The organism is Pseudomonas fluorescens (assembly GCF_002022275.1).
Taxonomy (GTDB): Bacteria; Pseudomonadota; Gammaproteobacteria; order Pseudomonadales; family Pseudomonadaceae; genus Aquipseudomonas; species Aquipseudomonas fluorescens_AJ.
The window spans coordinates 1-57,671 of sequence record NZ_MSDF01000054.1 but is presented as its reverse complement, the minus strand read 5'-3'; the positions used below and the strand labels follow the sequence as shown (position 1 = coordinate 57,671).

The 57,671-nt window shown below is 60.0% G+C and carries 44 protein-coding genes (1 of these 44 running past the window's edge); 15 read left to right on the top strand and 29 right to left on the bottom strand.

The features are described 5' to 3' along the window. Positions 1–205 carry the final stretch of an AMP-binding protein gene (locus BFW87_RS27600; protein WP_078742879.1) on the top strand. Its footprint begins 1,499 nt before the window's first position, so the window shows 205 of its 1,704 coding nt (coding positions 1,500–1,704); the start codon falls outside the window, past its left edge; it ends in the stop codon at positions 203–205. Positions 206–328: 123 nt separating this feature from the next. Here the strand turns inward: BFW87_RS27600 and BFW87_RS27595 are convergent, their stop codons facing one another. Further along, positions 329–1,444: a Gfo/Idh/MocA family protein gene (locus BFW87_RS27595; protein WP_078742878.1), complete on the bottom strand. Its 1,116-nt coding sequence runs from the start codon at positions 1,442–1,444 to the stop codon at positions 329–331. 311 nt (positions 1,445–1,755) lie between these two features. Between BFW87_RS27595 and BFW87_RS27590 the strand changes: the two genes are divergently transcribed. Both BFW87_RS27590 and BFW87_RS27585 read left to right on the top strand, forming a co-directional pair. Further along, positions 1,756–2,796: a WD40/YVTN/BNR-like repeat-containing protein gene (locus BFW87_RS27590; protein ID WP_078742877.1), complete on the top strand. Its 1,041-nt coding sequence runs from the start codon at positions 1,756–1,758 to the stop codon at positions 2,794–2,796. 15 nt (positions 2,797–2,811) lie between these two features. Beyond that, positions 2,812–5,187, top strand: a complete 2,376-nt coding sequence (locus BFW87_RS27585; protein WP_078742876.1) for an efflux RND transporter permease subunit — start codon at positions 2,812–2,814, stop codon at positions 5,185–5,187. A 49-nt stretch (positions 5,188–5,236) separates the two neighbouring features. On the opposite strand, the gene BFW87_RS27580 is transcribed toward BFW87_RS27585, so the two are convergent. Further along, a complete protein-coding gene (locus BFW87_RS27580) occupies positions 5,237–10,183 on the bottom strand; it encodes a dermonecrotic toxin domain-containing protein (protein ID WP_254865963.1) in 4,947 nt (1,648 codons plus the stop codon). A gap of 246 nt (positions 10,184–10,429) precedes the next feature. Here BFW87_RS27580 and BFW87_RS27575 point away from each other — a divergent pair, with 246 nt between their 5' ends. The 3 genes from BFW87_RS27575 (at position 10,430) to BFW87_RS27565 (ending at position 12,218) form a co-directional block, all read left to right on the top strand. Then, entirely contained in the window at positions 10,430–10,720 is a 291-nt protein-coding gene (locus BFW87_RS27575) for a DUF5629 family protein (RefSeq protein ID WP_078742874.1), read from the top strand. Next, a complete protein-coding gene (locus BFW87_RS27570) occupies positions 10,707–11,882 on the top strand; it encodes a lactonase family protein (protein WP_078742873.1) in 1,176 nt (391 codons plus the stop codon). Before BFW87_RS27575 ends, BFW87_RS27570 begins: the two co-directional genes overlap by 14 nt. A 156-nt stretch (positions 11,883–12,038) precedes the next feature. Further along, complete coding sequence (locus BFW87_RS27565; protein WP_078742872.1) at positions 12,039–12,218, top strand: hypothetical protein; 180 nt, start codon at positions 12,039–12,041, stop codon at positions 12,216–12,218. 126 nt (positions 12,219–12,344) lie between these two features. On the opposite strand, the gene BFW87_RS27560 is transcribed toward BFW87_RS27565, so the two are convergent. The 11 genes from BFW87_RS27560 to BFW87_RS27505 form a co-directional block, all read right to left on the bottom strand. Then, the gene (locus BFW87_RS27560; protein WP_078742871.1) at positions 12,345–12,938 is read right to left on the bottom strand and encodes a glutathione S-transferase; all 594 of its coding nucleotides are present in this window, start codon (positions 12,936–12,938) and stop codon (positions 12,345–12,347) included. Further along, a complete protein-coding gene (locus BFW87_RS27555; protein WP_078742870.1) occupies positions 12,935–16,573 on the bottom strand; it encodes an AAA family ATPase in 3,639 nt (1,212 codons plus the stop codon). Before BFW87_RS27555 ends, BFW87_RS27560 begins: the two co-directional genes overlap by 4 nt. Beyond that, the gene (locus BFW87_RS27550) at positions 16,570–17,811 is read right to left on the bottom strand and encodes an exonuclease SbcCD subunit D C-terminal domain-containing protein (RefSeq protein ID WP_078742869.1); all 1,242 of its coding nucleotides are present in this window, start codon (positions 17,809–17,811) and stop codon (positions 16,570–16,572) included. The genes BFW87_RS27555 and BFW87_RS27550 overlap by 4 nt, the downstream gene beginning before the upstream one ends. 172 nt (positions 17,812–17,983) lie before the next feature. Further along, complete coding sequence (locus BFW87_RS27545; protein ID WP_078742868.1) at positions 17,984–18,217, bottom strand: DUF6124 family protein; 234 nt, start codon at positions 18,215–18,217, stop codon at positions 17,984–17,986. A gap of 447 nt (positions 18,218–18,664) precedes the next feature. Next, positions 18,665–20,305, bottom strand: a complete 1,641-nt coding sequence (locus tag BFW87_RS27535) for a BatD family protein (protein ID WP_078742867.1) — start codon at positions 20,303–20,305, stop codon at positions 18,665–18,667. Then, positions 20,302–22,041: a tetratricopeptide repeat protein gene (locus tag BFW87_RS27530; protein ID WP_078742866.1), complete on the bottom strand. Its 1,740-nt coding sequence runs from the start codon at positions 22,039–22,041 to the stop codon at positions 20,302–20,304. The genes BFW87_RS27535 and BFW87_RS27530 overlap by 4 nt, the downstream gene beginning before the upstream one ends. Next, positions 22,038–23,126 (bottom strand): vWA domain-containing protein, encoded by a 1,089-nt coding sequence (locus BFW87_RS27525; RefSeq protein WP_078742865.1) that lies wholly within the window; start codon positions 23,124–23,126, stop codon positions 22,038–22,040. The genes BFW87_RS27530 and BFW87_RS27525 overlap by 4 nt, the downstream gene beginning before the upstream one ends. Then, the gene (locus tag BFW87_RS27520) at positions 23,119–23,613 is read right to left on the bottom strand and encodes a DUF4381 domain-containing protein (protein ID WP_078742864.1); all 495 of its coding nucleotides are present in this window, start codon (positions 23,611–23,613) and stop codon (positions 23,119–23,121) included. Before BFW87_RS27520 ends, BFW87_RS27525 begins: the two co-directional genes overlap by 8 nt. Next, entirely contained in the window at positions 23,610–24,542 is a 933-nt protein-coding gene (locus tag BFW87_RS27515) for a DUF58 domain-containing protein (RefSeq protein ID WP_078742863.1), read from the bottom strand. The genes BFW87_RS27520 and BFW87_RS27515 overlap by 4 nt, the downstream gene beginning before the upstream one ends. Before the next feature lie 5 nt (positions 24,543–24,547). Then, positions 24,548–25,507 carry an AAA family ATPase gene (locus BFW87_RS27510; RefSeq protein WP_003174327.1) on the bottom strand — a complete coding sequence of 320 codons (960 nt, stop codon included), beginning with the start codon at positions 25,505–25,507 and terminating at the stop codon, positions 24,548–24,550. Positions 25,508–25,800: 293 nt separating this feature from the next. Then, positions 25,801–26,154 carry a hypothetical protein gene (locus tag BFW87_RS27505; protein WP_078742862.1) on the bottom strand — a complete coding sequence of 118 codons (354 nt, stop codon included), beginning with the start codon at positions 26,152–26,154 and terminating at the stop codon, positions 25,801–25,803. Between the two features lie 491 nt (positions 26,155–26,645). Here BFW87_RS27505 and BFW87_RS27500 point away from each other — a divergent pair, with 491 nt between their 5' ends. Continuing rightward, positions 26,646–31,505, top strand: coding sequence for an NAD-glutamate dehydrogenase (locus BFW87_RS27500; RefSeq protein ID WP_078742861.1), 4,860 nt, complete (start codon positions 26,646–26,648; stop codon positions 31,503–31,505). Positions 31,506–31,595: 90 nt separating this feature from the next. Here the strand turns inward: BFW87_RS27500 and BFW87_RS27495 are convergent, their stop codons facing one another. From BFW87_RS27495 to BFW87_RS27475, 5 genes are all read right to left on the bottom strand, one after another. Beyond that, entirely contained in the window at positions 31,596–32,621 is a 1,026-nt protein-coding gene (locus BFW87_RS27495; RefSeq protein ID WP_078742860.1) for a tetratricopeptide repeat protein, read from the bottom strand. A gap of 249 nt (positions 32,622–32,870) precedes the next feature. Continuing rightward, positions 32,871–33,485, bottom strand: a complete 615-nt coding sequence (locus tag BFW87_RS27490) for a hypothetical protein (RefSeq protein WP_078742859.1) — start codon at positions 33,483–33,485, stop codon at positions 32,871–32,873. 184 nt (positions 33,486–33,669) lie between these two features. Continuing rightward, positions 33,670–34,365: a GntR family transcriptional regulator gene (locus BFW87_RS27485; protein ID WP_078742858.1), complete on the bottom strand. Its 696-nt coding sequence runs from the start codon at positions 34,363–34,365 to the stop codon at positions 33,670–33,672. A 17-nt stretch (positions 34,366–34,382) separates the two neighbouring features. Beyond that, the gene (locus BFW87_RS27480) at positions 34,383–35,084 is read right to left on the bottom strand and encodes a FadR/GntR family transcriptional regulator (RefSeq protein WP_078742857.1); all 702 of its coding nucleotides are present in this window, start codon (positions 35,082–35,084) and stop codon (positions 34,383–34,385) included. A 169-nt stretch (positions 35,085–35,253) separates the two neighbouring features. After that, entirely contained in the window at positions 35,254–36,579 is a 1,326-nt protein-coding gene (locus BFW87_RS27475) for a C4-dicarboxylate transporter DctA (protein WP_176159841.1), read from the bottom strand. A gap of 217 nt (positions 36,580–36,796) precedes the next feature. Between BFW87_RS27475 and BFW87_RS27470 the strand changes: the two genes are divergently transcribed. Beyond that, positions 36,797–37,426, top strand: coding sequence for a DNA-3-methyladenine glycosylase I (locus BFW87_RS27470; RefSeq protein ID WP_078742855.1), 630 nt, complete (start codon positions 36,797–36,799; stop codon positions 37,424–37,426). 135 nt (positions 37,427–37,561) lie between these two features. On the opposite strand, the gene BFW87_RS27465 is transcribed toward BFW87_RS27470, so the two are convergent. Both BFW87_RS27465 and BFW87_RS27460 read right to left on the bottom strand, forming a co-directional pair. Next, complete coding sequence (locus BFW87_RS27465; protein WP_078742955.1) at positions 37,562–37,963, bottom strand: cupin domain-containing protein; 402 nt, start codon at positions 37,961–37,963, stop codon at positions 37,562–37,564. 84 nt (positions 37,964–38,047) lie between these two features. Further along, a complete protein-coding gene (locus BFW87_RS27460) occupies positions 38,048–39,481 on the bottom strand; it encodes a PLP-dependent aminotransferase family protein (RefSeq protein ID WP_078742854.1) in 1,434 nt (477 codons plus the stop codon). A gap of 153 nt (positions 39,482–39,634) precedes the next feature. Between BFW87_RS27460 and BFW87_RS27455 the strand changes: the two genes are divergently transcribed. After that, positions 39,635–40,078, top strand: a complete 444-nt coding sequence (locus BFW87_RS27455; RefSeq protein WP_078742853.1) for a carboxymuconolactone decarboxylase family protein — start codon at positions 39,635–39,637, stop codon at positions 40,076–40,078. Between the two features lie 104 nt (positions 40,079–40,182). Here BFW87_RS27455 and BFW87_RS27450 read toward each other — a convergent pair whose 3' ends face one another. The 3 genes from BFW87_RS27450 to BFW87_RS27440 form a co-directional block, all read right to left on the bottom strand. Beyond that, complete coding sequence (locus BFW87_RS27450) at positions 40,183–40,950, bottom strand: SDR family oxidoreductase (protein ID WP_078742852.1); 768 nt, start codon at positions 40,948–40,950, stop codon at positions 40,183–40,185. Positions 40,951–40,971: 21 nt separating this feature from the next. Beyond that, the gene (locus BFW87_RS27445) at positions 40,972–42,039 is read right to left on the bottom strand and encodes a phosphotransferase family protein (RefSeq protein WP_078742851.1); all 1,068 of its coding nucleotides are present in this window, start codon (positions 42,037–42,039) and stop codon (positions 40,972–40,974) included. Between the two features lie 230 nt (positions 42,040–42,269). Next, positions 42,270–43,223, bottom strand: a complete 954-nt coding sequence (locus BFW87_RS27440) for a 2-hydroxyacid dehydrogenase (protein WP_078742850.1) — start codon at positions 43,221–43,223, stop codon at positions 42,270–42,272. Positions 43,224–43,736: 513 nt separating this feature from the next. Between BFW87_RS27440 and BFW87_RS27435 the strand changes: the two genes are divergently transcribed. Continuing rightward, a complete protein-coding gene (locus BFW87_RS27435; RefSeq protein ID WP_078742849.1) occupies positions 43,737–44,069 on the top strand; it encodes a hypothetical protein in 333 nt (110 codons plus the stop codon). A 5-nt stretch (positions 44,070–44,074) separates the two neighbouring features. On the opposite strand, the gene BFW87_RS27430 is transcribed toward BFW87_RS27435, so the two are convergent. From BFW87_RS27430 to BFW87_RS27420, 3 genes are all read right to left on the bottom strand, one after another. Then, entirely contained in the window at positions 44,075–44,599 is a 525-nt protein-coding gene (locus BFW87_RS27430) for a cysteine hydrolase family protein (RefSeq protein ID WP_078742848.1), read from the bottom strand. A gap of 180 nt (positions 44,600–44,779) precedes the next feature. Next, a complete protein-coding gene (locus tag BFW87_RS27425) occupies positions 44,780–45,394 on the bottom strand; it encodes a TetR/AcrR family transcriptional regulator (protein ID WP_078742847.1) in 615 nt (204 codons plus the stop codon). 220 nt (positions 45,395–45,614) lie between these two features. After that, positions 45,615–46,976: an FAD-binding oxidoreductase gene (locus tag BFW87_RS27420; RefSeq protein ID WP_078742846.1), complete on the bottom strand. Its 1,362-nt coding sequence runs from the start codon at positions 46,974–46,976 to the stop codon at positions 45,615–45,617. Between the two features lie 583 nt (positions 46,977–47,559). On the opposite strand from BFW87_RS27420, the gene BFW87_RS27415 reads away from it, so the two are divergent. Continuing rightward, entirely contained in the window at positions 47,560–48,837 is a 1,278-nt protein-coding gene (locus tag BFW87_RS27415; RefSeq protein ID WP_078742845.1) for a serine/threonine transporter, read from the top strand. 201 nt (positions 48,838–49,038) lie between these two features. On the opposite strand, the gene acnB is transcribed toward BFW87_RS27415, so the two are convergent. Continuing rightward, complete coding sequence (gene acnB, locus BFW87_RS27410; protein WP_078742844.1) at positions 49,039–51,648, bottom strand: bifunctional aconitate hydratase 2/2-methylisocitrate dehydratase; 2,610 nt, start codon at positions 51,646–51,648, stop codon at positions 49,039–49,041. Between the two features lie 394 nt (positions 51,649–52,042). Between acnB and BFW87_RS27405 the strand changes: the two genes are divergently transcribed. Next, the gene (locus tag BFW87_RS27405) at positions 52,043–52,513 is read left to right on the top strand and encodes a DUF1289 domain-containing protein (RefSeq protein ID WP_078742954.1); all 471 of its coding nucleotides are present in this window, start codon (positions 52,043–52,045) and stop codon (positions 52,511–52,513) included. Between the two features lie 121 nt (positions 52,514–52,634). Here BFW87_RS27405 and BFW87_RS27400 read toward each other — a convergent pair whose 3' ends face one another. Then, positions 52,635–53,498 (bottom strand): universal stress protein, encoded by an 864-nt coding sequence (locus BFW87_RS27400; protein WP_078742843.1) that lies wholly within the window; start codon positions 53,496–53,498, stop codon positions 52,635–52,637. Between the two features lie 153 nt (positions 53,499–53,651). On the opposite strand from BFW87_RS27400, the gene BFW87_RS27395 reads away from it, so the two are divergent. Further along, positions 53,652–54,254, top strand: coding sequence for a tRNA-(ms[2]io[6]A)-hydroxylase (locus BFW87_RS27395; protein ID WP_078742953.1), 603 nt, complete (start codon positions 53,652–53,654; stop codon positions 54,252–54,254). Here BFW87_RS27395 and BFW87_RS27390 read toward each other — a convergent pair. After that, complete coding sequence (locus BFW87_RS27390) at positions 54,210–55,409, bottom strand: MFS transporter (RefSeq protein WP_078742842.1); 1,200 nt, start codon at positions 55,407–55,409, stop codon at positions 54,210–54,212. The genes BFW87_RS27395 and BFW87_RS27390 overlap by 45 nt on opposite strands. 160 nt (positions 55,410–55,569) lie before the next feature. On the opposite strand from BFW87_RS27390, the gene BFW87_RS27385 reads away from it, so the two are divergent. Both BFW87_RS27385 and BFW87_RS27380 read left to right on the top strand, forming a co-directional pair. After that, positions 55,570–56,277: a winged helix-turn-helix domain-containing protein gene (locus tag BFW87_RS27385; RefSeq protein WP_078742841.1), complete on the top strand. Its 708-nt coding sequence runs from the start codon at positions 55,570–55,572 to the stop codon at positions 56,275–56,277. Further along, entirely contained in the window at positions 56,278–57,555 is a 1,278-nt protein-coding gene (locus tag BFW87_RS27380; RefSeq protein ID WP_078742840.1) for an ATP-binding protein, read from the top strand. The last annotated feature ends 116 nt before the right edge of the window (positions 57,556–57,671 follow it).

The following is a 57,671-nucleotide window of genomic DNA, read 5'->3' as shown; positions in this document are numbered from 1 at the left end:
GGCGATCGGTGTGGAAGATGGCGTGACGGGGGAGAAGGTCAAGATCATCGTCGTGCGCAAGGACCCGAACCTGACGCAGGAGCAACTCCTTGCGCATTGCCGGGAATACCTGACGGGGTACAAGGTGCCCAGGTATGTGGAGTTTCGGACGATGGAATTGCCCAAGACCACCGTGGGCAAAGTGCTGAGGCGGGCGCTGCGCTAAGAATCGACACCATTTCCTGTGGGAGCTGGCTTGCCTGCGATAGCTGTGCATCAGTAACAAATGTGCCAGCTGACCCACCGCTATCGCAGGCAAGCCAGCTCCCACAGGGGTCAGTGTTGGGGGTTAGACAGCGTCCACTTGGACCCAGCGCTCCTCTTTGGCCGCCACACGAATCGCCGTCGCCAACCGCTCCACCGCCCACGCCGCCTCGAAGTCAGTGCCGTCTGCGCCCTGGCCCGCCAGCGCCATGATCAACTCTTGCACCTCCAGCGTCTTCAGCTCGTTGTACCCCAACTGATGCCCCGCAGCCGGGCTGAACGCCGCGTAACCCGGCAGGGCAGGGCCGGCGAGCAGGCGCTGGAAACCGTCCTGACCGACCCGGCACACACGCAGTTCATTCAAGCGTTCCTGATCGAAGGCCAGGGTGCCTTTCGTGCCGCTGATTTCGAAACTCAGATGGTTCTTGTAGCCGTGCTTGAGCCAACTGCTGCTCACCGTACCGCGCGCGCCGTTGGCAAAACGCAGCAGGGCGTGTACCTGGTCATCCACGGCGATGGGTTTGAGGTCGTTGCTGCCCTTTATGGCGGGGCGCTGGGCATGCACGGTCTGGGTGTCGGCGCACACGCTGACCACATCACCGACCAGGTAACGCGCCATCGACAGCAGGTGGCTGCCCAGGTCCGCCAGCGCACCACCGGCATGTTCCACTTCACAGCGCCATGACCACGGCGAGGCCGGGTCAGCCATAAAGTCTTCACTGAATTCACCCTGGAAGCTGATGATTTCACCCAGCTCGCCGTTGGCAATCATCTGCCGGGCAAGCGTGATCATCGGGTTGTGCTGATAGTTGTAGCCGACCCGCGTCACCACACCTGCGTCACTCGCGGCGCGGCGCATGGCGTCGGCTTGCTGCAGGCTGACGGCCAGCGGTTTTTCGCAGTACACCGCCTTGCCCGCTGCGATGGCAGCCATCGCCATGGGGTAGTGCAAGTGGTTGGGTGTGGTGATCGCGACGACGTCGACCTTCGGGTCATTGATCAACGCTTGCCAGTCGCCATGGGCCTGGGCAAACCCCCAGGCCGTGGCGCAACGCTGTGCGCGTTCGGTGTCGGCATCGGCCAGGGCAGCCAGCTTGAGGGTAACCGGCAGTTCGAATACCGCCCGAGCGTTATTGAATGCCAGCGCATGGGCGCGCCCCATAAAGCCTGTGCCGATCAAGCCGATTCCGAGTTCACGCATCGCCGTGGTCCTTTGGATTATTGTTTTCAGGAAGGCTATTAATGGAATAAAAATTCCCTAACTTCAATAGATGGAACAAATATTCATTTCTGTGGGCGCAATCAGCCTGACGAATGCAGCTATATTCAGCCCGTGACGAAAGCCCGTCAGTTAACAAAAGATAACGTAGCGCCGATTGTCAGACGATTCGAAACCCCGATAGGATGGCCCCTGCTTCCTCCAGGCGCTCTAGATTGCAGGTTTCAGGGCCCGGGATGGCAAGACGACCTAACAATAATAAATGGGGAGAAAGGTCTATGAGTGAGCCTGTCATGGGTTGGGTTGTTTGCCGCCCGCGCGCCGCACGCAGGGTTGCGTGGCTGGCCACAGCGCTCTCGCTGCTGGCAGGTGCCGTGTTGGCGATGCCTGTGCTGGCAGCCAGCGATACCGTCGCAACGCCTGCGTTTGCGATTGAGTCCCCCAAGGCCGCCAAAGGCCTGATGATCGATGTCGTCCACGCAGGCGCTCGGCTGGTGGCCGTGGGCGATCGCGGGCACATCCTCTATTCCGATGACCAGGGCAGTTCCTGGACTCAAGCCAAAGTCCCCACCCGACAGTTGCTCACGGCGGTATTTTTTGTCGATGACAAACACGGTTGGGCGGTAGGCCACGATGCGCAAATCCTTGCCAGCGCAGACGGCGGTGCCACCTGGACCCAGCAATATCAAGACCTCAAGCGCGAAGCACCATTGCTCGACATCTGGTTCAAGGACGCCGAACACGGCCTGGCCGTGGGCGCCTACGGTGCGCTGATCGAAACCACCGACGGCGGCAAAACCTGGGCAGACGTCAGCGACCGCCTGGACAACGAAGACCAGTTTCACCTCAACGCCATCGCCCACATCAAAGACGCCGGCCTGTTCATTGTGGGTGAACAGGGCAGCATGTTCCGCTCCAGCGATGACGGCCAGACCTGGGAAAAAATCGAAGGCCCCTATGAGGGATCGCTGTTTGGCGTCGTCAGCACGGCGCAGCCGCACACCCTGCTGGCCTATGGTTTGCGCGGCAATCTTTACCGTTCCACGGATTTTGGAACGACCTGGGAGCAAGTTGAGTTGAACGCGGCGCGCGGAGCGCTGGAGTTTGGCTTGTCGGGCGCTACCTTGCTGGAGGACGGTTCGATTGTTGTCGTCGGCAACGGCGGCAGCGTGGTGGTCAGCCACGACGATGGCCAGACTTTCAGCGTGTTCAACCGTCCCGACCGTATTTCGCTGTCGGCGGTGACCTCGGCGGGCAATGGCAACTTGATTCTGGCCGGGCAGGGTGGCGTTCGTATTGCCGCGCCCACCGGCGCCGAACCGACAAAACAATAAGAAGGCGGGGAAAGAATGAGCAGTCATCACAACGATAAAGCGACCTTTCTTGAGCGCCTGATCTTCAATAACCGCCCGGCAGTGATCGTCATCTGCCTGCTGGTGAGCATTTTCCTGTTTTGGCAGGCGACGTTGATTCGCCCGTCCACCAGCTTTGAAAAAATGATCCCCCTCAAGCACCCCTTCATTGAAAAGATGATGGAACACCGCAACGACCTGGCGAACCTGGGCAACACGGTGCGCATTTCGGTGGAAGCCAAGGACGGCGACATTTTCAGCAAGGAGTACATGGAGACCCTGCGTCAGATCAACGACGAGGTGTTCTACATTTCCGGCGTCGACCGCTCAGGCCTCAAGTCGCTGTGGAGCCCCAGCGTGCGCTGGACCGAGGTGACCGAAGAAGGTTTTGCCGGCGGTGAAGTCATCCCGCAAAGCTACAACGGCTCGCCGGAAAGTCTCGATCAACTGCGCAACAACGTGCTCAAGTCCGGGCAAGTAGGGCGCTTGGTCTCCAACGACTTCAAGTCGAGCATCGTGGATATCCCGCTGCTGGAGTCCTACCCGGACCCGCAGGATCAGGGCAAGTTGCTGGCGCTGGACTACCGCAAGTTCTCCCACGAACTCGAAGACAAGATTCGTGACAAGTTCGAAGCACAGAACCCCAACATCAAGATCCACATTGTCGGGTTCGCCAAGAAGGTCGGCGACCTGATCGATGGTCTGGTCATGGTGGTGATGTTCTTCGGCATTGCCTTTGTCATCACCCTGATTCTGCTGCTGTGGTTCACCAACTGCCTGCGCAGCACCATCGCCGTGTTGAGCACCACATTGGTGGCGGTGATCTGGCAGCTGGGGCTGATGCACTTTTTCGGTTTCGGCCTCGATCCGTATTCGATGCTGGTGCCGTTCCTGATTTTCGCCATCGGTATTTCCCACGGTGTGCAGAAGATCAACGGTATCGCGCTGCAGTCCAGTGAAGCCGATAACGCGCTGACGGCGGCGCGGCGCACGTTCCGGCAACTGTTCCTGCCGGGGATGATCGCGATCCTGGCCGATGCCGTGGGCTTTATTACGCTGCTGATCATCGACATCGGTGTGATCCGCGAACTGGCCATCGGCGCGTCCATCGGCGTGGCGGTGATTGTGTTCACCAACCTGATCCTGCTGCCCGTCGCCATCTCCTATGTGGGCATCAGCAAGCGTGCCATCGCCAAAAGCAAGAAAGACGCGCACCGCGAACACCCGTTCTGGCGCCTGTTGTCCAAGTTCGCCAGCCCGAAAGTCGCACCGGTCTCGATTGCCTTGGCGCTGATCGCCTTTGGTGGCGGCCTCTGGTACAGCCAGAACCTGAAAATCGGCGACCTCGACCAGGGCGCGCCGGAACTGCGTCCGGACTCGCGCTACAACAAAGACAACAACTTCATCATCAGCAACTACTCCACCAGCTCCGACGTGCTGGTGGTGATGGTCAAGACGAAAGCCGAAGGCTGTTCGCGTTACGAAGCCATGGCGCCGATCGACCAGTTGATGTGGAAGATGCAAAACACCGAGGGCGTGCAGTCAGCAATTTCGCTGGTGACCGTGTCCAAGCAGATGATCAAGGGCATGAACGAAGGCAACCTGAAATGGGAAACCCTGTCGCGCAACCCCGATGTGCTGAACAACTCCATCGCCCGTGCCGACGGCCTGTACAACAACAATTGCTCGCTGGCACCGGTGCTGGTGTTCCTCAATGACCACAAGGCCGAAACCCTCGACCGCGCGGTGCATGCGGTGCAGGACTTCGCCAGGGAAAATAACAAGGACGGCCTGGAATTCATCCTCGCCGCCGGTAACGCCGGGATCGAAGCCGCGACGAATGAGGTGATCAAGGAATCGGAACTGACCATCCTGATCCTCGTGTACCTGTGCGTGGCGACCATGTGCATGATCACTTTCCGCTCCTGGGCGGCGACTCTGTGCATTGTGCTGCCGCTGGTACTGACCTCGGTGCTGGGCAACGCGTTGATGGCGTTCATGGGCATCGGCGTCAAGGTGGCGACCCTGCCGGTAGTGGCGCTGGGTGTGGGGATTGGCGTGGATTACGGCATCTACATCTACAGCCGCCTGGAAAGTTTCCTGCGCGCCGGTTTGCCGCTGCAAGAGGCCTATTACCAGACGCTCAAATCCACCGGTAAAGCCGTGCTGTTCACCGGCCTGTGCCTGGCGATTGGCGTGTGTACCTGGATTTTCTCGGCCATCAAGTTCCAGGCTGACATGGGCCTGATGCTGACCTTCATGCTGCTGTGGAACATGTTCGGGGCGCTGTGGCTGCTGCCGGCACTGGCGCGGTTCCTGATCAAGCCTGAAAAACTGGCGGGGCAGAAGGGCAATTCGTTGTTTGCCCACTGACCGAGCCTCCTGCAGGTGCGTGTTCCCACGTTCCTGCAGGGGGGACTTCTTACAGCTTCAGGAACAATTTCTCATCCAGCGGTGCCGTAATCCGCGATCGAATGATCTGCTCCACCACACGGTTGTTACCGGCTTCTCTGATCAAGTCTTTCTGGGTCTTGGCGCGTTGCGACGCGATCTTCAAATGCGCGGCGGTGTAGGTGTTACGCACTGCGCCTTTTTCAGGGTAGTGGAAGTGTGCGTACCACAGAACGTCGACCTTGCCCTTTTCCCGCACGGCATATTCGGTGAACACATCGCCACTTTTGGTCGGCACATCGCGCTTCACCAGGTTGATGTCGACTAACCCATGGCGCCACAGGAAATCGACATTTTCCGGCTTGGGCGGTTGCACGCGATAGCCATCAGCGGTGTGCTGGATTGCCTTGTTTTGCAGGTCATCGGCTGTCGATCTCCATCGTGCGACCAGGTTGGCGGTTTCCGCCTGGGCGCCATGGTTGGCCAGGGTTTGCCGGGCTACCTCGCGCAGTTTGTCAGCCTGGGCTTGCAGCATGTCGTACCAGTCCAGTGGGTTGACGGTGTCGCGGCGTGCAGGGTCAGCAAGTTTGCGTTTCTGGTAGGTAATCGTTGCCTCAAGCCTGGTCGCTTGCTCAACAAGGGTGTCTGCTTCGGCGGTGTAGGCCCTCAGTGACTTGGGCGATGGCAGGCGAGGTTCCTGAACCTTGGGCCCTTCAACTATCTCCACCCACTCGCGCTGTGACGGATGTTCACTGTAGCTGGCGAGGCGTTTTCCGGTAGTCGGGTCCAGTACATCAATGATGTCATTACGCCCCGACTCAGAGGGGCGCAGCGTACCGATCAGGGTCTGTTTGTCACGAGTCTTGAATACCCGTTGATTGTGCGGCCTGGCTCGCCGGTCTTTGCGCGTCGGCGTTTGCGGAGTCAAGTGCTGTTCTTCGCGAATCACCTGAGCAAGGTCAGCCTGCGCGTCGGCGATGATCTCGCCCAAGCGTTGGATAAACAGCGCGTGATATTCACTGCGAAACAGGGCGGGGCATGTCTCCTCCAGGTATAGCCCGTCGCTCAAGGACTGTTGGTAGGTGGTGATGATGGTTTGCAGCGTCGCCTTGCGCTCTTCAAGCGTATAGCCTTGATACTCGCGCTGGTCGAGGAAGGCCTGGTTCACAGGCTCCATGGGGGTGTTGCCAAAGCGTTTCGAGAAAAACGCAACATCGGGTCCGCGGCTTGAGGTGGACCGATTGATACTCAGCTCCTTGAGGTTGGTCAGTACACTCAGCCTGGCCGACAACAAGTCGATATCAGGCGCAATGGTGTAGCGATCCTTGATGTATTGCTCGGCCTGCTTGACTCCGTAGGGTGAGTCGTTTCTCCATTGTTCAAACAAATCGGTGATGGCCTGTTTGGCCTTAACCAGGTTTGCACGGTTGCGGTAGGTGGTTTCGAACGCCTTAACCGTTTCGTCGTATGCAGTACTGGAGCGCTCCCTGGCGGCTTGTACAACCTGATGCAGGGGTTCGCCGCTGGCAACGTACTGGTTACTGATGTTGAACAACCTGCGGTGGGCATCCTCCACATCTTCGGCGGCTCTCAGCATGCCCCGGTATTCCATGGACCGGTTCTGTTTGTACTCGGACAGATCATCTACCCCGGCGACTTTCTTCGGCCTGATGCTTTCAACGGTTCTGCCGCTTGCGGCCATGAGAGCTTGGGTCAAAGGCTCGATATCGAGCAGCTGTTGATCGACCGCTGCCTTGAGCGTTTCGGTTGTTTGCAGTTGGTCGGCATAGCGAGCATCAAAAAGCCCCTCCGATGCGGGACGGTTTTTCAGCTCCCAAAGTTTCCTCAGATTATTTTGGGCGCTTTCGTAATTGCTCAGGGTCTCGCCAATTTTCTTGAGGGCATTGCCGTGAGCTTCCGAGGCATTGAAACCATCCAGGAAGATGCGCTTGTACTCGGCGTCTTTAAGCGCTTTGTCTTGCAGGTTTTTACTGACCGTACGGGCCATGGCTCCTTTACGCATACCGCCGCGTAGCTTGGGGCCCAGATCAAAACTCCATTGGCCTCGTGCATCGCGACGGATCGGCGGACCACTACGGGTTTTGTCCTGCGCATCAACGATGAACAACTCATCCGGATCCCGGGCAACACGAAACCACTGTTGCTCAATTCGGACATGTAAATGGCCGCCAATCAAAAACAACCCTTGAGTCGCTCCCCCGGCAATGGGCTCCCCTGGATGCGCAGGCGTCCGCACCGCAAATGAAGCAATGCGCGCGCGTTGGGCGGCACTCAGGTCGCGCGAGGCGCTGAACCCGAAGTCGAAGGGGCTTGTAGAGGTATCAATGAACTGGTCAGCGGTTGCCGGGGGCGCTTCTCGAATTGAACCTGGCGCCCTGTCAGCGACAGCTTCAGCGGCGCGCGTCAGCGGTAGAGACACTTCCGGGCGCTGAGCAAAGGGCAGGGTGCCCACGGGACGTTCGGGTACTGCGGATGCCGAAGAGTGACTCAACAACGTGCCCATGTTTACCAACAGATCGACCATTGCCGCCGTGGGGTCGGGGTTACTCGGATCGCTCGCGCGCTCTATATCGTTGTCGACCGCCGCCATCTGCATCAGCCAACCCACCATGGCTGCGGGGCCACGCAATACCGGCAGCAAGGTATTGAACAACAACCAGCCCAGCTCTTTATGGGACGCCCAGCGGCTTTCAGCGTCGGAGGCGGATTGACCTTTGGCGAGCGAGACCAGGCTGTGAGCATTGGCGTTGAACAGATGCTTCATCAGGTCGCCGTTGTTCAGGTCCTGCTGCAACCGGGTGGCGGCACTGTAGCCATCGCCGGCCAGTTGGGTCGGTTTGGGGGTTTCGGGGGCGTCAAACTCGTTAAATAGGCTGTAGTGGGCGATATGGGGTGTGTGGAAGCCGCCATTGCCATACACCGCGCGAGTCTTTGCATCGGGCAACCAGGCCAGGATGCTTTGTTGCAATGGGCCCGGTTGCTGTATGGCATTCAGTAGCGCTTCGCGGCTGGCAAATTCCTGCAGGGGTGGTGAAAGCTGGGGTCGGTAGAGGATATGCGGGCCTTTTTCCAGCGCACTCGGCTCAATCAGATACATATTCTCGACGATGTCGGGTGCAGCGCCGGGTTTGCGCAGGAATGCCAGAGGGCGAACGGTAATGCCTGCGCCGTCAACGGTTCGGGGGGCGGTTCCCGCTCGAACCACCGCCTCGATCATTTGGCAGCCTCGCGCGGTGAGGCCATTTTCGCCTTTGAGCTTGAACTCCATGGCCTGCATGACGAGCTGTATGGGCACTTGATCGCTGAACAGCGTCAAGCGTTCGCGAGTTTGCGGGCTATCGCCCAGCAGATGTTTTTCAAGCAACGCCGGGTAGTGTTGGCCAATGTCGATCTGGCTGATGAGGTCTTTGAGCTGTTGCGCCACGCTCGGATCATTCACCGGCTCGCCGCGCAGGCGGATCTTCATCGCGCCTTTGGGCAAGCCGGCAAGGTTCTGCAGGGCCATGTCCACCAGGCCCATTTTTACCGGCTCAATGTAGCCACCGTCGAGGGTGCCGACTGGCACGTTGAACGTGATTTCCAGGTCTCTGGCGCGATAGCCTTTGGTTGCCAATTGCGCATCCAACTGCTGTTCTGCGTAGGTGCGTATATCCGGGATATCTGTCAGGAAGGTGCGGCCCTTGTTGCGCTGAAGACTGCCAGCCAACTCCAGGGTGTGCTGTTGATAGGTGAGGCGCTCGGCGCCACTGGCTTTTTTCAGCCAGCCGGGCAGTTTGCTGGCGAGTGCATCCAGCACAGCCGGTGGCGACTCAAAGGCGCCGCTGAACCACGGTGCGGTGGCACTGGCTTGGGAAAACAGCTGCTCGAGTTGCTCGACGCTGGTGGTGGCCGGTAGCTGGATCGCTTCGAGGTTTTGCAGTTGCCGGTCAAGCAGAATGGCAGCCTGGGTAGCAAAAATGGAGCCATCGGGTTCATTTCTTCTCCAGACCAGTTGATCGAACTCGAAGTGTTCGCCGAGCTGGCGCTCCCAGGCCTGCGCGAACGCTTCAAGCGAGGCGTAGGGTGTAACCACGCCAGCAGCGGTCGTGTGCAGCACCACGTGACGGCCGTCGACTTGTCGGGTAATCAGCAGGTCGGGGCTCAGGACCGCAGCGGTTTTCCCCGCCTTGCTCAATGTGGACTCCACCACGAACACGTGGGCTGGCGAGTCACCCGCCATGTGGGCTCGGTCGGCCGGGTCCGGGTAGCGCGTGACCTGATCCAGCGTCTGGCGCTGCACCTCATCCAGGTCGGGTGCTTTGAGGGCCGCGACGCGCAACGTGTTTTGCAGCGTATCACCGAGCCATGACCAATGGCTGACCGGCGCCGCGCTGGAGGCAAAAGCGTTGTTCCCCCAATAGTGGCTCAGCGCATCTGCAAATGCGGGCTTGAGCAAGGGGCGCAGATTGCGGATAGCCAATTCCAGGGTTTGCATGTCCAGGGGCATGACGAGATGACCAGCTCTTTCGGTGACTTTCAGCAGCCTGTAATGCGCAGTATCGAGCCATTTGCACGGAAGGCCATGTCGGTCGGTGAAATCCAGCTCGGCGCCTGAGGCCAAGTGCTCCAGCGCCAGGTCCAGCAGCGGGGTCAATGCGTACTGGAGCGGGTCGGCGCTGATAGGGACGGCCAGCGACGTATTGGCAATGTCGATTTCGAGCGTCGGGTACTGAGCTTTAAGCGCTTGCGCCAGTAGTTCGGCGACGACTGAACGCACGCTGGGGCGAGTAGCGAAGTGTTCAGCCACCACCTTTGCGGGTGTGTTGGCAGGCCCGCTTTGGCGCTGGGTCCGAATGGCTCGGGGCAGGGAAGTCGGTTGCTGAGCAGGTGCACCGAGTGCTGGCGATTGAGCGGGTGGTGGTGAGTCGTCCGGCAGGGAGACGACAAAGGGGCGTTGTGTAGTTCTTACCGATAGCATGCAAGCGATTCCTTTGCTTGAGGGATACAACATACGCCGCAAAAAATACCTGTCCGGCCGCTTATGGGTACCAGCAATGCGTTATCAACTGTTTCGCAGCGTGGTCGCAAACAGGCCTGATCCAGCGTTCGACGCGGGGTTGAGGCGTCTGTTTCGGGGTATTTATGGCGTCAGTCCTGTTGAAAGCGGCGCTGCACCGGCCGTGCTGGGCTATCATTGGCGCTTTCCCGTAGATGATTGACTGCCATGACTGCCGACACCCTGACCACCGTCCTCTCCACCAGCGACATGCTTGAAATCGATGGGCTGCACGCGTTTGATTTCGAACTCAGCGCAGACAAGCTGCTGATCACCGCCATGGACGGCCGTGCTGAAAAACGCTGGAACTTCAGCCTGGAACAGGTGCAGGCCGCCAAGTTTGACGACACCTTGCAAAGCTGGACCCTTACCGGTGATTCGGGCGAGCACCGCCTGATCTGCCTGAGTGCTTTCACCGGCAACAATAACGACGAGGACGAAGCGGATGATGATGCGTAAATTCTGGCCCCTGCTGATGGCGGGCAGTGTCGGTGCGATGTCGGTACAGGCTGCACCGGCTGACACTTATGAACTGTTGGTGGGCAGCTACACCGCCGGCACCAGTGAAGGTATCTACCGCCTGCAATTCGACAGCCGCACCGGGCAGTTCAGCGGCAAGCCGGTACTCGCGGCCAAGGCGGCCAACCCGTCGTGGCTAACGATTTCCAAGGACCAGAAGCATCTGTTTGTAGTCAATGAGAACGGCCCGGGTCAGAAAGATCCAGTGGGTCGTGTCAGCAGCTACAGCATCGACCCGCAGAATCATCAGCTCACCTTGATCAACCAGGTGCAGAGCCTGGGCAACGAACCCACCCATTCCAGCCTGGCCGCTGATGGGCGCTACCTGTTCGTCGCCAACTATTCGGTGCTGGAAGATCCGGGCGGAAGCCTGGCGGTGTTGCCCGTTGATGCCAGCGGCAAGCTGTCGCCGCCGGTGCAGTTGAGTGCCCACCCGGCCAGCCGCGTGAACCCTGAGCGTCAGGCCTCCAACCATGTGCATTCGGTGGTGTCGTCGCCGGATGGCAAGTACGTGTTTGTTCAAGACCTGGGTGCCGACAAGGTCTTTGCTTACCACTACGACCCCAAGGCCAACCACGAGCTGCCATTGACTCCGGCCACCCCGGCGTCCATTCAACTGCCGCCTGGCAGCGGTCCGCGTCATTTGTTGTTTAGTGCCGATGGCAAGCACGCCTGGTTAACCACTGAAATGAGCGCTCAGGTCGCGGTATTTGACTACAACGACGGCAAGCTCACGCAAACCCAGCTGGTGGAGTTTGCCGCAGGGCAGCCCGTGTCCGACAAGGCCGGCGCCGCGCTGCACGCTTCAAGTGACGGCAAGTTTCTGTACGTGAGCAACCGCGGCACCGCCAACCAGATGCTGGTGTTCAGCATCGACCCGGCCACCGCGCACCTCAAGGAGTTGCAGCGCCGTTCCGTAGAGGGCGACCATCCGCGCGAGTTCAGCCTGGACCCGAGCGGCAAGTTTTTGCTGATCGCTAACCAGAAAAGCAATGAAATTGTGGTGGTTGAGCGTGACCCGAAAACCGGCCTGCTGGGTAAAACCGTGCAGAAATTGGCGATTGATGCCCCCAGCGACCTCAAGTTCCTGGTGCGTCAATAAGCCACAGGCCCCGCAGTGCGGGGCCTGAGCCTTTCTATTAATTCTATTAATAGCGGCTACTGTTTCAAAGCATTTCTAAGGTTCAGCCCTCGGGCGTAAGTTTGGTTCCAAGGCCTTCCCCGGCCACCCAACCAGACGAACACAAGGGTTACTGACATGAACTTGAATCTTTTCTCCATCATCGCCGCTTCCGCTGTTTCCGCCACCGTAGCCTTGCCAGCGGCCGCCAGCGTGGATGTCACCAGCAAAAAATCGAGCACCAGCGCCTACACCCAGAAATACCTGCAACAGAGCGCCAACTTCTACGCCGCACTGGATCACAAAACCCAGCAGTGAGCTTGAATCAAGCGACGGTCAACTGTGGGAGCTGGCTTGCCTGCGATGCAATCAACTCGGAAAGTCTGATACGCCGAGTTGTCTGCATCGCAGGCAAGCCAGCTCCCACAGTAGAGTGTGTTGGGATCAGGATTTCGCCATCACCGCGTTAAACAGTGGCGATTCCAGAAAGCGATCAAGCCAAACCTGTAACCGCTTATACGAAGTACCGGCAAACCACACTCGATCCACATGGGCATACTGACGCACGAAGGGCGCCAGTGCAGCATCCGCCAGGGTCAGGTGGTTGGCCAACAGGTAATCCCGCTCGGCCAACAACCCTTCAAGCTTTTGCAAAAACACCTCGCCCTCGGCCCGATAATGTTCCGTCGGCTGCTCGGGGTAGCGTTCGGCGTATTTGTATCGATTCAAGTGATACTTGAAGCCCTGGTCATTCTCGGCGATCAGTGTCAGCACCGCAGGGTCGCCGCCAAGCAGCCAATCCTCGGGATCGTTCTGCGCCAGCGCCCATTGCATGATTTCCAGGCTTTCCTCAATCACCCGGCCATCCACGCTCAACACCGGCACGGTGCCCTTGGGCGACAGCGCGAGCATTTCAGCCGGCTTGGCCCTGAGGCTAACCTCGACAATCTGCACCGGCACGCCTGAGTAGCGCAGCGCCAACCGCGCCCGCATCGCATATGGGCAGCGCCTGAAGGAATACAGCAGCGCCTCGCTCACTTCACCTCCAGGGTGCTCAAACCATTGCCCTGACGCTTGACCTGGATTTGCACCGGAATGCGTTCGTGCATTTCCTGCACGTGGGAAATCACCGCCACTTTGCGCCCTTGAGCTTGAAGCCCGTCGAGAGCATCCATCGCCAGTTGCAGCGACTCCGGATCGAGGCTGCCGAAACCTTCGTCGATAAACAGCGATTCGATTTTCAAGGTGCTGGACGCCATCGACGCCAGGCCCAAGGCCAACGCCAACGACACCAGGAACGTCTCGCCACCCGACAACGAATGCACCGAGCGCAGTTCATCACCCATTTCCGTGTCCATCACCAGCAGGCCGAGCATGCTGCCGCCGCGTTTGAGGCGATAGCGGCGCACCAGTTGGCGCAGTTGCACATTGGCGTGGTGCACCAACAGGTCAAGGTTGTACGCCTGGGCGATCTTGCGGAAGGTGTCGCCGGTGGCCGAGCCGATCAACGCATTGAGGCGTGCCCAGCGCTGCCACTCTTCATAAGCCTGGGTGATCTGCTCGGCCAGCGCGCGGTTAGCGTCCTGACGGCGCTGGTCTTCGGATTGGCGGGCGCGCAACTCGATGACGAGTTTCTCCCCTTCGGCCAGTTGCTGAGTGAGCGCGGCGAGCTCGCTGTCCAGTTGTTCGGCTTGCAGGCCACCATTGTGTTGGGCCTGGTGCTCGGCGAGGCGCTGCTCGCGCTCTTGCAGCAGAACCCTGGCTTGCTCCACGGCTTTTTCGCTGCTGTGCAACTGCTGGCGCAGTTCTGTGACCTGCGCGTCATCGAAGGCCAGTAAACGGTTGAGCCCAGCGTTATCCAGCTCTGGGTGCTGGGCGCGCCATTCATTGAGGCGCGTGTCGAGGGTCTGCTGCTCTTCGTGCAACGCCTGCTCGCGCTCCTGCTGGGCCTTGAGGTCGGCGGCCAGCTGGATCAGCGTGGTGCGAATGTCCTGCAACTGCTGGTTCGCGTCGGTTTCACTCTGGCGTGATTGCGCCACGGCGACATCGAGCTGTTGCTGCCAGTGTTCGGCGCTGGTGTGGTCACCGAGCAAGGTGCCGAGTTTTTCCTGTACAGCCTGTTGCTGCGCAGCCAGTTCGGTAACGGCGTGTTGCGCGGCATCCAGCTGTTGCTGGCGATGCTGTTGATTGCCGTGTTCCCGGTCGAGGATGTGCTGGCGTTGCTGCTGTTCTTCCAGCTCTTCACGTTGACGATCCAGTTGCTCGCGGCGTTGGCTGACTTGCTGATCCAGCCTCATGAAGGTGTTGGCCGGGTCGCTGCGCAAGCCGTCCAGCGTTTCGGCTGGCAACAGGCTGGCGAAGGCGTTGAGTTCTTCGTCGAGGCGTTCGCGGTCGTTGGCCAGCTCGCGTTGCTGGTCTACCAGCAATTGGCGCGCCTGCCCGCTGGCGTCCTGGGCAGCCTGCAGTTGTTGCTGCAGACGCCCGGCGTTTTGTTGCAGGTTGAGCAGGGCACCCTGGCGTTGCTCGTCCTGGCTGATGCTTTGCGTCAGTTGGCTGAGTTGCTGCGCCAGCCACGGGCTGCGCTTGGCGACGTCCTGATTGAACAGCGAGGCAGACAGCGGATGGGCGTCCAGGCTGGGCGCCAGGCCCTGCTGTTGAGTCGTCAACTGCTCTTGCTGTTGCAGAAACTCTTTTTGCTGGGCAATCAAACCGCCCACTTCACCGCGCAACTCGGTGAGTTTTTCCTTGAGGGTGTCGACGGCTTTCTGTGCGCTGGCTTCTTCGTTTTCGTCGTGACGGCCCAGGCTTTGCAGAAGCGCTTCGGGCTGATGGTACGGGTGCTCATGGCTGCCGCACACCGGGCAGGGCTGATCGTCCTGCAACTGTTCGCGCAATTCTTCGACGCTGGCACTGCGCGCCAGGCGTTGGCGTTCCAGCAGTTGCTTGGTCACCGTCAGGGTTTGTTCGGCCACCGTCAGTTCGGCTTTGGTTTGCAGGCCGCTCACGTTGAGTTGTTCGCGTTGTTGCTGGGCGTCGGCGAGTTTTTGTGTGAGCAGGGTGGCCTGTTGATCAAGCTGTTGTTGGCTGTCCCACAGGCGCGTCAGGTCTTCAAATGCGCGCTGCTGTTTGCGATTGTCTTGCAGCAGGCTGGCGAGCAATTGAATTTGCTCGGCCACGGCATGGGGCTCGGCGCCGGCTTCCTGATACAGCACATCCAGCGCAGCACGTTGTTGCGTAAATTGCTCGGCGGCCGTGGTTGCGCGCTGCTCCAGCTGCGGCAGTTCGGCCTGGCCCTTGTTCAGGCGATTGCCAATCAGCATCAGCTGTTGCAGGCGATCGCGGTAGGCGGTCCAGGCGTCGCTCAATGGCGCGAGGTCGGCGCTGCGTTCAAGTTCGGCGGCCAGGCGTTGCAGGCGTTCGGCGACCTCGGTTTGCTTGTCCTGCAAGCCTTTGAGCAAGGCCTGGCCTTCGGTGCAGGCGGTTGCTTGTTGCTGTTTCTCTTCGCTGCGCTTGGCCAGTTCTTTGTTCAGGTGGGCGAGGGTGTTTTGTTCTTCAAAGGCCTGGCGCAGCAATGGCACGGCGTCGGCCTGATTTTTCAGGGCGTCGGCCAGTGCCGTCTGAGCCGTTGATTGCTGCCGTTGCGCCTGATCCTGGCGCACGTGCAGCGCCGTTTGCTGTTCAAGGTGCTGCTGAATCTGCGCGGCAAGAGGCGTCAGTAACGTACCCAGTTCGGTCTGCCGTGCAAACTGATGGCGCTGTGGCGCCAATTGGTCCAGTCGGCTCAAGTCCTGGCGTTGCTGGCCTTGGCTTTCCCAGTGTTGCTGAGCCTGTTGCACCTGTTCGACGGCGCTGAGCTGGCGCTCCTGCCATTCGCGCAGTTCCTTGAGCCAGGTGTGCTGCAGCTCCAACTGTTTGAGCTGCGCTTGTTGAACCTTGAAGTGCTGCTGGGCTTCGCTCAGTTGTTGATCCAGTTCGGCGCGGGCTTCGGCAGCCAGGGGCACCACGCCGGTGGCCTGGTCTTGCAGTTGCTTGTGGGCGTCCCTGGCTTCTTTGGCCTTGTCGAATGCGCGGCGACCGAGCTGCGTATACAGCGCGGTGTCCGTGAGCTTTTCCAGCAGTTCGCTGCGTTCGTTATCGTTGGCCTTGAGGAACGCACTGAACTCGCTTTGCGCCAGCAATACCGCGCGGGTGAACTGCTCGAAGTTCAGGCCCAGGGCCAGTTCCAGCTGGGTCTTGTATTCGGTTTTCTGGCTGGCGAGCACTTGGTCGCTGTCCAGGTCCATCAAGCTTTGGCGGCTGTTCTGCAACTTGCCGCTGGCCTTGTCGCGGGCGCGGTTGGCCTCCCAGCGCGCACGGTAACGACGGCCGCTGACGCCGACGAAATCCACCTCGGCATAACCGCCGCCGGTACCACGGCGCAGCAACGTGCGCGGGTCACCGATGGAAATGTCACTGTCGGCGTCCTGCATCTTGGCCTGGCCGGTATCGCTCAAACGCGGCACGCTGCCAAACAAGGCCAGGCACAGTGCGTCGAGCAAGGTGCTTTTACCGGCACCGGTCGGGCCGGTGATCGCGAACAACCCGGCACTGGCCAAGGGCTCGGCGGTAAAGTCAATTTCAAACGGGCCGGCGAGGGAGGCGAGGTTTTTCAGGCGGATGGCGAGAATCTTCATGGCTGTTCCTCCTCCTGTTGCACTTCCTGGAGCAGCACGGCGAAGTCCTTCAAGGTCTGTTCATCCACTTCACTGCCGTAACTGTCTTGCCAGGCGCGGCTGAACAGCTCCTGGGGCGTGAGCTGGTCGAGTTCGATCAGGCGGTCTGCGTCGACGTCTTCGCTGCCGCGCTTGCCCGCGTATTCGGCGGCGATGCGCACCAAGCGTACCGCCTTGCCTTGCAGGGCGCTTTCGATTTGCTGGCGCAGGTCGGGCTGGGGCTCGTCCAGACGCACGCGTACTTCCAGCCACGGGTGGCGTTGGGTTTCGGCCAACAGGTCGACATCGGGCAAGTCGGCCAGTTGTTTGAGAATGTCCGCCAGCGGCGCAGCGTCCAGGCGCTGCAGGTTGACCGAGCGCGGAATCAACAGCGGTTCGACGCCCACCAGTCGTTCGCCCTGGAACGTCACGTCGAGAATCTGGTGCTTGTAGCCGATTTCGGAAAATGACAGCGGAATCGGCGACCCGCTGTAGCGAATCCGCTCTTCGCCATTGACCTTTTGCGGCTTGTGCAAATGGCCGAGGGCCACATAGGCGACCGTTCTATCGAACAGCTTGGCGGGCAGCGCCTCGGCATTGCCGATGATCAGGCTGCGCTCGGAGTCTTCCGACACCGAGCCACCGGCCATGTGCGCGTGGCTGATGGCAATCAGCGCCTGGCCTTTTTTGCGTTTGGCGTTGGCGGCGGCAATCAGCCATTCATGCACTTGGCCAATACCGCGCAGATAGTCGTCGCCCAAATGGGCGCCGGTGACTTCGGCGGGGCGCAAAAACGGCAGCGCCAGGCACCAGGCGGCGATCTTGCCTTTGGCGTCGGGCAGCGGGATCAGCAAACGTTCGGCATCCAGTTGGCCGTCGTCCAGCCACAGCACGCGGCCCAGCGCATGGGTGCGCAGGCGGCGCATCAACGGCGCGGGCAGCTCGATACGCGAGCCGGAGTCGTGGTTGCCGGCGATCATTACAATGGTGAGTTTCGGGTTCTGTTCGTGGGCGCTGATGATGAAGTCATACAGGCGCTCCTGGGCCTTGAGCGGCGGGTTGACCGTGTCGAAGATATCGCCGGCGATCAGCAGCACATCCGGCGTGTGGGCTTTTAATTGACCCAGCAGCCATTCGAGAAAGCAGGCGTGTTCGAAGTCGCGTTCCTGGCCGTGCAGGTTTTGCCCAAGGTGCCAGTCGGAGGTGTGAAACAGACGCAAGGCGAACTCCGTGAAGAAGATGAAAAGGAGGGGAGTTTACCTATAAATGAGGATGCAGTGCCCCAGACAACACAAATCCAATGTGGGAGCTGGCTTGCCTGCGATGCAAGCACCTCGGTCTTTCAGCCAAACTGAGGTGATGCCATCGCAGGCAAGCCAGCTCCCACAGGGGTTATGCGGTGTGCAGGCAGTTCAGTGCGCGGTCGGCGAGGAGTCTGGCGTTGTCGATCAGGTGTTCGGTGGCGCCGGCCAGGTGACGTTGCTCGTCAGTCAGCGCCTGTGTTGTACCGGCTGCGGTAGCGGCGGCGCAGCGCAGCAGGTCGCAGATTTGCGCCAGGGCGTCTTCGAAGCTGAGGTCTTGGTGCACGGTGAAGGCGGGTGGTGGGTCGGGGACGATTTTATTCATGGAAGTACCTACTGGGTTTGGAGCCATTCTTTTGCCGATCTCACACGTCAAAAGGTGGCAGCTATGTGCGGGGTGAGATACCGGAGGAGTAGGCGCACCCGGCCAGACCGAAGTCTGCCCGCACACAGCTGCCATAGAGCATGTTGCTCGTGGCGCCTACAAACTCAACGGGATCTCACACCCGATCGCTGATATGCAGCGACGGAGCGAAGGCTAGCCAGTGAAGTCAGCAGGCGCAAGGCCGTGGGATTGTCTAGGAAACTTCCTGCAAATTAAAGGGATAGGGATTGCTGGCCTTTAACAATGCATGTCGAGCAGGCGATAGAGATCCTCTGTGGGAGCTGGCTTGCCTGCGATGCAGGCACCTCGGTGTTTCAGCCAAACTGAGGTGATGCCATCGCAGGCAAGCCAGCTCCCACAGGGTTTTGCGGGGGGGCAGAGAGTCGGTTACTTGGGATACAACGGCGGCAAACTGGTGGTGTCGGTCGCCGGGTCTTGCTCGCGCTCGGCCACGGGGATGGCTTTGACCGCGCGCCACAGGTCTTCGCCCAGCCAGAAATGGCCACCTTCGCTGTAGAGCGCGCCGTTGAGGCCATCCAGTGCATCCGACAGCGGCACAAAGCGCGCTGCCATGTCTGCCAACGTTTCCGGCTGTTGCCGCGCCCACGCATCAAGGGCCTGGCGTGTGGCTTGGGGGTCGTTGGCTTGCGTAGCGCGCTTGAGGTCGTCGAGCAACGTACGCGGGCTTGGGCCGGTTTGCGCGGCGCGTTGCACGGCGGGCTGCCGGCGCGCGCGCCACCACAGGCCGAAGCCGAGCAGGGTGGTGCAGGCGAGGATCAGCGTGCTCAGTTGCCACAGCCACAGGCGGTCATCGTCCGGGGCGGTGATGACGGTCGGCGTGGCGGGCGTGTCCACCACCAGGCTCGGGTTGGTGGCCACTTGCAGGGTGCGCGCGGGCAGGCTGGTACGTTCCAGGTGGTCTTCGTGGGTGTTCCACCACACCACGTCTACCGCCGGCAGCTCCACTGCGCCTGCACGGGTAGGCACCAGCGCTTCGCGGTCTTCGCGGCTGCCGATCAGGCCACGGTCGTTGTTCTGGTTGCCGAGCACCGGTTGGTCGGGGTAGCGGCGCAGGCCATTGATGTCGCTGCTGGGCAGCGCCGGCAGTTGCGCGCTGGACAGGCCCTCAGCCTTGACCGTGAGGCTGCGCGTCAGCGAGTCGCCGACCTGCACGTGGTCCGGCTCGGGGTTCCAGGCCTCCGTCAGCGTCAGGCTGCGCGCGGGTATCCACGGCGCGTCGGCAGGGTACAGCGCGGGCTTGGGTTTGACCGTCAGCGGCAGTTCGGCGGAGCTGACGTGAATCAACTTGCCCGGTTTAGTGCCTTGCAGGGTGTTTTCCTGCGGCGGGCGCGATTCCACCAGCGTCGCGCTGAAGGTCTGCGCCGGAACCACCACGGCGCCGCTGTGCTGCGGATAAATCGCGTAGCGGGTTTCGATCACGCCATGGCGAATGCTGTTGATGACTTTCTCGTACGTGCGCGATTCACCCAACTGCTCGATGCGCGCATCCGGAATCTGCAAGGGCGTGAGGCTGCTGTCGTCGTACAGCGACACCGAGTGATACACGCGCACGGTCAACAGCGCCTGGGCCTGGACGTACACGCTGCTCTGGTCGAGACTGGTTTCAATGAACACCGGCGCCAACTCGGCGCTGGTGTTCTGGCTCGCGGTTTCGACCACTTGCAGGCTGATCGGCTGGGTCTTGAGCTCGCCCACTTGCAGCGGCGGAATCACCACCGTGCCGTTTTCCTTGGGCAGCAGGGTGATGATCCAGCGCGTGGTGGCGTGGTTATCGCCGCCCAGCGTGGTGAGTTGGTTGATCTGGCGCGTGCCGCTGACTTCAAATTGCGCATCCAGTGGCGACAGGTCGGGTTTGCCGAACTGCGTGACGTCGCTGGACTCCACCGTGAGCTCTACCGTTTCCCCGGAATTGAGGCGGCTGCGGTCGACGCTGGCCACCAGGTTTGCCGCCTGGACGTGGCCTGCCGATAACGCGAGCAGAAGCAGAAGGGTGGTGCGGCGGCTCATCGAGTCTTGTCCTGATGTTGTTGCTGTTCGTACCAGAATTTGCGGCGCAGCAGTTCGCCGGGGTTGTCCGGGATCTCCCGCAGCCATTGCTCCAGGGCCTGGCGGTGTTCGCCGTCAATGTTCGCATCGGCGGGGCGCAAAGGCGGCGTGGTGGTTTGCTCATCGCCCAACTCGCTGCCCGGCACTTCGTTACCGCCAGCTTTGGGCGTGGCGCCGGTCTGGGTCTCGCCGGTGCCGGCTTCGCCCTGGCCCTGGGCGGACTGTTCGCCACCCGTATTGCTTTGCCCACTCGCGCCCGGTTGCGCAGTTTGGCCGGGTTGGGTGGTTTCGTCATCCTCATTTTTGACAGGCTTGGCCGGTTCGGGCTCAGCCTTTTCCTGCATCACTTTTTCCACGAGTGCCTTGTTTTTCAAGGCCGGCTGCAGATCGGGCTGGGCTTCCAGCGCTTGCTCGTAGGCGTCGACTGCCGCTTCCAGCTCGCCTGACTTGGCCAGGGCATTGCCGCGATTGTAGTGGGAATAGGCGTCATTGCCCTGGGCAAAGCGTTTGATGGCTTCGGCATAGTTGCCGGCCTCGTACAGCGCCACGCCTTGCCATTGCGAGTCTTCGAAGTGTTCGGCGGCCTCGGCGGGGCGTTTGTGCTTGAGCAGGTATTGGCCCTGTTGGTCGGGGCGTAGCCACAGGTCTTGAAGCTCAAAGGCATAGCTCGGTTGCGGTGCGCCGAGCAATAGCAGCGGCAGGCAAAACAGCCAGCCGCGGCGCCCGGCGCAGGCGGCGAGCAGCAGCAGGGGCAGGAGCAGCCAATAGCCTTGGTCGGCCCAGGTGTCGAGGTGCAGCAGTTGGCCGTCGTTGCGCAGGGTTTGCGGGCCGTCGAGCAGGTTGAGTTGGCGCAGGTCCTTGTCGTCCAGGCGCGCGGCGCGGTAACGGCCACCCATTTCGCTGGCAAACGCCTTGAGCGTCGGGCTGTCGAGGCGTGGAATGAGGATCGCGCCTTGCTCGTCCTTGAGGAACTCGCCGCTTTCCTGGGTCACCGGCGTGCCTTCGCGGCTGCCAATGCCGAGGATCGACAGGGTCGGCGCCTGGGCGCCTTGCAGTTGCAGGCGAATGCCCTGGCGTTCCTGTTTCGACAGCGAGGAGCCGACCAGCAACAACCGGCCCTGGCCCAGCCCGCCTTGTTTGAGCAGGTGCATGGCCTTTTCTACCGCCAGGTCAGCGCGATGGCCGGGCTCGGGCATGATCGAGGGGCGCAGGGCCTCCAGCAGGTTGCGACTGGTCGCCAGGTCGTCCGACAGCGGCACAAGGGTATGAGCGCTGCCCGCGTACACGATGATGGCGGTGGGCGCGCTGTCGCGTGCTTGCAGCAGGTCGTACAGCTTGCGCCGTGCCTGCTCCAGGCGATTGGGCGGGCTGTCGGTCGCGAGCATTTCCGGGGTCAGCTCCAGCAGCACCACCAGCGGGTCGGCCGGTTTCTGGCTGGACTGTTCAACCCTTTGCCAGCTGGGGCCGAGCAATGCCAGCACGGCCAGCAGCCAGGCGATGCCCAGCACCACCCACGGCGATTTGCTCTCGCGGCCGCTGCCGCCACTGAGCAGCACCGCATGAAAGGCCGGCGGCAGAATCATCTGCCAGCGCCCGGCGCGCTTTTGCCGGTGCCACAAGTGCCACAGCAGCCAGCCGAGCAGCGGCAGCAGCAACAGCGACCAGGGGCGGAAAAAGTGCGGCCACAGGTCGATCATCGACGCCTCCGCAAACGCAGGCGTTTGAGGCGTTGGCGCCATTCAGGGTGCTGTTGCAGGAAAATCCCCTTGGACGTCAGTTTGTTGAAAGCGCGTTGCAAAGCGTTGTTCGGCCAGCGCTCCTGGATCACCAGCAACATGCTCAACAGCAGCGCCAGGGCCAGGGGCGCGCTGTACAGCGCTTGCGCCGGGCGGGCCTGGGTTGGCTGCTGCGCCACGGGTTCGAGCTGGTCGAGGGTTTCGCGGATTTGTTGCAGCTCGTCGCCGTCGCGGGCACGGAAGTAACGGCCCCCGGTGGCGTCGGCGATGGCCTTGAGTGCCGGTTCGTCCAGATCCAGGCTCGGGTTGACGCCGAGAATGCCCAGCGAACCGGTTTGTTCCGGGTCGGCGCCAATGCCGATCGGGTAGATCTTCACGCCTTCTTCGGCAGCCAGGCGCGCGGCGGTCAGCGGGTCAATTTGCCCGGCGTTGTTGGCGCCGTCGGTGACCAGAATCAGCACGCGGCTTTGCGCCGGACGCTGGCGCAGGCGCTTGAGCGCCAAGCCTATGGCATCGCCAATCGCAGTATTTTTGCCCGCGATGCCAATACGCGCTTCATCCAGCCAGGTGCGCACGGTGCGCCGGTCGAAGGTCAGCGGCGCTTGCAGGTAGGCCTGGCTGCCAAACAGGATCAGGCCCACGCGGTCGCCTTCGCGGCTTTCAAGGAAGTCGCCGAGCAAGTGCTGCACCAGGCTCAGGCGGCTGACGTCGTCGTCCTGCCAGTGCATGTCTGGGAAATCCATGGAGCCGGACACGTCCACCGCCACCAGCAGATCGCGGCCACTGGCGGCGATCGGCAAGGGTTCGCCCAGCCATTCCGGGCGTGCGGCGGCGGTGAGTAAAAGCAACCACAGCACCACAAATGGCGCTTGCTGGCGCCAGCCCGGCAGGTTGGCGCGGGCGCGGCGGCGGGCGAGGCCTTCAAGGTCGGCGAGGTAGCTGACTTTAAGCGCGGGTTCACCGCTGTCGGCCACCGGCAACACCAGCCGCATCAACCAGGGCAAGGGCAACAGGGCGAAGATCCACGGCCAGGCGAACTCAAACATGTTTGCGAATCCAGGTGTCGACGGCTTGAGTCAGCCCAGCGATGGCCTTGTCGTCGAGTTTGCATTCAGGCTTGTAGGCACCTTCCACCAGCACCATCCAGCGCGTGAGCCCGGCGGCCGGGCAACGGTTGTCGAGGAACGCCAGCCATTTGCGGCCGTTGAGGGTGTGGCTCTGGCTGTAGGGGTAGTCGTTGCGGCACAGGCGTTTGAGCAGACCATTGAGTTGTTGCAGCCAGGCGCCGGCGGGGGCGCCATCGTAGGGCTTGGGCATCAGCGCCAGTTCGGCCAGCGCCGCGATGCGCAAGGGGTCCAGCGGCTGTTCGGCACGGGCCACCGGTTGGCGTTTGGGCAGAAAGCGGCGCAGCCACCACAGCCCCCAGCCGAGCAGCGGAATCACCAGCAGCAACAGCCACCAGCCCGGCGCAGGCGGCCAGAAGCCGATCGACGGCGGCGCGATCAGGGGTTGCAGTTGGTCGAGGCTGCTCATTGCTTTTTGACCGGGCGTTGCGGGTTGAGGTATTCGCGCAGTTGCTCGACCATTTCGCTTTGGGTACTCAGCGGCATCAATAGAATCCGCAGCTTCTGTGCGAGCAGTTCCCAGCGGGCGATGCGTGCTTCGGCCTGGGCTTTGTAGGCCTGGCGCAAATCAAAATTGAGGGTGTCGAGTTCCAGTTGGGCGCCTCTTTGCGCGAACCTCAGTAGCCCGGCGGCGGGCAGGGCGTGGTCGAGTGGGTCGGAGATGGGTAGCAGCAACAAATCGCAATGCCGCGACAGCAGGCTCAGTTGTTGTTCGGCGCCTTCGGTGAGCGCGCGCTCGTCGCAAATCACAATCACCAGGCTGCCCGGGCGCAGCACTTCACGGCCACGGCGCAGGGCCATGCCCAGGGCGTCGGCTTCGGGGCGGCTTTCGGTGTTCAGGCTCTGGTTGACCCGCACCAGCCGGTTGAGCAGTTGCAGCAGGCTTTGCTTGCTGCGCCGGGGTTTGATTTCGTAGTGCTCGCTGTCACCAAAGACCAGCCCGCCGACGCGGTCGTTATGGCCCAATGCGGCCCAGCCGATCAGGCTGGCGGCCTGCGCCGCCAGCACCGATTTGAACATCTGCCCGGAACCGAAAAACAGCCGGCAGCTTTGCTCGACCATAATGAAAATCGGCCGCTCGCGTTCTTCATGAAACAGCTTGGTGTGCGGCTCCTGTGTACGCGCCGTTACCCGCCAGTCGATGGTGCGCACATCGTCGCCCGCCTGGTAGACGCGCACCTGGTCGAAATCCACACCGCGCCCACGCAACTTGGAGTGGTGTAAACCGATCAACGGGCTGCGCTGGCTCGGCGTGGAAAACAGCTGCACTTCGCGCACGCGGTGGCGCATCTCAATCAGTTCGCTGAGTGTGACGCGGATCCCTGCGCTGGCGTTCATGGGGTTCAAGCGACGGCAACGACGTCGAGAATGCGTTGCACCACGCGGTCCTGGTCAATGCCGGCGGCTTCGGCTTCAAACGACAGAATGATGCGGTGACGCAACACGTCGAACAGTACCGCCTGGATATCTTCCGGGCTGACAAAGTCGCGACCGGCCAGCCAGGCGTGGGCACGCGCGCAGCGGTCGAGGGCGATGGACCCGCGCGGGCTGGCGCCGTAGGCAATCCACTCGGCCATTTCCGGGTCGAATTTGGCCGGGGTGCGCGTGGCCATGACCAGTTGTACGAGGTATTCCTCTACCGCGTCGGCCATGTACAGGCCGAGGATTTCCTTGCGCGCGGCAAAGATGGCTTGCTGGCTGACGCGGCGCTCGGGCTTGGTTTCGCCGTTGAGCGCTTCACCCCGCGCTTGTTGCAGGATGCGGCGTTCGACGGCAGCGTCCGGAAAACCGATTTTGACGTGCATCAGGAAACGGTCGAGCTGGGCTTCGGGCAGCGGGTAGGTGCCTTCCTGCTCGATGGGGTTTTGCGTGGCCATCACCAGAAACAGGGGCGACAGGTCGTAAGTGCTGCGCCCGACGCTGACCTGGCGCTCGGCCATGGCTTCGAGCAGCGCCGATTGCACCTTGGCCGGGGCGCGGTTGATTTCATCCGCCAATACCAGGTTGTGGAAGATCGGGCCTTGCTGGAACACGAAACTGCCGGTTTCCGGGCGATAGATCTCGGTGCCGGTGATGTCGGCGGGCAGCAGGTCGGGGGTGAACTGAATGCGATGGAACTGCGCTTCGATGCCTTCGGCGAGCTCTTTGATGGCTTTGGTCTTGGCCAAGCCCGGCGCGCCTTCTACCAACATATGGCCGTCAGCGAGCAGGGCGATCAACAGCCGATCGATGAGTTTTTCCTGGCCGAGAATCTGCGTAGAAAGAAAGGTTCGCAGCGCAAGCAGCGCTTCACGATGTTCCATCGATGACGGTTCCTGGAGAGAAGAGCCGGGCGTCGAGAAAAAAACGCCTGGCCTGGGGGGCTTACTTTAATGCATCGCGGGGTGCAGCGACTAACGGCGCGGGCGGTATTTCGGGAAAACTTGTAGGAATTTTGTGTGTTTAGCTCAAATGGTGCTGAGGTTTGCGCTGTTTATGTGGGAGCTGGCTTGCCTGCGATGGCATCAACTGGGTCCATCTGAGGGACCGAGTCGCCAGCATCGCAGGCAAGCCAGCTCCCACACAAGCCAGCTCCCACATTTGATCTTCGGCGCATTCAGATCCGGTTAAAGGTACCGGTGCCTTTGAGAATGTTCTGCAGGGTTTCTTCCACTTCAGCCAAATCCGACGCAGCGGTGCTGTGGGTGATCTGCAATTGGTCCTTGCCGCCCAGCGCATCGGCATCGCCGGCAGCCAGCTCCACCAGCAGCGTGGTATCGCCCAGCGTCACTTTCAGCCCGTCGAGGGTCGAAGGTTCGTAATCCCAGGTCAGCTCCACTTCCTCTTCATCCGGGTAACGGGTGAGCATGAACATCTCGCCGTTCTTTCCGTGGCAGCAGAGCATGGCCATGTTGTCTTCTTCGTCATCGCACGGGGTTGCCATCAGTGCGTCAGTGTTCAGTTGCAGCATGGGGAATCCTGTCTGGGGTAGGGCGTAATGCGGGCAATTGTGCCATCGCGGCGAATTTTGTGCTGCTTCCTGTGTCAGACCCAATGCATGACCTGACGGGCTGTATCGGTCATTTCTGGTACTCGGAAGCGTGAAAATTGCCGATTTCATGTCGGGAAATTTCGGGTTGCGCCAATCGCAACCTCCAGCCTGCGTACCGATGACCGAATATGTCGCAGCGTCGCAAGCAGCTGTCTTCCTACACTCGTTAAGCTGCGCAACGGATGTGCCCTGTGCCGAGCGTCTGACCTGCCCGTCGTACCGTCACCCGGCAAGGTGCGCATCCCGTGGAAGTTGTATGTGACCTGACTGTCTCTTCCAGCTTCACCCACCTGTCACTGTGATTCGCTATTGTGCTTTTATCTTCACTGGCGAACAGAGCTGACGGTCTCCCCGCAAGGGGATAACACGCGACGCTTTCATCAATAACAAGCCCAAGCGGAGTACCACAGATGGCGTTCTTCACCGCAGCCAGCAAGGCCGACTTCCAGCATCAACTGCAAGCGGCACTGGCGCAGCACATCAGTGAACAGGCACTGCCACAAGTGGCGCTGTTCGCTGAGCAATTTTTCGGCATTATCTCCCTGGACGAACTGACCCAACGTCGCCTTTCCGACCTGGCCGGTTGCACCTTGTCTGCCTGGCGCCTGCTTGAGCGCTTTGATCACACCCAACCGCAAGTGCGGGTCTACAACCCCGATTACGAACGTCATGGCTGGCAGTCGACCCACACCGCGGTCGAAGTGTTGCACCATGACTTGCCCTTCCTGGTGGACTCGGTACGTACCGAGCTGAACCGTCGCGGCTACAGCATTCATACCCTGCAAACCACCGTGCTCAGCGTGCGCCGTGGCAAGAAGGGCGAGCTGCTGGAAATCCTGCCGAAAGGCACCCAGGGCGAAGATATTCAGCAAGAATCGCTGATGTACCTGGAAATCGACCGCTGCGCCAACGCCGCCGAATTGAACGTACTGAGCAAAGAGCTTGAGCAGGTGCTGGGCGAAGTGCGTGTGGCCGTGGCCGATTTCGAACCGATGAAGGCCAAGGTCCAGGACTTGCTGGCCGGCATCGACGCCAGCCAGTTCGTGATTGATGGCGAAGAAAAGGCCGAAATCAAGAACTTCCTCGAATGGCTGGTGGGCAACCACTTCACCTTCCTCGGCTATGAAGAGTTTGTGGTACGTGACGCGGCGGACGGCGGTCATATCGAATATGACGCCAGCTCCTTCCTCGGCCTGACCAAACTGCTGCGCGCCGGCCTGACCGCCGAAGACCTGCGCATCGAAGACTACGCTGTTGCCTACCTCAACGAGCCGGTTGTGCTGTCGTTCGCCAAGGCTGCGCACCCAAGCCGCGTGCACCGCCCGGCGTACCCGGACTATGTGTCGATCCGCGAGATCAGCGCCGACGGCAAAGTCATCAAGGAACACCGTTTCATGGGCCTCTACACCTCCTCGGTGTATGGCGAGAGCGTGCGGGTGATTCCTTACATCCGCCGCAAGGTCGCGGAAATCGAACGCCGCTCCGGCTTCCAGCCCAAGGCTCACCTGGGCAAAGAGCTGGCTCAAGTGGTTGAAGTGCTGCCACGTGATGACCTGTTCCAGACCCCGGTCGACGAGCTGTTCAGCACCGTGATGTCGATTGTGCAGATCCAGGAACGCAACAAGATCCGCGTGTTCCTGCGCAAAGACCCGTACGGCCGCTTCTGCTACTGCCTGGCCTACGTGCCGCGCGACATCTATTCCACCGAAGTGCGTCAGAAGATCCAGCAAGTGCTGATGGATCGCCTGAAAGCCTCGGATTGCGAGTTCTGGACCTTCTTCTCCGAGTCCGTGCTGGCCCGTGTGCAGCTGATTCTGCGGGTTGATCCGAAAAACCGCCTGGACATCGACCCGCTGCAGCTGGAAAAAGAAGTGGTGCAGGCGTGCCGCAGCTGGCAGGACGACTACTCCAGCCTCGTCGTCGAAAGCTTCGGCGAAGCCCATGGCACCAACGTGCTGGCGGACTTCCCGAAAGGCTTCCCGGCCGGCTACCGCGAGCGTTTCGCCGCGCATTCGGCCGTGGTCGACATGCAGCACCTCAACAGCCTGACCGAAGCCAACCCGCTGGTGATGAGTTTCTATCAGCCGATGGGGCAGGGCTCGGATCAGCGGGAGCTGCATTGCAAGCTCTACCACGCCGACACCCCGCTGGCGCTGTCTGACGTGTTGCCGATTCTGGAAAACCTCGGCCTGCGTGTGCTGGGCGAGTTCCCGTATCGCCTGCGTCACGCCAATGGCCGTGAGTTCTGGATCCATGACTTTGCGTTCATCGCCGCTGAAGGCGTGAACCTGGACATTCAGCAGCTCAACGACACCCTGCAGGATGCGTTCGTGCACATCGTGCATGGCGACGCCGAGAACGATGCGTTCAACCGCCTGGTACTGACCGCCGGGCTGCCGTGGCGCGACGTCGCGCTGCTGCGTGCATACGCGCGTTATCTGAAGCAGATCCGCCTGGGCTTTGACCTGGGTTACATCGCCACCACCCTGAACAACCACACCGATATCGCCCGCGAGTTGACCCGGTTGTTCAAAACCCGCTTCTACCTGGCGCGCAAGCTCACCGCCGACGACCTGGAAGACAAGCAGCAACGTCTGGAGCAAGCGATTCTCACGGCCCTGGACGACGTTCAGGTGCTCAACGAAGACCGCATCCTGCGTCGCTACCTGGACCTGATCAAGGCCACGCTGCGCACCAACTTCTACCAGACTGACGCCAACGGCCAGAACAAGTCGTACTTCAGCTTCAAGTTCAACCCGCACGCGATTCCCGAGCTGCCGAAGCCGGTGCCGAAGTTTGAAATCTTCGTCTATTCGCCGCGTGTTGAAGGCGTGCATTTACGCTTTGGCAACGTGGCCCGTGGCGGCCTGCGCTGGTCCGACCGTGAAGAAGACTTCCGTACCGAAGTGTTGGGCCTGGTAAAAGCCCAGCAGGTGAAGAACTCGGTCATCGTGCCGGTGGGCGCCAAGGGCGGCTTCCTGCCGCGTCGCCTGCCATTGGGCGGCACCCGTGATGAAATCGCGGCCGAGGGCATCGCCTGCTACCGCATCTTCATTTCCGGCCTGTTGGACATCACCGACAACCTGAAAGACGGCGCGCTGGTGCCGCCATTGAACGTGGTGCGTCACGACAACGATGACCCGTACCTGGTGGTGGCTGCGGACAAGGGCACTGCGACCTTCTCCGACATCGCCAACGGCATCGCGATCGACTACGGCTTCTGGCTGGGTGATGCGTTCGCCTCCGGTGGTTCCGCCGGTTACGACCACAAGAAAATGGGCATCACCGCCAAGGGCGCGTGGGTCGGTGTGCAGCGTCACTTCCGTGAGCGTGGCATCAATGTGCAGGAAGACAGCATCACCGTCGTCGGCGTGGGAGACATGGCCGGTGACGTGTTTGGTAACGGTTTGTTGATGTCCGACAAGCTGCAACTGGTCGCGGCCTTCAACCACCTGCACATCTTCATCGATCCAAACCCGACCCCGGCAAACAGCTTCGCTGAACGTCAGCGTCTGTTCGACCTGCCACGTTCGGCCTGGACGGATTACGACACCAGCATCATGTCCGAAGGCGGCGGTATCTTCTCGCGCAGCGCGAAGAGCATTGCCATCTCGCCACAAATGAAAGAACGCTTCGACATCTCGGCCGACAAGCTGACCCCGACCGAACTGCTGAACGCCTTGCTCAAGGCGCCGGTGGATCTGTTGTGGAACGGCGGTATCGGTACCTACGTCAAGGCCAGCACTGAAAGCCATGCCGACGTGGGCGACAAGGCCAACGACGCATTGCGCGTCAATGGCAACGAGTTGCGCTGCAAGGTGGTGGGCGAGGGCGGTAACCTCGGCATGACCCAGCTGGGTCGTGTGGAATTCGGCCTGAACGGTGGCGGTTCCAACACCGACTTCATCGACAACGCCGGTGGTGTGGACTGCTCCGACCACGAAGTGAACATCAAGATCCTGCTCAACGAAGTGGTGCAGGCCGGTGACATGACCGACAAGCAGCGCAACCAGTTGCTGGCGAGCATGACCGACGAAGTCGGCAACCTGGTGTTGGGCAACAACTACAAGCAGACCCAGGCCCTGTCCTTGGCCGCGCGCCGTGCCTACGAGCGTGCTGCCGAGTACAAGCGCCTGATGAGCGACCTGGAAGGCCGTGGCAAGCTGGACCGCGCCATCGAGTACCTGCCGACCGAGGAGCAGCTCACCGAGCGCGCCGCGACCGGCAAGGGCTTGACCCGTCCGGAGCTGTCGGTGCTGATCTCCTACAGCAAGATCGACCTCAAGGAAGCGCTGCTCAAGTCGCTGGTGCCGGATGACGACTACCTGACCCGTGACATGGAAACCGCGTTCCCGCCGAGCCTGGTCGCCAAGTTCGGCGAAGCGATGCGTCGTCACCGCCTGAAGCGTGAGATTGTCAGCACCCAGATCGCCAACGATCTGGTCAACCACATGGGCATCACCTTCGTTCAACGGCTCAAAGAGTCGACCGGCATGAGCCCGGCGAACGTGGCGGGCGCTTACGTGATCGTGCGTGACATCTTCCACCTCCCGCACTGGTTCCGTCAGATCGAAGCCCTGGACCACCAGGTGTCTGCTGACGTGCAGCTGGAGCTGATGGACGAGCTGATGCGCCTGGGCCGCCGTGCTACACGCTGGTTCCTGCGCAGCCGTCGCAACGAGCAGGACGCTGGCCGTGACACCGCGCACTTCGGTCCACACCTGGCGGCGTTGGGCCTCAAGCTCGACGAACTGCTGGAAGGCCCGACCCGCGAAGGCTGGCAGAACCGCTACGGCAAATACACCGAAGCCGGTGTGCCTGAGTTGTTGGCTCGCATGGTTGCAGGGACTACCCACCTGTACACCTTGCTGCCAATCATCGAAGCCGCCGACGTGACCGGGCATGACGCCGCCGAAGTGGCCAAGGCCTACTTCGCCGTCGGCAGCGCCCTGGACTTGCCGTGGTACCTGCAGCAGATCAGCGATCTGCCGGTGGCCAACAACTGGCAGGCCCAGGCCCGCGAAGCCTTCCGTGATGACGTGGACTGGCAGCAACGGGCGATCACCATCTCTGTACTGCAAATGGCCGACGCGCCACAAGACATGGAAGCCCGTGTGGCCCTGTGGCTTGAGCAGCACAAAGACATGGCGGATCGTTGGGTCTCGATGATGGTGGAAATTCGTGCAGCAGTTGGCACGGACTACGCCATGTACGCGGTGGCCAACCGTGAGTTGCTCGACCTGGCGTTGAGCGGTCAGTCGGTGTTGTAAACCCCTGACCGGTTGTTGAAAACAAAAAATCCCCGCATTGAACGATGCGGGGATTTTTTATGGGCTATCGGAAACGGTGAATCTCAGTGATCAGATCGGCCGACCCACAAGGATCACAGGCGCGATTGTCTTGAACACCCTGGGAATGTTGGACTGCATTTCGAGCCTGGTGGCACCGCTGGCCGCATACTGTTGTGGCGTCATCTGATGCCAAATGGCGTCCATGTCTTGTCTCAGTATTTCAGCACTTGGGTCGGCGGGCATGATGGTCAGTACCAAGCCCAGCACGGCATAGGCTTTGCCGAAATCTCTTTCAAGCCCATACGTACGCGGCGCCGAACGATGCCGCTGTGCAAAATTAGACATCTCTTCGCCATTACGCGGCATGCCGGCGAGCGCATACCCATATTCCAGGAGCGCATCCAATTGCCCTGACCCTGCGAACTGCACCAGCCGTTGTTGTTTTTCCAGGACGGTGGCGGTGGAGTTTGCGGAAAATACACGCTCAGCCAGCGCCTGCAGGTCGCCGCCGTCGGCCGCTCTCTGCAGGAGTTCTTCGACCCGTGCGCGGCGCTCCACAGGGTTGGGAATCAACCCTGGTGTGTCGCGATAGGCTTGGGCGAGTTGGAACTCTGCTGCGTGATCGCCCTGTGCGACGGCCATAGTCAGCCAGTTCACATCTTTGCTGAGTTCGAACAGTAGCCGCATGGCCTGAGTGTCACCCGCGGTGGCCTTTGGCTGGAGCAGCTCATTGGCTTTTTCCAGGGAGTCAGCATCACCCAATCGCATTAACGATGGAATATGGTTCTGCACGGCTGCCAAGCTGAGCCATTTGCGGGTTTCTTCAGACGCTACGCGAAAACCACCATCCCTGCGGGTGACACAGGTTGCCATGGCGTACTGTGCGTCAGCGTTACCTTGCGCGGCCGCTATGGTCAGGCACAGCTCGGCTCTGTCGTAGTACTCAAGTGAGAACAGTTCAAAACCGGTCTCTGTTGCTGTTTCATTCAGTTGGTCAAGTGAAGCGCTAATGGTCTCGCCCAGTAAGTTTTTCTGCGCCTTCAGCTGTGTGAGCAGTGCGAACAGCGCTGGCAGGGTATTAGAGTCGACGTACATGGTGGTTACCTGTGATGAGGCACTTTATTAGTGCAAACACAGGTTATGGAAACTGTCTGGATCATAAGCGCTACATATCTAGGGGGTGGGGCTTTTGTCAGCGCGCCAGTCGATGAGTCAGATGATTCAGGTGCTGAGTTATCAGGTTCACGGTGTGTGCCACGTCCCCTTGTTCAACAGCGTCTCTCTATTGCTGAGCCACCGCTATCGCAGGCAAGCCAGCTCCCACAGGGTGTGCGATCTCAAACTTTAGCGTGTAGTCGTGCCGTCAGGACCCAGGCAAGGCAGGATGGCTGTTTTCAGCCCATTGTTGTTTGCCGGCAATGTGAACGATGCTTTCAGCGGCTTCGCGCCCTCAGTGGCGGGCGCTAACAAAAGTGTCAGGGTTTGCCCGCGTGAGGCATCGCTGGCCCAGTAGGCTAATTCATCTCGCGGGACAGAGGCGCTGATCGCGAAGATCGTACCGACCTGGAAAGCCCCGCCATAAGTCCAAACGCCATTTGCTGGCAGTTCGATGGCAGTGCGTGTTCCGCTGATAATACGCAATGGGCCATTTGCAGGGGCATCTTTGCCTTCAAATGGGTCACTGTCGAAGCCCAGAGATTGTGGCGAGACCTGCAGTGTAAGACTGGCCGCCGGATTCTGCGGGTGACAGCTTATTTCCAGGTTGGCGTTGGTATGGAAGTCGCCGTAAGCGCTGTCACCAAAAGTACGGGCTGTCAGCATCGGGCCGTCCGGGTAGGGCCGCTCAAGCAACCATACCGGGCGTGCTGGGGTGATGATTTGAGTGTCTATCGACTCGTTGCCCGCCAGTGCAAATGGAGCGAAAAGAGCCGCTGTCAGGGTAAAGGCCAGGGCATGCATTGAGGTGTTCATCCGTGTGCGAGGTTTTCTGAAAGGCCCGCATTGTGAAAATTTTAGCTGGCGTACTCTGTCAGTAAATACGCAATTTGATCGCGATTACGCCGTATCTACGGTAGTCCGCTTTAGCGCTGGTGTGGGAGCAGGCAAGCCAGCTCCCGCATTTTGATCTTCATTTGGCGGGGGATCAGTGGTGTTTCAGCAATTTGCTTTCCAGGTGATCCAGGTGTCTGGTCATCAGTGCTGTTGCGGTGGCTGAGTCCCTTTGCTCGACCGCCTCAACGATCGCCATATGCTCTTGCCAGGCGCAATAGGTGCAGGCTTTCGCTTCAAACTGGGCAATGACCAACGACGTCAACGGCACCAGGCTGTTGAGGAATTGTGCCAGCGGTCCATTCCCTGCAATCGCGGCCAATTGCAGATGAAACTCCCCCGACAACCGAATCGCCGGCCCCCGCTGATCACGCTCGATGCAGTCACGCTCGCGGCCGATCAGCTCGCGCAATTGGCGGATCTGCGCCGCCGTGGCATGGGCGCAGGCCAGTTGCACCACGGTCATTTCGGTCATCCGTCGCGCTTCGAGAATCTGCCGCGTCTGCAAGGCATCCGGTGCGGCCACTTGGGCGCGCTGGTTAGGGCGCAGGATAATCACTTGTTGGTGGGACAGTTTGGCCAGTACCCGACGAATCACGCTGCGGCTCACCCCAAAGGTTTCACCCAGGCTCTCCTCGGTAAAGCGGCTGGATGGCGCGATACGCTGTTCGAGAATGGCGTCGAACAAGCGCGGGTAAATGTCATCCACCGACGGCTTTTTACCGGCCACCAGGCGCATCGCGGGCAGGGTGGCGACGACAGAATTGCGTTGCAGGGCGTGAGCGGTCATGGCCTGTCTCCAAAAAGTCAGCTGCCCAGATGGTCGTCCGGGATGTTCAAGCGAATGCCCATGCGCAAGCCTTCCTGAAGGATATGCCGGCGCATTTCGGCGCTGGCCAGGGCGCTGTTCTTGTTGCGGATGGCGCGCACCACGGCTTCGTTTTCCTGCAGGCGTTCGGCCAGATGCTCGGGAGAGTTGCGCAGCACCTGGGCGCTCTGCTTGAGGGCGTTGCTGGTTTGTTGCACCACGTTCTGGAAGATCGGGTTGGAGGTGAGTGCGAACAGTTCTTCGTGGAAGCCGATATAGGCGTTCATGCCGGCTTCGGCGTCCTCCGCGTCGAGGGCTTCGCGCATGTCCATGAGGGTCAGGCGCAGTTGGCCGACTTCCTTGCTGCTGATGGTCTGGGCCACCAGGCCGACAATGAAGGGTTCCAGGGTGTAGCGCAGTTGCAGGATGTCTTCGAGGCTGGCGTCGGCCACGGCGTCGCTGGCGTGCGGTTCGCTGACGCTGGTTTCGAGGACCACCACGCCCTTGCCGGGCATGGAGCGCACCAGGCCGAGGGTTTCGAGCACGATCACGGCTTCGCGCAGGCTTGGGCGGCTTATGCCCATTTGTTCGGCGAGTTCGCGCTGGCCAGGGAGCATTTCGCCCCGGCGCCACTGACCCTTTGCCAAGGCGGCGCGCAGTTTTTGTACCACTGAATTAACGACGGTTGAGGTGCTGATCACGTCTACGTCTCCTTGGTGTTGCAAATACGGTAGTGAATCGTGTGACGTCCCAATGTGGGAGCTGGCTTGCCTGCGATTGCGGTATATCAGATACAGATGAGTTGGCTGACCTGCCGCAATCGCAGGCAAGCCAGCTCCCACATTGACAGGTGGTGTTCTCGGGAGCGCGTTAGAACTCCTGATGCGCCGGCAGCACCGGCTTCTTGGCCTGGAACGCATAGCCTTGCTGGCCGTCGAGGACCTTGTTGGCACGCTGGATATCGATGTCTTTTTCCCAGCGAGCAATCGCCACAGTCGCGACGCAGTTGCCGATCAGGTTAGTCAACGCACGGCCGATGCCCATGAACCAGTCCACGGCCAACACCAGCACCAGGCCCACCACCGGAATCGCCGGGATGGCTGTGAGCGTGGCCGCCAGAATCACCAGTGCGGAACCTGGAATGCCGTGGGCGCCTTTGGAAGTGATCAGCGACACCAGCAGGATGGTCAGCAAATCGGTCATCGACAGCGGCGTGCCGGTGGCGTTGGCAATAAACACGATGGCCAGCGTCAGGTAGATGGAGAAACCGTCGAGGTTGAACGAATACCCCGTCGGAATCACCAGGCCCACGGTGGAGCTGCCGATGCCAAGGTGTTCCAGCTTACGCATGATCTGGGGCAGCACGGCGTCGGAGGAGGCGGTGCCCATCACGATCAGCAGCTCTTCGCGCAGGTACTTGAGCAACGGCAGCATGCGCAGGCCCGACAGGCGCATCACCAAGCCGAGCACCAGCCCGACAAAGGCGAAGCACGTCAGGTAGAACAAGCCCACGAGGCTGCCCAGGTGTTGCAGCGAGTCCAGGCCGTAGGTGCTGGTGGTAAAGGCGATCGCACCAAACACGCCAATCGGCGCCAGGCGCACGATCATGCCCATGATGCGAAAAATCACATGGCTCAGTTCGTTGATCAGCCGCGAGATCCCCGACGCCGCTTCGCCCACTAGGTTCAGCGCGCTGCCGAACAGCACCGAGAACAGCAGCACTTGCAGCACGTTGTTGTCGGCGAAGGCGCCGATCACCGAGTTGGGGATCAGCTCCATCAGGAACTGGCTGGTGCCGCGGATGTGCTGGCCCTTGTCGGCCAGCTCATTGAGCCCGGCGGACGACAATTGCTCCAGGTGAATATTCGCGCCTTGGCCGATGCCGGTGCTGAAGGCCATGATCAGGCCAATCACCAAGGCCACAGTGGTGAGCACTTCAAAGTAGATGACCGACTTGAGGCCGATGCGCCCGACTTTTTTCAAGTCGCCCGCGCCGGAAATGCCGCTGACCACCACGCAGAACACGATCAGGCCAATCAGCATTTTGATCAGCTTGATAAAGCCGTCACCCAGGGGTTTGAGTTGCGAGGAGAATTCGGGAAGGGCCAGGCCGCAGGCGATGCCGAGCATCAGGCCAATCACGACTTGGAGGAAAATCGAGCGCGAGCACCATCTGAGCATGGGAGGGATCTCTATTCGGTGCCCTGGTGGTTCCAGGGCTTAATTGTTGTGGTCTTACCGGTAAGTCCAGTGCGCGGCCAGTCTACGCTCGGGTTTTTTGAAATCACAAGTAAATATTCGTCGGTTGACAGGTCCCGGTCTGACCAGTTGGTCGTGAAGGCCGATGCTTGAGCGGTTGGCGGGGCACAAATTTTTTCGCTTATCATCCGCCGCTTGTTACGCGAGGTGATGGATGGACACAGCAGGATTGACCACCGACGAATCAGGGCAAACGTTTTGTACCTGGCGCACGGCCGCAGTGGAGTACCCGCGCTACCACGACCACGAATGGGGTGTGCCGGTGGCGGACGATAAGGCGCTGTACGAGAAGATTTGCCTGGAAGGTTTTCAGGCGGGCATGGCGTGGATCACTATCCTGCGCAAGCGTGAGCAGTTTCGGGTGGCGTTTGAGGGCTTTGATTTTCGCAAGGTGGCGAAGTACGGCGAGGCGGATATCGAGCGGTTGATGCAGGATCCGGGGATTGTGCGCAACCGCGCGAAGATCGTATCGACCATCAACAATGCGCGCAGGGCGTGTGAACTGGTGGATGAGACCGGCTCGCTGGCCCGTTGGCTGTGGGCATTTGAGCCCGATGATGCAGAGCGCCCGGCGGTGGTGGATATGGCGTACTGGACGGGTAACCCGACTTCACCGGCGTCTGTGCGGTTGTCGAAGGCCTTGAAGAAGCGTGGCTGGACGTATGTGGGGCCGACGACGATGTATGCGCTGATGCAGGCGTTGGGGATGGTGAATGATCATCTGGAAGGCTGTGCTTGTCGCGCTCAAATCGAGCGCCTGCGCCGCGAGTTCAAGCGCCCCTGAGTTCCAGGCTGAACTCAGTTAAAACTGTGGGAGCTGGCTTGCCTGCGATAGCGGTAGGTCAGCTGACCTATCTTTGACTGATGTACCGCTATCGCAGGCAAGCCAGCTCCCACATGAGATTTGCAGTGTGGGTGATTACTTGGGCAGGGGCGTGAGCACCTCAGCCTTGTCATCCAGCACCATCACCACCAGCAACTTCGCGGGCTTGGTCTGGCTGGCATTGCTCGATTCAAAGTGGCGCGAACCGGCGGGTTCGTAGAAGGATTCGCCGACCTGGTAGGTTTTGGCTTTTTCGTCATTCACCCGTGAAGTAATCGCGCCTTCCAGCACATACGCCACGGCAGTGCCGGTATGGCTATGGGGTACGGTGGCCTGCCCGGGGGCGTAGTCCACGGTGAGCATGAGGGTCTTCTTGCCGGGCACATTGGTCAGGGCGTGTTCTTGCAGCACCTTGATCGATTCCTGGTTGTACACCGGTTCATGGGCGAAGGCGCTGAGGGAGGCGAGCATCAGCGTGGTGGCGAGCAGTCGTTTCATCATGAGGTTTCCGAGCAGTTCGAGACCGCTTCACCCTACGCCCGAGCGCCGGCCCGACCAATGTCCAATTCGCCGGAAAACCACCTAGCCAATCTGCTCGAGAATGTCGCGCACCCTGTCCAGCGCCGGGTCGATGTCGAGCAACTCGATCGCGCCAAACCCAATAATCAGGCCTGACCTTACCGGCGTGTCATGAAAGAACCCGTCCACCGGGTACAGCCCCACCTCCACCTGACGGGCCAGTTCCATCAGCAACGGGATATTCACTGGCACCTTGCACAGAGCCGCCAAGTGGAACCCGGCTACGGTAGGCACGGCGTCGAACCATGGCGATAAGTCGCCCGCCAGACGCTGCAGGATTCGCTCGCGCCGACCGGCATAGACCGTGTGGCAGCGGCGAATATGTTTAAGCAGATACCCCTCGCTGATGAACTTGGCCAGCGCCCATTGCGGCAGGGTGGAGCTGTGCTGATCGGTTAGTTGCTTGGCTTTGAGCACCGCGCCATAAATGGCCGGTGGCAGCACGGCGTAACCCAGGCGCAGCTCGGGCAGCAAGGTTTTCGAGAAGGTCCCGACGTAGGTCACCACGCCCCGGGTGTCCATGCTTTGCAGGGAGTCGGTGGGGCGGCCTTCGTAGCGGAATTCGCTGTCGTAGTCGTCCTCGATGATGATTGCGCCCAGCTCGAAAGCGCGCGCCAGCAAGGCGTCGCGGCGTGGCAGGCTCATGGGCATGCCGAGCGGGAACTGATGGGACGGCGTGACATAGATCAGCCGGGTGCCCTCAGGGATGTGATCGACCTGGATGCCTTCGTCATCGACCGGCACACCCACCACCTGCGCGCCCATCGCCACGAACAGCTGGCGCGCGGGGCTGTAGCCGGGGTCTTCCATGGCCACCGTGCTGCCCGCTTCGAGTACGACACGGGCGATCAGGTCCAGCGCCTGCTGGGCGCCATTGGTGACGACGATGCCGTCAGCGCGGCATTTGACCCCTCGGGAAAAGGCGATATGCCCGGCGATGGCCTCGCGCAATGCCGGTAACCCTTCAGGTTGGCTGTAAAAGCCGCTGTTCTGGGCGATGCGGCGCAACGCGTCCTGGGTGCAGCGCCGCCATTCATCCTGGGGGAACTGATGGCGCGAGGTGGCGCCGCCAATAAATTCATACCGCAGGGTGCTGTCGCGCGTGGGGTGGCGCATGGGTGTGGGCAACGCAGCCCATTTCGCCAGGTTGGCGGCGCAGGCCAGGTCAGTGGCCGTTTGCAGGCGCTCGGCCTGGGGCGCGTGGGCGTTGACGAAGGTACCGCGGCCGGTCTTGCCCACCAGCAGGCCTTCGTAAGTCAGGGTGGCGTAGGTGTCGGAGACGGTCTTGCGCGACACCCCCAGTTGTTCGGCAAGCAGGCGGCTGGGCGGCAGTTGGGCGCCGGCGGCCAGGCGCCCGGAGCCAATGGCCTCACGCAGCTGTTGGTAGAGTTGTTCGGCCAGGTCCTTGCGGCCTTTGATCACCACGTGCAGTTCCATGTCTCATCCTGATACGTTTAGCTGCGCCAAGGTTACTCGCTCGCAGGGCGTGCTCAAAATGGTCTCTCGATAAACCGCTCGATTGGTTATAGGGCTTATGCCGCCCGGGCTCTAGGCTGTGTTGTCATCGCACCTGTCGCCCGAGAATCGCCCATGGAAGCCCGTCTGGATTACTACACCGCCTCACCGCAAGCGCTCAAGGGCATGTTGATGCTGGAGGCTGCGACCTTTGGTCTGTCGATTGAAAAACCTTTGCTGGAGCTGATCAAGATTCGCGTCTCGCAGCTCAATGGCTGCGGGTTTTGTACCGACATGCACTCGATGGCGGCGCGCCAGCGCGGGGAGACCGAGCGACGCCTGTTTGCGCTGTGTGTGTGGCGTGACTCGCCGTTTTTCAATGCGCGGGAGAAGGCCGCGTTAGCCTGGAGTGAGTCGGTGGCGATGCTGCCGACTTCCGGTGTGCCGGATGAACTCTTCGCGGCGGTGCGCATAGAGTTCAGCGAGCAGGAGTTGGTCGACCTGACCATGGCGGTGTCCAGCATCAGTGGCTGGAACCGCCTGGCGGTGAGCTTTCGGCAGCAACCACCCAACGCTTGAACTGTGGGAGCGGGCTTGCCCGCGATGAGGGTGTGTCAGCCAATACACCAGGCACTGATACATCGCTATCGCGGGCAAGCCCGCTCCCACCTGTTTTTGTATTGTCAGGACAGGAAACCGCCGTCCACATTCAGCGACACACCGGTGGTGTAACTGGACGCATCGCTGGCCAGGAACAGCACTGCGCCGGCCATTTCGCTCGGGTCGGCCACGCGTTTGAGCGGGATCTGCGCCAGGGCCATTTTCAGGATCGCGTCGTTCTTGACCAGCGCCGAAGCGAACTTGGTGTCCGTCAGGCCTGGCAGCAAGGCGTTGCAACGAATGCCGAACGCTGAGCATTCCTTGGCGAACACTTTGGTCATGTTGATCACGGCGGCCTTGGTCACCGAATAGATGCCCTGGAACACACCCGGCGAGATGCCGTTGATGGAGGCCACGTTGATGATGCTGCCGCCGCCGTTGTCGCGCATCAGCTTGCCGGCTTCCACCGACATGAAGAAGTAGCCGCGAATGTTTACATCGACAGTCTTCTGGAAGGCACCGAGGTCGGTGTCCAGTACGTTGCAGAATTGCGGGTTGGTCGCGGCGTTGTTGACCAGGATGTCCAGGCGGCCGAACTGCTCGCGAATACCGGCGAACACCTGAGTGATCTGCTCCATTTCGCCGATATGGCACGCCACCGCAGTGGCCTTGCCGCCGTCGGCGATGATCGCGTCGGCCACGTGCTGGCAGCCTTCGAGCTTGCGGCTGGACACAATCACATGGGCGCCTTGCTGGGCCAGCAACTTGGCGATGGCTTCACCGATACCACGGCTGGCACCGGAGACAAATGCGATTTTGCCGTCGAGGTCAAACAGGTGGGTCTTGGACATGAAGGTTCCTTGTGCTTTTAGTCAGAGGGCTGATTTGCTGATGACGTTCAGGCTCATTTGCTCCAGCAGCTTGTTCATGTGGATGAACTGCGCAAAGCGTTTATCCTGGGTCTGGCCGTGGAAAAAACGGTAGTAGATCTGCTGCACGATGCCGGCCAGGCGGAACAGGCCGTAGGTGTAGTAGAAATCGAAATTGTCGATCTGAATGCCCGCGCGTTCGGCGTAGTAGTCGACAAATTCACGACGGGTAAGCATGCCCGGCGCGTTGCTCGGCTGGCGGCGCATCAGTTGTACCGGCGCCGGGTCGGCGGCCTCGATCCAGTAGGCGAGGGTGTTGCCTAGGTCCATCAGCGGGTCGCCGAGGGTGGTCAGCTCCCAGTCCAGCACGCCGATGATTTGCATCGGGTTATGCGGGTCGAGGATCACGTTGTCGAAGCGGTAGTCGTTGTGCACCAGGCTGGTGGTCGGGTGATCGGCGGGCATCTTGTCGTTCAGCCAGGCACGCACGGCTTCCCAGCTCGGCGCATCCGGCGTCAGGGCTTTTTCGTAGCGCTCGCTCCAGCCGCGAATCTGGCGTTGCACATAGCCTTGCGGCTTGCCGAGGTCCGCCAGGCCGCACGCGGCGTAGTCCACCTGATGCAGCTCAACGAGCCTGTCGATAAAGCTTTTGCACAGTGTTTGTGTCTTGCTGGCGTCCAGGCCGAGTTCGGCGGGCATGTCGGAACGCAGGATGATGCCGTTGACCCGCTCCATCACGTAAAACTCGGCGCCGATCACCGACTCATCGGTGCAATGCACGTAAGCCTTGGGGCAATACGGAAAGCCGTCTTTGAGCTGATTCAAAATGCGGTATTCGCGGCCCATGTCGTGGGCGGATTTGGCTTTATGGCCAAACGGCGGGCGACGCAGCACGAACTCCTGGCCCGGGTATTCCAGCAGGTAGGTCAGGTTCGACGCACCGCCGGGAAACTGGCTGATCTTTGGCGTGCCGTTGAGGCCCGGAATATGGGCCTTGAGGTAAGGGTCGATCAGGTTGGCGTCCAGTTCTTCGCCGGGGCGAATCTGGGTGGATTGGTCGTTAAGCGCCATGCTTATCCCTTCTGCTTATTCTAAAGGCCTTGGACTATTGGCTAATCTAATGCGCACAGCCGCCACGCGACAAGGTCGGGGCGGCTTTATAGGTTAGCGTGTTGCAGGATGATCAGCGGGCCTGATGTGCTCAAATCACCAGGGCGGCGCGGCAGGGCAGGTGGGCGCCGATTCCGACGTTCGCCAGGCCATGCTCCGACGTCCTGAGCACCCCCGGCGTCGGCTGATCGTTACGGATTGCGTGGCGGCAACGCTACTGGCGTCAGCACCGGACGACCGGCGAAATACTCCACCAGGTTGTCGGCCACACGCTGCACGGTGTCATGAGCCGCTTCCGGCGACAGCCCGGCCACATGGGAGGTGAGCACGGTATTGCTGAGTTTTTTCAGTGCATCGGGCACTTTGGGCTCATCGTCGAAAACATCCAATGCCGCGCCGCCGATACGTCGTTGCTCGAGTGCCGCCACCAGGTCGGCGGTCACCACCACGCTGCCGCGTCCGATGTTGACGAGGAAGCCGTGCGGCCCCAGCGCGTCCAGCGCGTGGCGATCGATCAGGTGCCGGGTACTCGCGCCGCCGGGCGTGGCCAGGATCAGGAAGTCCGAGGTGCGTGCCAGTTCCACGGCCGTTGCGCAGTAGGTGTACTCCACGTCATCACGGGGTTGGCGGTTGTGATAACTCACCTCCATGCCAAACCCGAGCGACGCGCGTTTGGCGATTTCCATGCCTACCGCACCCAGCCCGAGAATGCCCAACTGCTTGCCGCCCAGGGACGGACGCATCACCTTCGGCCACTCGCTGCGGCGCACGGCGGCGTCGGTCTGAGGAATACCGCGCACCAGCGACAGCAGCAACGCCATGGCGTGATCAGCCACCGACGGTGCGTTCACCCCGGCGCCGTTGGTCACCACAATCCCACGGTTGCTCGCCGCCTGCAGGTCCACATGCTCATAGCCGGCGCCGATCACGCAGATGATCTCCAGCAGCGGCAACGCGGCGATTTCCTCCGCATACAGGCCCAGTGGCCCACGCGTCAGCACGGCCTTGATCTGCCCGCCGTGCGCCTTGATCGCCTGCGCACGTTCAGCAGGCGTTGGCGCCAGAATCACATGAAAGTCATTGCTCTCGATGATTTGCAGGTATTCGTTGATGGTTTCAACCAGGACCAGAACAGTGGTGGACATCGGGAGGCTCTTCCTGAAGGGTTTGAGAGGAGGAGTATGCGGGATTTGTAAGATGGAGCGTTTTGTTCGGGTAGAAAATTTTCTTCTTTCGTAAGGCCATTCTGAATTTCCGTACCGTCCGTCCAGGCTCGATTTACTGAGCCATATTTTGTCGACTTTCCCTCCAGCAGAGACGACATGGATGCTTGTTCCTGCCACGCATGAAGAGATCGAATGGACGCCGTACGGTTACAAACACAGCCCATCAACACTTACACCCTGGCGAACTGTAATAGCCAGTACGCTTAATGGCCCTGCCAAGTACAGGCCAGGCATCGCTATTGAAAAGCTTGAAAGAGAGGCCTGTAAAAATGGCATGCAGACGACTAACGCAAGACCCTGGAAAGTGATGGAGTTCCCGCATTGCATAGGCGCCAGCCAAGGTAAGCTCAGTTGTTGGGTTCGTGTAGAGACCAGTGCCGGCGCTGTTCATGGTCATCCAATTTCCGAACAGGAATTCAGGAGGTTAACAAATTGATTTCGTTGAATTTTACAGGTGGGACCGTTACTCATGACGATCTGTCGCACTTGCAGGATATCGCGGTAGCGGAGCAGGCCGACCTGTTGAAGGAAGATATGCTCCAGGTAGAATTCGCCGGAGGACTGTTGCTGGACGTCGGTTGGTATCCGGAGTTTGATGCAACGGGCGGGTTTCACATCAATGTCATCAAGAACTTCGATTGGGACCGGCCGGTTATTGCACTGACTGCCCACGAGACTGCCGAGCTGGTCGAAAAACTGGATATGGCGCAGAACGCTATAAAAAGCGAACTGCGCGATGCGAATATCGAAACCTCTGCTTTTTGAGCGTATCAGCGCCAGACGTCCAGCGCTTTCACACGCTTCACAAACGCCCCGGCCAGTGTGGCGTTGTGATGCTCAATGATCGCCTCAGCCTTCAGTGCCGGAGTGTCCATGCAGGTATGGGCGTCTTCCGGCAATACCACTGAGAACCCTAGCTCCACCGCCACGCGGCATGTTGTGTCGACACAAAACTGGGTTTTCATCCCGACAACCACCAGCTCATTGACGTGCGCTGCTGCCAGTTGCTGCGCCAGATCAGTGCCCAGGAAACAACTCGGCCGGGTTTTATTGAACAGATGGTCGCGAGCTGTGTCGACATCCAGCCCGGGCCATAGCTGCCAGAGCGGGCTGCCTGCTTCGATTGGCGAGCCTGCCGGGCCGGTATGGCGGGCGACGAAGATCGGTGCGTCGGCCTTGCGAGTGCGCTGGATAAGCGTGTTGATGGTTTCCAGTACACGTTCGCGTTCGAACGGCTTGTCCGGGCCATCAAACAGGCCGATTTGCATATCGATGATCAGCAGGGCTGCGCTCATGGTGTTGCTCCTTGTGATTGCCAGGTGGCGGAGCAATAAAAAGGCCCCGTCCATTGCTGGCGGGGCCTTGGGTTATTCCGGGGGTGTATCTAGTTCAAGCACCCACGGCAACCACCCGACCCGCCGCAGGCGGTCGTGGTGGTGCGGGTGAGGTGACTCTGAATAAGGTTCATGGCCGGATCATGCGGTGGCTTTCGTTTTGCTGTCAACGGCTGCGGCGGGCTTATGCTCGGGCAACAGCGTATTTCGCGCGGCTTCAAGAAACTCATCCGATAAAGCATTTCCTCGTGTCGCTCGAGCAAGGGTCAGTGCCCCGATCATCATCGCGTACTTGGCGAGCAAGGCCTGGCGGTCGTCATCCTGAAGTTGCGCAAAAACATCCAGCGATTGCTCTACGCCGTCGATGAACGCGTGTTGCAAGGCTGTGTCGGCGGGTTCATGGCACATGTCCGGGGTGAATGCCGAAATCGGGCAGCCATCGCCAGGGTTATCGCGGTGAGAGGCCAAAAAATACGGGCGCAGGATGGCTTCGCGCGCAGCCCGTTGGTCAGTACTGGCGCTGATTTTTTCCTGCCAGCCAAGGTTTGATTGCTCGAACGCCTTCTGGCACGCCTCGGTGGCCAGTGCTTCCTTGGACGCAAAGTGCCCGTAGAAGCCACCATGGGTCAGCCCGGCGGCAGCCATCACATCTGACAGGCTGATACCGTGCAGCCCGCGCTCGCGAAACAAATGCGTAGCGGCCTCGACGATGATTTCGCGATTGAGTTCGGCTTGTTTGCGGGAAACGCGAGGCATGGCGGGGCTCTCAGAGGTAAAGGCGGGCACTGCTCGAAAGTACAGGAATGAGGGCCATTCTAAAATAGATTTGTTCGGGAATGTATTATTCGTGTTGCGCTACAGCCCGCTGAAACCGCCGAAGGTTTTCAGTATTGGTTGGCACACTGAACGCTGAATGACCATGTGAAATCGACGGCGCTGCCTCATTCCTGAATTTCATTGTTCAAAAAAATGGCAATCATTTTGGAAGCGGTATCGCGGCTAGAACTCCGCTTGGATCAAACCGTCTCTTTAGCTGCGCAAGCTGAATGCCGTTCTCGCCATAGGCATGGGCGATTTGCTCCTCTGCGCCGTCGGGCAATAAATTCGCGTAGCCGCCCGGTAACGCCGTTGTAGAAAGCGCAGCGTTCAGCGTGTTCACCCAGGCGCTGTGTACCTTTCCGTCTCCGGAGTCAGGCAGCCAACTGCCATAGATCAGCGCGGTGAAATGCGGTTTGCGCATGCCAAAAGCCGTAGCGTTCGGCGCGACGGCGGTTGCAACTCCATGGCAATGATGAATGATGATCGAGCTCAAATCGGAGCTGCGGGCGTCAAATGCCGCGATCAGGGTGCTGATGGTTGACGTCGATAGTCTATCAAACCAGCCTGTGCCGACTTCATAACCACGTCCGGCCGGTAGTTTTCCGTCGGTGAGCGCGAGTACATCCGTTGGGTTGATAAGACCGGCTTTGGCGTTTATCGGGTCGCCCACCGCGGCCAGATCTTCAAATGCCCGTATGCCTTGCTCAAGTCCTGCCGTCCAGATCAGTGAGACGACTAATATCGGCTTTCCGGCGGGCCCGACCACCATCGCCACTGAGCCGAAAAGCGCCTCCGACGCGCAATGCATCGCCTGCTCATAACACTCGAGCGCTGCCGCTGCATCTTTCCATGGGAATACGACCGATCCTGAATACAGCGCTGGCGGTGCATACAGGCGCAAGCGCGCACTAACCAGCACACCAAAATTACCGCCACCGCCCCGAATCGCCCAGAAAAGCTGCGGCTCGTGGTTATCGTCGCAGAACACTTTTTCGCCATTGGGTAACAAGATGTCTGCCGCGATCAAATTGTCACAACCCAAACCGTAACGCATCATCAGTGGGCCGTAGCCGCCCCCCATCAGAAAGCCGGCCATACCCACTGAGCCTTCGTTGCCAATCACCGTGACCAGGTCGTAGTCGCGGAGGAAGTTATTCAGTTGCGACGTGGTGACCCCTCCTTCAATCGATACCTCAAGCGCATCGACGTCGATTTTAATTGCGTTCATTGCGGATAAATCGAGCACGACACTGTTGTCCTTCAAAGAGCGCCCCCTCCAGTCCCGGCCGGTACTATGGATGCAAACGGGTAGCTCCTGCGCTCGCGCCATATCCCATGCAAGCTGCAGCGTTTTCGGCGAAGCGCAGCGCACAATCAACCCAGGATGTGCAACATGTGCACTGTTCCTGCCACGAGTTTCCACACTGGAGAAATAGTCGTTAGGCAGGATTTCACAACCGGAGTCTTGCAGTGCTGAAGATAGCTCAGCAAGCTGATTTGAGGATGCCTGGGAGGTCATTGTGGTGATACTCCAGATTCGAAATGAAAATAGACTTAAAAAACACACTAAAACTTGAGTGATATTGATAGTCCAGTAAATGCATATTCACAGTAAAATTATCTTCACGTTCTTGCCGAGTCGCTGATATATGCAAACTCCAGGAAAATTAGCTGCTCGCTATTATGATGTTCTTCAATCCGTACTGTCGCGATCTGCAAAGTCTTGAGCGCAACGTTTAACTTAGACACAGCCTTAAACTGCAATTTTGGACACGGGCGGAATAGTTTGATACGCGCTTTGTCCTCAATTCTATTGTTATTGATTTCATTTCTGACGATCACTCACGTCTGCACGCAGTATTTTTCAAAGGCTCATCGCTGGGCTGTTGAAGCTCGTCGAAAAAGTCCCGGAAAAATTCTGAAAACCTATGGAAATCGCTGCTTTTGAGTGTCCTTGACCCTCTGCACCGGGCAACCGTTCCTCAGCTAAGTCTTTGCTTATTCAGAAGAATCCCGGACAATCCGGCCCCTTCTATGGCTGGGGCGCTGCCTGTCAGGTTTTCTGACTCGCCCCGGCCATGTCAATGCGGAGATCCGACCGGATGAATGATCAGGCCAATAGCGTCGACGAACGCTATGAGACGACACCTGCAACCCTCACAAGCTGGAGCCGCCAGGACACCACCTGGATGCTTGGCTTGTTCGGCACCGCCATTGGCGCCGGTACCTTGTTTTTGCCCATCAACGCGGGCCTCGGGGGCTTTTGGCCGCTGGTGATCCTGGCGCTGCTGGCGTTTCCGATGACGTTCTTTGCCCACCGTGGCCTGACCCGTTTCGTACTGTCCGGCCGGGAAGGCTCCGACATTACCGATGTGGTCGAAGAGCATTTTGGTATCAAGGCCGGCGCGCTGATCACCTTGCTGTACTTCTTCGCGATCTTCCCCATCCTGCTGATCTATAGCGTGGCGCTGACCAACACCGTCGGCAGCTTTATGGAACACCAACTGCACATCCTGCCGCCGCCACGGGCGATCCTGGCGTTTGTGCTGATCCTTGGCCTGCTGGCCGTGGTGCGTTGCGGTGAGAGAGTGATCGTCAAGGCCATGAGCCTGATGGTGTATCCGTTTATCGTCGCTTTGCTGTTTCTGGCGGTGTACCTGATCCCGCACTGGAACGGTGGCATTCTCAGCACCGCGCGTGAGGTGCCGGCGCCGTCAGCATTGCTGAGCACGCTGTGGCTGGCGATTCCGGTGATGGTGTTCTCGTTCAACCATTCGCCGATCATTTCGGCTTTTGCGGTTGACCAGAAGCGCCAGTACGGCGCAAACGCCGATGAGCGCAGCTCGCAGATCCTGTCCCGCGCGCACCTGCTGATGGTGGTGATGGTGCTGTTCTTTGTGTTCAGCTGTGTGCTGACTCTGTCGCCGGCGCAGTTGGCAGAGGCGAAGGCGCAGAACCTGTCGATCCTGTCGTACCTGGCCAACCACTTCGACAACCCGACCATCGCCTTCGCCGCACCGTTGATTGCGTTTGTGGCGATTGCCAAGTCGTTCCTGGGTCACTACATCGGCGCCAGCGAAGGCCTTAAAGGCCTGGTGCTGAAGACCGGTCGCCGTCCGGGGGCCAAGTCCCTGGATCGCATGACCGCTGCGTTCATGCTGGTGGTGTGCTGGCTGGTCGCCACGCTTAATCCGAGCATTCTCGGCATGATCGAGACCCTGGGCGGCCCGGTGATCGCATCGATCCTGTTCCTGATGCCGATGTACGCGATCCGCAAGGTGCCGGCCATGGCCAAATACCGTGGGCAGGCGTCCAATGTGTTTGTGACGGCTGTTGGCTTGGTGGCGATTACAGCGTTGGTGTATTCGCTGATTGGGTAAGGTCTGCCGCGATCAAAACTGTGGGAGCTGGCTTGCCTGCGATAGCGGTGTATCAGTCACTAAAGAGGGTGATTGAACTACCGCTATCGCAGGCAAGCCCGCTCCCACATTTGTTTTGTGGTGTTGCTGATACCGTATTCCTGGCATAAAAAAACGCCGCGTATCGTGAGATACGCGGCGTTTTTTTATTGCATCAACACCTTAGGCTTGAATCACCGGGATGTTGGCGCTTGCTGCGATTTTGCGGAACTCGGCGATCTGGTCGAAGTTCAGGTAGCGGTAAACGTCACTGGCCATGGTGTCCAGTTTCGCTGCGTAACCCATGTACTCTTCAACCGTCGGCAGGCGACCCAGCGTGGAAGCAACAGCCGCCAGCTCAGCCGAGGCCAGGTAGACGTTCGCGCCGTCACCCAGGCGGTTCGGGAAGTTACGGGTCGACGTCGACACAACGGTCGAATTCGGCTCTACACGTGCCTGGTTACCCATGCACAGCGAGCAGCCCGGCATTTCCATGCGTGCGCCAGCCTTACCGTAGATGCCGTAGTAGCCTTCTTCGGTCAGTTGGTGAGCGTCCATTTTGGTCGGCGGCGACAGCCACAGACGGGTTGGCAGCTGACCCTTGACCTGCTCCAGCAGTTTACCGGCAGCGCGGAAGTGACCAATGTTGGTCATGCACGAACCGATGAACACTTCGTCAATCTTCTCGCCGGCAACGCTGGACAACAGACGGGCATCGTCCGGGTCGTTTGGTGCGCAGAGGATCGGCTCGTTGATGTCGGCCAGGTCGATCTCGATGATTTCGGCGTATTCGGCGTCGGCATCGGCTTCCATCAGCTCAGGGTTCTTGACCCAGGCTTCCATCGCTTGGGCGCGACGTTCCAGAGTACGCGGGTCGCCGTAACCTTCACCGATCATCCAGCGCAGCAGGGTGATGTTGGAGTTCAGGTACTCGGTGATCGACGCTTTCGACAGCTTGATGGTGCAACCGGCAGCAGAACGTTCAGCCGAGGCGTCGGACAGCTCGAAAGCCTGTTCCAGCGTCAGGTCGTTCAGGCCTTCGATTTCCAGGATGCGGCCGGAGAAGGCGTTCTTCTTGCCTTTCTTCTCGACCGTCAGCAAGCCCGACTGGATCGCGTAGTAAGGAATGGCATGAACCAGGTCACGCAGGGTGATGCCAGGTTTCATTTTGCCTTTGAAGCGCACCAGGATCGATTCCGGCATGTCCAGTGGCATAACGCCAGTGGCTGCGGCGAACGCGACCAGACCGGAACCGGCCGGGAACGAGATGCCCATCGGGAAACGGGTGTGGGAGTCACCACCGGTACCGACGGTGTCCGGCAGCAGCATGCGGTTCAGCCAGCTGTGGATGATGCCGTCGCCTGGACGCAGCGATATACCGCCACGGGTCATGATGAAATCAGGCAGGGTGTGGTGGGTGGTCACGTCGATCGGCTTAGGATAGGCCGCGGTGTGGCAGAAGGACTGCATCACCAGATCGGTCGAGAAGCCCAGGCACGCCAGGTCTTTCAGTTCGTCACGGGTCATTGGACCGGTGGTGTCCTGAGAACCCACGGTGGTCATCTTTGGCTCGCAGTAGGTGCCAGGACGAACGCCTTTGCCTTCTGGCAGACCGCAGGCCTTGCCGACCATTTTCTGTGCCAGGGTGAAACCCTTGCCGGTGTCGACAGGGGCTTCAGGCAACTTGAACAGGTCGGTTGGGCCCAGGCCCAGTTCAGCACGTGCCTTGTCGGTCAGACCGCGACCGATGATCAGCGGAATACGGCCGCCGGCGCGAACTTCGTCCAACAACACCGGGGTCTTCATTTCGAAGGTGGTGATGACTTCGTCGGTACCGTGTTTGCAGACTTTGCCGGCATGCGGGTACAGGTCGATCACGTCGCCCATGTTCATGTCGGTGACGTCGAACTCGATTGGCAGTGCGCCGGCATCTTCCATGGTGTTGTAGAAGATTGGAGCGATCTTGCTGCCGAAGCAGAAGCCGCCTGCGCGCTTGTTCGGCACGTAAGGCACGTCGTCGCCGAAGAACCACAGCACGGAGTTGGTGGCCGATTTACGCGAAGAACCGGTACCGACCACGTCGCCGACGTAGGCGATCGGGAAGCCATGGGCGCGCATCTCTTCGATCTGCTTCATCGGGCCGGTTTTGCCTTGCTCGTCCGGCACGATGCCTTCACGCGCCATTTTCAGCATGGCCAGGGCGTGCAGCGGGATGTCCGGGCGGGACCAGGCATCGGGAGCAGGGGACAGGTCGTCGGTGTTGGTTTCGCCGGTAACCTTGAACACGCGCAGGCTGATCTTGTCGGCCAGGGTTGGGCGGTTGCGGAACCACTCGCCGTCAGCCCAGGACTGGATCACGCCTTTGGCGTGTTCGTTGCCGTTGCGGGCTTTTTCGGCGACGTCGTGGAACGCATCGAACATCAGCAGGGTGTGCTTGAGTTGGGCGGCAGCAACCGGCGCCAGCGTGGCGTCGTCCAGCAGCTCGACCAGGGTCACGATGTTGTAGCCGCCTTGCATGGTGCCAAGCAGTTCAACAGCGCGCTTTTTGTCGATCAGGGGGGAAGTGGCTTCGCCCTTGGCCAGGGCAGACAGGAAACCGGCCTTGACGTAGGCAGCCTCGTCAACGCCTGGTGGAATGCGGTTGGTGATCAGGTCAACGAGGAATTCTTCTTCGCCAGCCGGGGGATTTTTCAGCAGCTCGACCAGGCCTGCGGTTTGTTCGGCGTTAAGCGGCTGGGGAACGATACCCAGTGCTGCGCGCTCTTCGATATGTTTGCGGTAGGCTTCAAGCACAGTTATTACCCTCATCAGTGGTCCCACGGGACGCTCATCCAGAAATGATCGGCACGCATGCGCTCGGGGGCTTTTTGGGCCGCAAAGCCAGCGCTGCCGGCATTTCTCACAGAAGCTGCTTTCAAAGTTTTACGCCTGCAGAGCGGAGCTGATGAGGGTTGGCGCTGGCTATTTACCGGGTAAATAACCGTCGCCAACACCGCTCTGAAGGAACGACTGTGCTCGTGACGCTTTGAAAACAGCTTCCAATGGACTATTGGCGCCTTACAAGGCCGGATGATTCTACGGCAAAAAAATTCTAAAGGTAAGTTGCCTCGCCAAGTTTGCAGGGTGATGAAGGTTAGACAAAGGGCTAACATGAGGCACTGTTTTGCTGATTTGCGTGTTGCCTGCCATGTCCAACCACACCATCAAGACCCCCTGCGTCGGCCTGTGCTCCACGGTTTACGGCGATCTCGTGTGCCGCGGCTGCAAGCGCTTCCACCACGAAGTGATCCAGTGGAATGGCTATAACGAAGAAGAAAAACGCGCGGTGTGGCTCAGGCTTGAGCAGCTGTTGGTGCAGGTGATGACGGGCAAGCTGGAAGTTTTCGACCCCAAGACCCTGCGCGGGCAGCTTGAGCAGCGCAAAATTCGTTTTGTGCCGCACCAGTCCGAGTACTGCTGGGCCTACCAGCTGATCGCCCGGGGCGCGCGGGTGATTTCCAATCTGGAGGCCTATGGCATGGTGCTGTTGCCGGAGTTTCGCGATTGGGCATTGCCGGATTTGCGTGATGCGATTGATCGGGAGTTTTTTATTTTGTCCGAGGCGCATTACCAGCGCTATATCGCGCCGGGGTTCTTGCGCGATGCATTGTCTGACTGACAACACAAACAAATGTGGGAGCGGGCTTGCTCGCGAAAGCGGTGGGTCAGTCAATTAATTCAGTGGCTGGCACCCCCTCTTCGCGAGCAAGCCCGCTCCCACATGTTGATCTGCGTTGTTCTCATGCCTTGGTGGCCAGCTCTTGCAGATGATCCATCAACGCCTCCGGCTTAAGCACCAGCACGTCACCCTCAACAGCGTCTAGCACCACCTCCGCCGTATTCCCGATCAACGCCCCGGAAATCCCCGTACGCGCCACGGTTCCAATAATCGTCACCGCCGCCTGCCATTTATGCGCCGCAAACGGAATCAACACATCCGCCGGGCCTTCCTCGATGTGCAGGTGGGCGTCATCCACATCGAACTCCGCCTGAAACGCCTTGCACTGCTCGCGATAGCGCGCCTCGATGGTTTCCTTGAGCTGGAAGGTCGGGTCCGCCGCTGACAGCATCGGTGAAGGATGCGCGCTGATCACGTGCAATTGCGCCTTGGCCAGCCGCGCAATGTCGAACCCATGGTCGATGATGGTGTTGTGCAGCGCCTGGTGTTCGCTGTCGGTATTGCCCACATCAATCGCCGCCAGCACCACCTTGCCCGCCCAGGGCGTGGCGGTTTTCACCAGCAGCACGGGGGTAGGGCAGTAGCGCAGCAGTTTCCAGTCCGCCGGGGTCAGCAAGGCCTTTTTCAGCGGGCTGTCGGGGAAGTGTTGCTTGACTACCAGCCCACAGCCTTCGGCCAGCTGCACGTCGATGATGGTTTCATGCAGGCTGTCATTCCACGCCTGCTCGGTGGTTACGCTGTAGCCGTCCTCCTGCAAGCCCGACTTGAGCAGGCTGAGCAGCGCCGAGTGTTCATGCTTTTTATCGCAGACCAGCAAATGCAGATGCGCGCCGGTGACCCCGGCGATCAGCTTGGCGCGCTTTAAGGCCAGGCTTTCCGCATGCTCGGGCTCGATCACCACCAAAATGCTGCGAATGGCTTGCATGTTCGGGTTCTCCAGATAAAGACGGGGCGTTGAACAACTATAGTTGCTCACGGGCGCACGTCATGTTGATACACATCAAGGCCGGTGGCTGGTGGTCTGCGGCGCGGTCGGTATAATCGGCGCCCTTTTGTGATGCTTTTGACCGTGAGCCCGATGAACCTGCCCGAAATCCACGAATTCCTCGGCTGCCGCACCCCTGACGCCTGGGTCCAGGCCGCGCTGGCCGATCAGGACACCCTGCTGATCGACCACAAAAACTGCGAATTCAAAGCCGCCAGCACCGCGATGAGCCTGATGGCCAAGTACCACGGCCATGTCGACCTGATCAGCATGATGTCGCGCCTGGCCCGTGAAGAGCTGGTGCACCACGAACAGGTCATGCGCCTGATGAAAAAGCGCAAGGTCGAGCTGCGTCAACTGCACGCCGGGCGATATGCCTCGGGTCTGCGCAAAGTAGTGCGCACCCATGAACCGGTCAAACTGGTGGATACGCTGGTGGTTGGCGCGTTTATCGAAGCGCGCAGTTGCGAGCGTTTCGAAGCGCTGGTGCCGCATTTGGACGAAGAACTCGGCAAGTTCTACTTCGGCTTGCTGAAAAGCGAAGCGCGGCACTTCCAGGGGTATTTGAAGTTGGCGTACCAGTATGGTGACGCCAAGGACATCGCCCAGGTGATCGAGCGGGTGAGGGTGGCCGAACAGGAACTGATCGAATCACCCGACCTCGAGTTCCGCTTCCACAGTGGCGTACCAGCCTGAGGCCACCGCTACGCCGAGCAGCGCGGTGATCCCAGTGAGCAGCAGGATGACCGTCTGCGTGCCCAAAGGCGCCGCCAGCAGCGCAATCATCAGCCCGGCCAGCGGTTGGGCCAGGTTGTTGAGCAAGGTGATCACGCCCACGGTCTTGCCGAAATCCTTCACCGGAATCACGCGCTGGCGTGTGCTGCGCATGTACACGCTGAACATCTTCTCAAAACCGAACATCACCAGAAAGCCCAGGGTATAACCCCAAAAAGTCGGGCTGATGGCCATGATCAGCGCACCCAGTGTCATCATCGTATACGACAGACCACCCATCAGTTTCAGGGTCAACTTGGAGCGCGCCAGGTAAAACAGGATGGAAATAGTCACCAATGCGCTGGCGGTTTGCAGCAGGGCGTACGAGTCTTTGCTCTCGGCGTATTGGCCAGTGACCATTGCGGCGGACGTGGCCATGATCACGCCATAGAGCAGGTTGATCCCGACGGCCAGTACAATGATGCGTTTGAGTTCGTTCAGCCTGGCGATGTGCGTGAATGCGATAAGCAGCGGTTGCAACAAGGGGCCTTTTTTGTGCGGGTGGATTTCGAGATTGTCCGTAGTGCTGCTCTGCCAGATTCGCATCGCAACATCAGCCAGTACAAACAGCCCGGCGACCCCGATCACCACCCAGTGCCAAGCCCATACCTCCAGCATCAGTGCCGCTACCAGCGGCCCGAGTACCAGACCGCTCTGGTCGGCAATCTGCGAGTAAGACAAGGTTTTGGCGTAGCTGTAGTCCTTGAATACATGTGGCATCAGCACTTCCCGCGCCATGATGCCTTGGGTAGTCAACACCCCACATATTGCTGACAGGATCACCAGCCAGTAAATACCGTCGAACATTCCGTATAAGGCCACGGCCACCACACAGACCAGCGCCCTGTAAATCTGGCTGATATGCAGGATGCGCACCGGTGAAATCCGGTCGCACAATGCCCCGCATATCGGGAACGCCAGATAGCGCGGCAGCGACTCCACAAAAAACGCCAACCCGGCCCAGGACACACTATTGGTGGTCTGAAACACCACCAGCGGCACGATAAACAGCAGTATCTGATCCGCGAGCCGCGACATGAACAGTGAAACGAAGAAGGCCAGGTAATCTTTGCGCATCGCATCTCCTCAGTGAAAGGCGTTAAACATTTCAGTTTAATTGTTAAAAACTCTTAAAAGCATGAAGCTTTTGTCAGGCCGTGCGAGGCTTATGCGCGGGGGGGGAGTCATGCTGACTATAATGCTAGCACTTCAATTCGAGCCTCCACACTGAGAATTTATGGAAAACCTGGGTCTGGGCAAGGTCCTGCTCGTTGAGGACGATGAAAAGCTGGCAGGGCTGATCGCACATTTCTTGTCGCAACACGGTTTCGAGGTGCGCGTGGTGCACCGGGGCGACGAGGCCTTGGCGGTGTTTCTCGACTTCAAGCCGAAGATCGTTGTGCTCGACTTGATGTTGCCGGGCCAGAGCGGCCTGCACGTGTGCCGTGAGATTCGTAATGTGTCGGATACACCCATCGTCATTCTGACCGCCAAGGAAGACGACCTGGACCACATTCTGGGCCTGGAGTCCGGCGCTGACGACTACGTGATCAAACCCATCAAGCCGCCGGTGCTGCTCGCGCGTTTGCGTGCGCTGCAACGCCGTCAGGTGCCCGAGCCCACGGTGCGCGATTTCCTGGAGTTTGGCCGTTTGTCGATTGATCGCAGTTGCCGGGTGGTCAGCCTCGGCGGTGAAAAGATTGACCTGACCACCATGGAGTTCGAACTGTTGTGGCTGCTGGCCAGTAACTCCGGAAACATTCTGTCCCGCGACGATATCCTCAACCGCATGCGCGGTATCGCCTTCGACGGGCTCAACCGCAGCGTCGATGTGTATATCAGCAAGCTGCGCGCCAAGCTCAATGACAACCCGCGCGAGCCGGTGTGCATCAAGACCATCTGGGGCAAGGGCTACCTGTTCAACCCGTTTGCGTGGGAGGTCTAGATGCTGCGGCTGTTTTTGCGCCTGTATGTGATCCTGGCGCTGGGGTTGGCGGGCGCGATCTGGTTGGTCAACTACACCTTCGACGAGCTGCTTCCCGAAGCCAACGAAGTGTATAACCGCGAAGCACTGCGGGGCCCGGCTTATGGCGTGGTGGAGCAACTACGGCCTGTGCAGGGGGCCGCCCGGGAGGCGCGGCTGGCGGAGCTTCAAACCCATTATGGGTTGCGCCTGAAGTTGGTGCAGCGCGATACCCTGGCACTCACCGCGCGTGAGCAGCGGTTTCTCGCCAATGGCCAACTGGTGGTGCGCGGCGACTTTATGGAGTTCATCACCACCATTGATGACGGCCCGCAACTGCTGGACATCAAGCTGCCTGAAGAACCCAAATGGTTGTACCTGTGGGCCTATAGTTTCCTGGGTGTGAGCCTGGCGATCGTCCTGTATTTCTGGGTGCGCCCCCACTGGCGTGACCTGGAGCATATCCGCCTGGCTGCGCAGCGCTTTGGCGACAACGACCTCGGTTCGCGCATCCTGCTGCCACGCCGTTCGACCGTGCGTGAGCTGGCGGGGCACTTCAACCAGATGGCCGAGCGCATTGAAAGCCTGATCGCCAATCAGCGCGAGCTGACTAATGCGGTTTCGCATGAATTGCGCACGCCGATTGCGCGGTTGTCGTTTGAGCTTGATCAGCTCAAGCAACAGGCTGACCCGCGTAAGAGTCGCGAACTGATTGCCGACATGTACGCTGATCTTGGGGAGCTGGAGGAGATGGTTTCCGAGTTGTTGACCTATGCCAGTCTGGAACGTGGGGCGACTCAGGTTACCCGGGAAAATATTGAGGCCCACAGTTGGCTCGACAGTGTGATCGGCAGTGTGGCCCTGGAGGCCGAGGCGGCGGGGATACAGTTGTCGTTGCGTACCTGTGAGGTTGATTTCATCCGGATTGAACCGCGGTTTATGGCGCGGGCTGTGATCAACCTGCTGCGTAATGCCATTCGCTATGCAGAGCGTCGGGTGGAAGTGTCGTTGGTCAAGTTTGGCAGCGGTTATGAAGTGCGTGTGAGTGACGATGGGCCCGGTGTGCCGCTGGATGGGCGTACGAAGATTTTCGAGCCGTTTATGCGGCTTGATGCCAGTCGGGATCGGCGTACCGGGGGGTTTGGCTTGGGTTTGGCGTTGGTGCAGCGGGTTAGTCAATGGCATGGCGGGAGGGTGGAGGTGCTGGATTCGGAGTGGGGTGGGGCGTCGTTTCGGATGACGTGGGCGTATGCTGAGTAGCTTTCTGGGGGGAACCGATTTTATGTGGGAGCTGGCTTGCCTGCGATGGCGGTTTGGTTGTGTACATATCCGTTATTTGGGTAACGGCTGATATCGGTTCCGCTCTTACAGCGGGT

Coding starts and splice junctions, on each gene's coding strand:
- BFW87_RS27470 (WP_078742855.1), top strand. CDS start 36,797: ATGGACACAGCAGGATTGACCACCGACGAATCAGGGCAAACGTTTTGT.
- BFW87_RS27490 (WP_078742859.1), bottom strand. CDS start 33,485: ATGCATGCCCTGGCCTTTACCCTGACAGCGGCTCTTTTCGCTCCATTT.
- BFW87_RS27525 (WP_078742865.1), bottom strand. CDS start 23,126: ATGTTTGAGTTCGCCTGGCCGTGGATCTTCGCCCTGTTGCCCTTGCCC.
- BFW87_RS27440 (WP_078742850.1), bottom strand. CDS start 43,223: ATGTCCACCACTGTTCTGGTCCTGGTTGAAACCATCAACGAATACCTG.
- BFW87_RS27590 (WP_078742877.1), top strand. CDS start 1,756: ATGGGTTGGGTTGTTTGCCGCCCGCGCGCCGCACGCAGGGTTGCGTGG.
- BFW87_RS27585 (WP_078742876.1), top strand. CDS start 2,812: ATGAGCAGTCATCACAACGATAAAGCGACCTTTCTTGAGCGCCTGATC.
- BFW87_RS27385 (WP_078742841.1), top strand. CDS start 55,570: ATGGAAAACCTGGGTCTGGGCAAGGTCCTGCTCGTTGAGGACGATGAA.
- BFW87_RS27500 (WP_078742861.1), top strand. CDS start 26,646: ATGGCGTTCTTCACCGCAGCCAGCAAGGCCGACTTCCAGCATCAACTG.
- BFW87_RS27395 (WP_078742953.1), top strand. CDS start 53,652: ATGAACCTGCCCGAAATCCACGAATTCCTCGGCTGCCGCACCCCTGAC.
- BFW87_RS27555 (WP_078742870.1), bottom strand. CDS start 16,573: ATGAAGATTCTCGCCATCCGCCTGAAAAACCTCGCCTCCCTCGCCGGC.
- BFW87_RS27390 (WP_078742842.1), bottom strand. CDS start 55,409: ATGCGCAAAGATTACCTGGCCTTCTTCGTTTCACTGTTCATGTCGCGG.
- BFW87_RS27495 (WP_078742860.1), bottom strand. CDS start 32,621: ATGTACGTCGACTCTAATACCCTGCCAGCGCTGTTCGCACTGCTCACA.
- BFW87_RS27405 (WP_078742954.1), top strand. CDS start 52,043: ATGTCCAACCACACCATCAAGACCCCCTGCGTCGGCCTGTGCTCCACG.
- BFW87_RS27595 (WP_078742878.1), bottom strand. CDS start 1,444: ATGCGTGAACTCGGAATCGGCTTGATCGGCACAGGCTTTATGGGGCGC.
- BFW87_RS27545 (WP_078742868.1), bottom strand. CDS start 18,217: ATGAATAAAATCGTCCCCGACCCACCACCCGCCTTCACCGTGCACCAA.
- BFW87_RS27485 (WP_078742858.1), bottom strand. CDS start 34,365: ATGACCGCTCACGCCCTGCAACGCAATTCTGTCGTCGCCACCCTGCCC.
- BFW87_RS27400 (WP_078742843.1), bottom strand. CDS start 53,498: ATGCAAGCCATTCGCAGCATTTTGGTGGTGATCGAGCCCGAGCATGCG.
- BFW87_RS27465 (WP_078742955.1), bottom strand. CDS start 37,963: ATGAAACGACTGCTCGCCACCACGCTGATGCTCGCCTCCCTCAGCGCC.
- BFW87_RS27510 (WP_003174327.1), bottom strand. CDS start 25,507: ATGGAACATCGTGAAGCGCTGCTTGCGCTGCGAACCTTTCTTTCTACG.
- BFW87_RS27580 (WP_254865963.1), bottom strand. CDS start 10,183: ATGCTATCGGTAAGAACTACACAACGCCCCTTTGTCGTCTCCCTGCCG.
- BFW87_RS27415 (WP_078742845.1), top strand. CDS start 47,560: ATGAATGATCAGGCCAATAGCGTCGACGAACGCTATGAGACGACACCT.
- BFW87_RS27445 (WP_078742851.1), bottom strand. CDS start 42,039: ATGGCGCTTAACGACCAATCCACCCAGATTCGCCCCGGCGAAGAACTG.
- BFW87_RS27535 (WP_078742867.1), bottom strand. CDS start 20,305: ATGAGCCGCCGCACCACCCTTCTGCTTCTGCTCGCGTTATCGGCAGGC.
- BFW87_RS27380 (WP_078742840.1), top strand. CDS start 56,278: ATGCTGCGGCTGTTTTTGCGCCTGTATGTGATCCTGGCGCTGGGGTTG.
- BFW87_RS27575 (WP_078742874.1), top strand. CDS start 10,430: ATGACTGCCGACACCCTGACCACCGTCCTCTCCACCAGCGACATGCTT.
- BFW87_RS27420 (WP_078742846.1), bottom strand. CDS start 46,976: ATGACCTCCCAGGCATCCTCAAATCAGCTTGCTGAGCTATCTTCAGCA.
- BFW87_RS27460 (WP_078742854.1), bottom strand. CDS start 39,481: ATGGAACTGCACGTGGTGATCAAAGGCCGCAAGGACCTGGCCGAACAA.
- BFW87_RS27455 (WP_078742853.1), top strand. CDS start 39,635: ATGGAAGCCCGTCTGGATTACTACACCGCCTCACCGCAAGCGCTCAAG.
- BFW87_RS27515 (WP_078742863.1), bottom strand. CDS start 24,542: ATGAACGCCAGCGCAGGGATCCGCGTCACACTCAGCGAACTGATTGAG.
- BFW87_RS27565 (WP_078742872.1), top strand. CDS start 12,039: ATGAACTTGAATCTTTTCTCCATCATCGCCGCTTCCGCTGTTTCCGCC.
- BFW87_RS27570 (WP_078742873.1), top strand. CDS start 10,707: ATGATGATGCGTAAATTCTGGCCCCTGCTGATGGCGGGCAGTGTCGGT.
- BFW87_RS27450 (WP_078742852.1), bottom strand. CDS start 40,950: ATGTCCAAGACCCACCTGTTTGACCTCGACGGCAAAATCGCATTTGTC.
- BFW87_RS27425 (WP_078742847.1), bottom strand. CDS start 45,394: ATGCCTCGCGTTTCCCGCAAACAAGCCGAACTCAATCGCGAAATCATC.
- BFW87_RS27430 (WP_078742848.1), bottom strand. CDS start 44,599: ATGAGCGCAGCCCTGCTGATCATCGATATGCAAATCGGCCTGTTTGAT.
- BFW87_RS27505 (WP_078742862.1), bottom strand. CDS start 26,154: ATGCTGCAACTGAACACTGACGCACTGATGGCAACCCCGTGCGATGAC.
- BFW87_RS27520 (WP_078742864.1), bottom strand. CDS start 23,613: ATGAGCAGCCTCGACCAACTGCAACCCCTGATCGCGCCGCCGTCGATC.
- BFW87_RS27530 (WP_078742866.1), bottom strand. CDS start 22,041: ATGATCGACCTGTGGCCGCACTTTTTCCGCCCCTGGTCGCTGTTGCTG.